The 57,671-nt window shown below is 43.4% G+C and carries 45 protein-coding genes (1 of these 45 running past the window's edge); 26 read left to right on the top strand and 19 right to left on the bottom strand.

Features of this window, described 5'->3' with window-relative positions:
* The 5 genes from NTX44_13210 to NTX44_13190 form a co-directional block, all read right to left on the bottom strand.
* Nucleotides 1-651 carry the 5' portion of an XdhC family protein gene (locus NTX44_13210; GenBank protein MCX6122561.1) on the bottom strand. The gene continues 486 nt to the left of window position 1, outside the view, so the window shows 651 of its 1,137 coding nt (coding positions 1-651); its start codon is at nt 649-651; its stop codon lies off the left edge, out of view.
* Between the two features lie 35 nt (nt 652-686).
* Nucleotides 687-3,017 (bottom strand): xanthine dehydrogenase molybdopterin binding subunit, encoded by a 2,331-nt coding sequence (gene xdhB / locus NTX44_13205; protein ID MCX6122560.1) that lies wholly within the window; start codon nt 3,015-3,017, stop codon nt 687-689.
* Complete coding sequence (locus NTX44_13200; GenBank protein ID MCX6122559.1) at nt 3,014-3,370, bottom strand: four helix bundle protein; 357 nt, start codon at nt 3,368-3,370, stop codon at nt 3,014-3,016. The genes xdhB and NTX44_13200 overlap by 4 nt, the downstream gene beginning before the upstream one ends.
* Nucleotides 3,371-3,387: 17 nt before the next feature.
* Nucleotides 3,388-4,833 (bottom strand): xanthine dehydrogenase small subunit, encoded by a 1,446-nt coding sequence (xdhA, locus tag NTX44_13195; protein ID MCX6122558.1) that lies wholly within the window; start codon nt 4,831-4,833, stop codon nt 3,388-3,390.
* A 109-nt stretch (nt 4,834-4,942) separates the two neighbouring features.
* Complete coding sequence (locus tag NTX44_13190; protein ID MCX6122557.1) at nt 4,943-6,886, bottom strand: ABC-F family ATP-binding cassette domain-containing protein; 1,944 nt, start codon at nt 6,884-6,886, stop codon at nt 4,943-4,945.
* Nucleotides 6,887-7,500: 614 nt separating this feature from the next.
* Here NTX44_13190 and NTX44_13185 point away from each other — a divergent pair.
* The 3 genes from NTX44_13185 to NTX44_13175 are packed head-to-tail and all read left to right on the top strand — an operon-like array spanning nt 7,501 to nt 10,602.
* Entirely contained in the window at nt 7,501-7,956 is a 456-nt protein-coding gene (locus tag NTX44_13185; protein MCX6122556.1) for a hypothetical protein, read from the top strand.
* A 25-nt stretch (nt 7,957-7,981) separates the two neighbouring features.
* On the top strand, nt 7,982-8,611 hold the full coding sequence (locus tag NTX44_13180) for a hypothetical protein (protein MCX6122555.1): 630 nt from the start codon (nt 7,982-7,984) through the stop codon (nt 8,609-8,611).
* Nucleotides 8,599-10,602, top strand: a complete 2,004-nt coding sequence (locus tag NTX44_13175) for a PAS domain S-box protein (protein MCX6122554.1) — start codon at nt 8,599-8,601, stop codon at nt 10,600-10,602. Before NTX44_13180 ends, NTX44_13175 begins: the two co-directional genes overlap by 13 nt.
* Nucleotides 10,603-10,626: 24 nt before the next feature.
* Here NTX44_13175 and NTX44_13170 read toward each other — a convergent pair whose 3' ends face one another.
* Nucleotides 10,627-11,589 carry a hypothetical protein gene (locus tag NTX44_13170; GenBank protein MCX6122553.1) on the bottom strand — a complete coding sequence of 321 codons (963 nt, stop codon included), beginning with the start codon at nt 11,587-11,589 and terminating at the stop codon, nt 10,627-10,629.
* A 323-nt stretch (nt 11,590-11,912) separates the two neighbouring features.
* On the opposite strand from NTX44_13170, the gene gdhA reads away from it, so the two are divergent.
* From gdhA to NTX44_13150, 4 genes are all read left to right on the top strand, one after another.
* Nucleotides 11,913-13,274, top strand: a complete 1,362-nt coding sequence (gene gdhA, locus NTX44_13165) for an NADP-specific glutamate dehydrogenase (GenBank protein ID MCX6122552.1) — start codon at nt 11,913-11,915, stop codon at nt 13,272-13,274.
* 94 nt (nt 13,275-13,368) lie between these two features.
* Nucleotides 13,369-16,371 (top strand): histidine kinase, encoded by a 3,003-nt coding sequence (locus tag NTX44_13160; GenBank protein ID MCX6122551.1) that lies wholly within the window; start codon nt 13,369-13,371, stop codon nt 16,369-16,371.
* 1 nt (nt 16,372) lies between these two features.
* Nucleotides 16,373-16,564, top strand: a complete 192-nt coding sequence (locus tag NTX44_13155) for a hypothetical protein (protein ID MCX6122550.1) — start codon at nt 16,373-16,375, stop codon at nt 16,562-16,564.
* A gap of 3 nt (nt 16,565-16,567) precedes the next feature.
* Nucleotides 16,568-17,815, top strand: a complete 1,248-nt coding sequence (locus NTX44_13150; protein MCX6122549.1) for a Glu/Leu/Phe/Val dehydrogenase — start codon at nt 16,568-16,570, stop codon at nt 17,813-17,815.
* 94 nt (nt 17,816-17,909) lie between these two features.
* Here NTX44_13150 and NTX44_13145 read toward each other — a convergent pair whose 3' ends face one another.
* The 9 genes from NTX44_13145 to NTX44_13105 form a co-directional block, all read right to left on the bottom strand.
* A complete protein-coding gene (locus NTX44_13145; protein ID MCX6122548.1) occupies nt 17,910-18,584 on the bottom strand; it encodes a response regulator transcription factor in 675 nt (224 codons plus the stop codon).
* Nucleotides 18,581-19,285 (bottom strand): sensor histidine kinase, encoded by a 705-nt coding sequence (locus tag NTX44_13140; GenBank protein ID MCX6122547.1) that lies wholly within the window; start codon nt 19,283-19,285, stop codon nt 18,581-18,583. Before NTX44_13140 ends, NTX44_13145 begins: the two co-directional genes overlap by 4 nt.
* 160 nt (nt 19,286-19,445) lie before the next feature.
* Nucleotides 19,446-20,372, bottom strand: a complete 927-nt coding sequence (pyrB, locus tag NTX44_13135) for an aspartate carbamoyltransferase (protein MCX6122546.1) — start codon at nt 20,370-20,372, stop codon at nt 19,446-19,448.
* Between the two features lie 23 nt (nt 20,373-20,395).
* A complete protein-coding gene (locus NTX44_13130; GenBank protein MCX6122545.1) occupies nt 20,396-20,698 on the bottom strand; it encodes a hypothetical protein in 303 nt (100 codons plus the stop codon).
* Nucleotides 20,699-20,715: 17 nt separating this feature from the next.
* On the bottom strand, nt 20,716-21,654 hold the full coding sequence (gene arcC / locus NTX44_13125; GenBank protein ID MCX6122544.1) for a carbamate kinase: 939 nt from the start codon (nt 21,652-21,654) through the stop codon (nt 20,716-20,718).
* A complete protein-coding gene (gene argF / locus NTX44_13120; GenBank protein MCX6122543.1) occupies nt 21,563-22,576 on the bottom strand; it encodes an ornithine carbamoyltransferase in 1,014 nt (337 codons plus the stop codon). The genes arcC and argF overlap by 92 nt, the downstream gene beginning before the upstream one ends.
* A gap of 51 nt (nt 22,577-22,627) precedes the next feature.
* Nucleotides 22,628-23,959, bottom strand: coding sequence for a cyclic 2,3-diphosphoglycerate synthase (locus NTX44_13115; GenBank protein ID MCX6122542.1), 1,332 nt, complete (start codon nt 23,957-23,959; stop codon nt 22,628-22,630).
* 283 nt (nt 23,960-24,242) lie between these two features.
* Nucleotides 24,243-25,247 carry an MBL fold metallo-hydrolase gene (locus NTX44_13110; GenBank protein ID MCX6122541.1) on the bottom strand — a complete coding sequence of 335 codons (1,005 nt, stop codon included), beginning with the start codon at nt 25,245-25,247 and terminating at the stop codon, nt 24,243-24,245.
* Nucleotides 25,248-25,371: 124 nt separating this feature from the next.
* Nucleotides 25,372-26,343 carry a helix-turn-helix domain-containing protein gene (locus NTX44_13105; GenBank protein ID MCX6122540.1) on the bottom strand — a complete coding sequence of 324 codons (972 nt, stop codon included), beginning with the start codon at nt 26,341-26,343 and terminating at the stop codon, nt 25,372-25,374.
* Nucleotides 26,344-27,034: 691 nt separating this feature from the next.
* Here NTX44_13105 and NTX44_13100 point away from each other — a divergent pair.
* From NTX44_13100 to NTX44_13030, 15 genes are all read left to right on the top strand, one after another.
* Nucleotides 27,035-28,048, top strand: a complete 1,014-nt coding sequence (locus NTX44_13100) for a glycosyltransferase family 9 protein (GenBank protein ID MCX6122539.1) — start codon at nt 27,035-27,037, stop codon at nt 28,046-28,048.
* 74 nt (nt 28,049-28,122) lie between these two features.
* On the top strand, nt 28,123-28,932 hold the full coding sequence (locus NTX44_13095; GenBank protein ID MCX6122538.1) for a DUF3108 domain-containing protein: 810 nt from the start codon (nt 28,123-28,125) through the stop codon (nt 28,930-28,932).
* A 102-nt stretch (nt 28,933-29,034) separates the two neighbouring features.
* Complete coding sequence (locus tag NTX44_13090) at nt 29,035-29,994, top strand: hypothetical protein (protein ID MCX6122537.1); 960 nt, start codon at nt 29,035-29,037, stop codon at nt 29,992-29,994.
* Complete coding sequence (locus NTX44_13085) at nt 29,991-30,938, top strand: CPBP family intramembrane metalloprotease (protein MCX6122536.1); 948 nt, start codon at nt 29,991-29,993, stop codon at nt 30,936-30,938. Before NTX44_13090 ends, NTX44_13085 begins: the two co-directional genes overlap by 4 nt.
* Nucleotides 30,935-31,402 carry a hypothetical protein gene (locus NTX44_13080; GenBank protein ID MCX6122535.1) on the top strand — a complete coding sequence of 156 codons (468 nt, stop codon included), beginning with the start codon at nt 30,935-30,937 and terminating at the stop codon, nt 31,400-31,402. Before NTX44_13085 ends, NTX44_13080 begins: the two co-directional genes overlap by 4 nt.
* Before the next feature lie 55 nt (nt 31,403-31,457).
* The gene (locus tag NTX44_13075; GenBank protein ID MCX6122534.1) at nt 31,458-32,408 is read left to right on the top strand and encodes a phosphatidate cytidylyltransferase; all 951 of its coding nucleotides are present in this window, start codon (nt 31,458-31,460) and stop codon (nt 32,406-32,408) included.
* 18 nt (nt 32,409-32,426) lie between these two features.
* On the top strand, nt 32,427-33,719 hold the full coding sequence (rimO, locus tag NTX44_13070; GenBank protein ID MCX6122533.1) for a 30S ribosomal protein S12 methylthiotransferase RimO: 1,293 nt from the start codon (nt 32,427-32,429) through the stop codon (nt 33,717-33,719).
* Nucleotides 33,720-33,743: 24 nt separating this feature from the next.
* Nucleotides 33,744-35,057, top strand: a complete 1,314-nt coding sequence (locus NTX44_13065) for a GWxTD domain-containing protein (GenBank protein ID MCX6122532.1) — start codon at nt 33,744-33,746, stop codon at nt 35,055-35,057.
* On the top strand, nt 35,054-36,859 hold the full coding sequence (locus tag NTX44_13060; protein MCX6122531.1) for a BamA/TamA family outer membrane protein: 1,806 nt from the start codon (nt 35,054-35,056) through the stop codon (nt 36,857-36,859). Before NTX44_13065 ends, NTX44_13060 begins: the two co-directional genes overlap by 4 nt.
* Nucleotides 36,849-37,691 carry a geranylgeranylglycerol-phosphate geranylgeranyltransferase gene (locus NTX44_13055; GenBank protein MCX6122530.1) on the top strand — a complete coding sequence of 281 codons (843 nt, stop codon included), beginning with the start codon at nt 36,849-36,851 and terminating at the stop codon, nt 37,689-37,691. Before NTX44_13060 ends, NTX44_13055 begins: the two co-directional genes overlap by 11 nt.
* A 3-nt stretch (nt 37,692-37,694) precedes the next feature.
* On the top strand, nt 37,695-38,318 hold the full coding sequence (locus NTX44_13050; GenBank protein MCX6122529.1) for a ribonuclease HII: 624 nt from the start codon (nt 37,695-37,697) through the stop codon (nt 38,316-38,318).
* A 156-nt stretch (nt 38,319-38,474) separates the two neighbouring features.
* The gene (locus NTX44_13045) at nt 38,475-38,834 is read left to right on the top strand and encodes a YraN family protein (GenBank protein ID MCX6122528.1); all 360 of its coding nucleotides are present in this window, start codon (nt 38,475-38,477) and stop codon (nt 38,832-38,834) included.
* 49 nt (nt 38,835-38,883) lie between these two features.
* Entirely contained in the window at nt 38,884-40,311 is a 1,428-nt protein-coding gene (locus NTX44_13040; protein ID MCX6122527.1) for a nicotinate phosphoribosyltransferase, read from the top strand.
* A gap of 236 nt (nt 40,312-40,547) precedes the next feature.
* On the top strand, nt 40,548-42,371 hold the full coding sequence (locus NTX44_13035) for a carbon starvation protein A (GenBank protein ID MCX6122526.1): 1,824 nt from the start codon (nt 40,548-40,550) through the stop codon (nt 42,369-42,371).
* A 315-nt stretch (nt 42,372-42,686) separates the two neighbouring features.
* Nucleotides 42,687-43,796 (top strand): response regulator, encoded by a 1,110-nt coding sequence (locus NTX44_13030; GenBank protein ID MCX6122525.1) that lies wholly within the window; start codon nt 42,687-42,689, stop codon nt 43,794-43,796.
* 75 nt (nt 43,797-43,871) lie between these two features.
* Here the strand turns inward: NTX44_13030 and NTX44_13025 are convergent, their stop codons facing one another.
* Nucleotides 43,872-46,442, bottom strand: coding sequence for a PAS domain S-box protein (locus tag NTX44_13025; protein ID MCX6122524.1), 2,571 nt, complete (start codon nt 46,440-46,442; stop codon nt 43,872-43,874).
* Between the two features lie 202 nt (nt 46,443-46,644).
* Nucleotides 46,645-47,079 carry a CBS domain-containing protein gene (locus NTX44_13020; GenBank protein MCX6122523.1) on the bottom strand — a complete coding sequence of 145 codons (435 nt, stop codon included), beginning with the start codon at nt 47,077-47,079 and terminating at the stop codon, nt 46,645-46,647.
* A 189-nt stretch (nt 47,080-47,268) separates the two neighbouring features.
* Here NTX44_13020 and NTX44_13015 point away from each other — a divergent pair, with 189 nt between their 5' ends.
* Nucleotides 47,269-48,585, top strand: a complete 1,317-nt coding sequence (locus NTX44_13015) for a tagaturonate epimerase family protein (GenBank protein ID MCX6122522.1) — start codon at nt 47,269-47,271, stop codon at nt 48,583-48,585.
* A 268-nt stretch (nt 48,586-48,853) separates the two neighbouring features.
* Here the strand turns inward: NTX44_13015 and NTX44_13010 are convergent, their stop codons facing one another.
* Together NTX44_13010 and pepT are read right to left on the bottom strand one after the other, a co-directional pair.
* Complete coding sequence (locus tag NTX44_13010) at nt 48,854-50,860, bottom strand: oligopeptide transporter, OPT family (GenBank protein ID MCX6122521.1); 2,007 nt, start codon at nt 50,858-50,860, stop codon at nt 48,854-48,856.
* A gap of 96 nt (nt 50,861-50,956) precedes the next feature.
* Nucleotides 50,957-52,192, bottom strand: a complete 1,236-nt coding sequence (gene pepT, locus NTX44_13005) for a peptidase T (protein ID MCX6122520.1) — start codon at nt 52,190-52,192, stop codon at nt 50,957-50,959.
* A 216-nt stretch (nt 52,193-52,408) separates the two neighbouring features.
* On the opposite strand from pepT, the gene NTX44_13000 reads away from it, so the two are divergent.
* The 3 genes from NTX44_13000 (at nt 52,409) to NTX44_12990 (ending at nt 57,538) form a co-directional block, all read left to right on the top strand.
* Nucleotides 52,409-54,943, top strand: a complete 2,535-nt coding sequence (locus NTX44_13000; protein MCX6122519.1) for a lamin tail domain-containing protein — start codon at nt 52,409-52,411, stop codon at nt 54,941-54,943.
* A 223-nt stretch (nt 54,944-55,166) separates the two neighbouring features.
* On the top strand, nt 55,167-55,964 hold the full coding sequence (locus NTX44_12995) for a carbohydrate-binding family 9-like protein (GenBank protein ID MCX6122518.1): 798 nt from the start codon (nt 55,167-55,169) through the stop codon (nt 55,962-55,964).
* A 41-nt stretch (nt 55,965-56,005) separates the two neighbouring features.
* Nucleotides 56,006-57,538 (top strand): T9SS type A sorting domain-containing protein, encoded by a 1,533-nt coding sequence (locus NTX44_12990; GenBank protein MCX6122517.1) that lies wholly within the window; start codon nt 56,006-56,008, stop codon nt 57,536-57,538.
* The last annotated feature ends 133 nt before the right edge of the window (nt 57,539-57,671 follow it).

The raw sequence follows: 57,671 nt of genomic DNA, 5'->3' as shown, positions 1-57,671 counted from the left end.
CTTGGAGACATGACCGCCTCCGAAAAGAATAAGATTTGGCAAACCGGGGACAGGTTCAAAAATGAGTTCGCCTTCATTCAATGGAATGCGAGTGACACCCTGATGCTTCAAAGAAGATGCAATAATTTCGACGAATGTATTTTGCAACGGCGACGCAGCTTTTTGCAGAAGCATTTGCCAGTATGATTCTTGCTCTTTGTTTAAGCAAAGTTCAGTGCTTCGCATTTCAGCAAGAATTGTTTTACACTTAACACAACCATCAGAGTTAAGAAACGTGCCAATAACAGAATCATTTCCATTATCACGGATAGATTTGAGATCGCGGAAAAATGGAATGAGATCTCTACCGATTGGCTCCAGCAAAACATTGATTGTGCCGCCGCAGATTAATCCTTGAATATACTCGTCTTCGCGCAATTCAAAGCACAGTGTCTCTACAGTCCCCGTTTGAAGTTTCTGTTGTGCCCGCCCCAAAACATCTGCCTCAACACATCCGCCGCCAATAGTTCCAATAGATGTCTTGCCTTGATTCTTGATAATCATTTTTGAAAGCGCTGCCGATGGTGTCGAGCCCTTTGTGGAGACAATAGTCGCCAGAATAATTTGTTCTTCTGTTTCAAGTGAATCGAGGAGTTCCTTGTAAATATCCATGTATTATCAATACGCTTTCATTTATCCGGTAATGATTATTTTCTTTTGAGCTTCTCAATCGACAGAAGGATTACTTCATTCGTTGCTGGAAGAGAAAACTCAGGTTCGATTTCATGATTTCTAGTTGCCGAAACAGCATCTTTGATAGCGAGCCACGTTGAAAGTCCGTACATCAATGGCGGTTCAGCTACCGTCTTGCTTTGTCGAATCGCGACAGGATTAGGATAGCCCTGCAAGAGTTCTACACGAAAATCCTTTGGGATGTCCTGCACCGTTGGAATTTTGTATGTATCTGGCGAGTGCGTCATGAGTCTGCCTTTGTCATCCCATTTAATTTCTTCGGTTGTACACCAGCCAACGCCCTGGATGAAACCGCCTTCAATCTGCCCGCGGTCGATGAGCGGATTAAGTGATTTCCCGGCATCGTGTAAAATGTCGACGCGTACAAATGTATGCCGCCCAGTGAGAATATCTAATTCTATTTCCGAAACGCACATTCCGAATGAAAAATAATAGAATGGTGTGCCCCAACCTTTCTGTTTATCCCAGCCGATTTCAGGTGTGCGGTAATATCCGGTGGAACTAAGGCTTATTTGATGCAAGCGCATTAAGTTCATGACTTCTTCAAACTTCATTCGCCGATCAGGATGAATGGAATCAAAGATAACGTCATCCTGGAACATAATGGAATTCGGTACTGTTGGATTGCCGGGGTTCTTTTCTGAAAACACTTTTGCTATTTCCTCGGCGATGCGAGCCTTGAGTATGTCGATGGCATTCTTCACTGCGGCACCGTTGAGATCCGTGCCGGAAGATGCCGCTGTAGCGGATGTGTTTGGGACTTTAGATGTGTTCGTGGCGCTCACCTTCACGCGTTCCAAGCTGACGCCAAATTCTGCCGCTGCAATTTGCTGAATCTTTGTGTGCAATCCTTGACCCATTTCTGTGCCGCCATGGTTGACGAGGATCGTACCGTCGGTATATACATTAACAATCGCTCCGGCTTGATTAAGAAATGTTGTGGTGAACGAGATACCAAATTTTACCGGTGTGCAGGCAAGACCTTTTTTGATGAATTCATGCGCAGCGTTGAAATTATTCACTTTGCTTCGTCGCTCATAATATTCTGACGATTTCATTAATTGATCGTAAATGACAAAGAGCCTGTTGTTCTCGATCTGCTGACCATAATGCGTGATGTTGTTTGTTTCGATGCCATAGAAATTTGCAAAGCGAATCTCAAGCGCATCTTTTTTCAGATACCGCGCAGCACGATCGATGATAGTTTCTATCGCTGCCATTCCCTGTGGTCCGCCAAATCCCCGGAATGCGGTGTTGGAAGGCAGATTTGTTTTCCATACACGTGCAAGAACCGTCATGTTGGGAATGAAGTATGCATTGTCAGCGTGGAGCATAGCTCGTTCCATAATTGCGAACGATAAGTCGGTTGCTGCGCCGCCATCGCTGTTTAGTTCCAATTTCAGTGCGAGCAGTTTTCCGTTATCATCAAATCCAACTTCGTAGCGCGTCAGAAAACGATGGCGCTTGCCGGTCATAATCATATCATCATCACGGAAAAGACGAATCTTTACCGGGCGTTTCGTTGCCCGCGCAAGGAGCGCAGTCCAACAAGCAACGTGATTTGCCTGCGTTTCTTTTCCGCCGAAAGCACCGCCCATACGTCGGATTTCTACAACAACTTCATTCAATGAGATGCCAAGCACTTCTGCGACAAGAATTTGTGTTTCGGTTGGATTCTGTGTCCCGCTGAAGACGTTCATCTCGTTATGTTCACCGGGAATACAGAGACTGATTTGCGATTCAAGGTACCAATGTTCCTGTGCGCCAGTTTTGATTTTTCCTTTTAATACATGCGGTGCCGAAACGAGCGCACTATCTGCATCGCCACGCTGCATAGTGCGCGGCGGGCCGAGCAGATTGTTTTTCTCGATTGCTTGCTCGATTGTGAGAATCGGTTCAAGCACCTCATAATCAACTTTTATTAATTTCTCAGCAATTTGGGCCTGCGCTTCGGTCTCGGCGGCAATAAGGAATATTGCTTGTCCTACGAATGTCACTTCGTCAATGGCGAGGCAGAGCTCGTCACTCACAACCGGTCCCATCTGGTTGTGTCCGGGAATATCCTTGTAACAGAGCACCGCATGAACGCCCTCTGACTTCTTTGCTTCGCTTACATCAAACGATTTAATCTTGGCATGTGCATGAGGACTATAAACTACCCGACCGACTAACAACTGATCGCTTACAAGAATGTCATCAATATAGATCGCTTCGCCGGTTACATGCTTTGAAGCTGATTCGTGCGGAATGTTCATAGTGATCAGTGATGAATGAGCAGTGATCAATTTTTGATCCTCGCGGTTCTTATGATTGCAAAGAGAAGTTTGCACAATTCGTCACAATCGGCCGCTAAAGATTCGAATAGATGTTTTTCAATGAAATCAGTGGCTTGCAGTAAACGCAACCAATAGGAAGTTACTCTTGCTTCCTTGTAGGCAACGGAAATCTTATTTGAAAATTCCTTTTTTGAAATTGCACCATCTGCTTCTTCAATATTTGCACCAATAGAAGTACCACTACGTAATATCTGTTTCGAGAGAACAAATTCCTTTTTTTCGATTGATAGAAATTGGTATAACTTTACAATTCTGACTGCAAACTTAAACGCTTTCTCTCGAACAATACTTTCTTTTGCCATTCGTCACTCGTCACTGCTCATTGCTCATTGTTCACTGTATCTGCCCAGAATTTAAGGAGCAGGTTTTTTGCAGCGATTGTTCTAAATTCTGCAGAGCCGCGTGCATCGGAAATTGGTGTGAAGTCGTTATTAATGAACTGCATTGCTTCTTCCACTATTTCACGTTTCCATAATTTCCCAGCAAGGAATTGTTCTGTTTGAGTCGCGTGTTTTACACAATCTGCCATACCACCATAGATAAGTTTGATTGCTTTTACCGATTTGTTACTATTCAATTCCAATCTACATCCTGCACTTACCGTAGAAATGTCGAGATCTTTACGTTTGGAGATTTTATACGATTTGATGATGGTGCCATTTTGCGATTTAAGCAGGCGTACTGCTGTAATCAGTTCATCTGGTTTGCGAGCGGTCTTCCGATAACCAAGTATGAAATCATCCAGGGTGATTTCGCGTTTTGCATTGGTGCTTTGGAGAATGATAGTTGCAATATATGCCATCAGCACGGGCAGCGTGTCGCTGATAGGAGATGCTGTTCCGAGATTGCCGCCAAGCGTAGCGAGGTTCCTGATTTGCTGTGAGCCGAAGATTGACAAAATTGCGTACAGTGCAGGATAATTGTTCTTTACAGCTTGATGCACATCGCTAAGAATCATTCCTGCGCCAAGTGTGAGTGTATCGTCGGTTTCCAGCATAGATTGCAACTCTTCAACGCCAGAGAGATCAATGAGTTGTGGTAAGACCTCATGTCCTTTTGTTACACGTAATGCAACATCCGTTGAACCAGAGATGATAATAGCATCAGGATGTTTACTTTTCAGTGAAAGAGCTTCTTTTAGATTGTTCGGACGGAAGTATTCCTGATCCTTTGTTCTTATAGAAATAGATTCGTGTGGAATGGACTTGAGAAGTTCAATGGTTGTCGGTTCATCGTCTGTGAAATGATCGATTCCATCATGAACGCAGGCTTGCGCAGCAGCCTCCACGATCGGTTTGTAACCGGTACATCTGCACAAATTACTGGTGATCGCATCATCAATTTGTTCTCGTGTTGGCATGGTGTGATTCTTGTAGAGCGAGAACAACGACATGACAATTCCCGGCGTGCAAAATCCACACTGGCTTCCGCCGGTTTCCACCATTGCAGATTGAACGTTGTGCAATTGTCCTTTTTTATTTTGCAGGTTCTCGATTGTTACAATTTGTTTGCCGTGCAGCATCGGCAGGAATATGAGGCATGAATCAACGCTTCGATAATGGATTTTACTGCCGGCAGCAAATTCTCCAATGACAACTGTGCAAGCACCGCAGTCGCCTTCGGCACAACCTTCTTTTACGCCTTTATGATTCGGCAGACTTCGAAGATAATTGAGAACCGTTGTTGTTGGTGTGAGTTGTGAAGCGGAATTGAAATCGAGTGTAACAATTTTGCCATCGAGAACATAGGAAATCGTAGTCAGCATAAACGCCTTCTAACAATACATTGAAGAAACCTAGTACAGTTTAGCAATTCCCTTGTCAAGTTTCAACTCGAATGTATGACACCTCTCTTATTTCGTTCACAGGGAAGTATCAAACGTCTTTCTCCACTTGATCAAGTTGATGAATCAAATCAGACCAATAGGCATATGCCTTTTCGATTTGGATTTGCACATCTTTATATTCTGCCGAAATCAATTTCGCTTCTGCGCCGTTTTTATAGAAGTCGGGATTTGCAAGCAACACTTCGACCTCTTTTTTCCGTGTTTCCAGCTGATGGATTAATGCCTCAGCTTCTTCAACCTTCTTCTTCGCAGCACGAACATCGCGAGCAATGCTCTTGCGGCGTTTTTGTTGTTCTTGCCATGTCGTCTGTGTTTCGTCGGACGGAGGCGCATCTAACTTTTCAATATTCTGAACTGCTTGTTGGCGTTCCTCTTTTTTCTTTATGATATAATCGGAGAGATTGCCAAGGAACGTTCTGAGCAAACCGGGTTTCACTTCTAAAACCTTGTTGACGATGGGATCGAGAAAAGCACGGTCATGCGATACAATGGCGAACGTGCCTTCATACTTTGACAGAGCTTCCTGCAGCACACGTTTTGATTTCATGTCAAGATGATTCGTCGGCTCGTCCATGATCAGAAAGTTTGCCGGCTGCAGCAGCATTTTTGCCAACGCAAGCCTGCTCTTCTCACCGCCGGAAAGAACGGAGACGCTCTTAAAAACATCATCGCCGTGAAAAAGAAAGGAACCAAGAAGTGTACGAAGCTGTGCGCGAGTTTCTGTTCCTGCAGATTCCTCAACCGTTTGCAGTACGTCCTTGGTGAGGTCGAGTTCCTCCGCTTGATCTTGTGCGAAGTACGATGGTACGACATTGTAACCAATAATGCGCTCGCCTGCGTCGTAGGATTCTACGCCGGCAAGAATTCTCGATAGTGTTGATTTACCAGCGCCGTTGACGCCGACGATTGCGATACGATCACCTCGTTCAACTTTGTAATCAAGGTTATTGAAAACCTCTAAGGCGCCGTAGTGTTTGCCGATATTGTTTAATTCCATCACGACCCGCCCGCTTTGCTGTGGCGGTGGAAAATGAAAATGGATTTCGTCTTCTTCACTTTCTACTTCCACGATATCAATCTTTTCCAACTGTTTGATCCGGCTTTGTACCTGGCGCGCCTTGGTTGCCTTGTACCGGAATCGATCTATAAATTCTTGTGTTTGTTTGATGTGCTGCTGTTGGTTCTTGAGCTGGCTTACCAAAAGTTCTTTGCGTACTTCGCGCTCTGTTTCATAGAAAGAGTAATTGCCGGCATAGCTTTCGAATTTGCCGCGGCTGAGTGAAAATGTTTTCGTCGTAAGATTGTCGAGAAAAGTGCGGTCGTGCGAGACAAGCATGATGGCGCCGTTATACTGGTGGAGATATTCTTCCAGCCATTGGAGCGTTTCAATATCGAGATGATTTGTCGGTTCATCAAGGAGGAGGACATTGGGTTCTTTTAAAAGTAATTTCGCAAGTGCGATACGCATCTGCCAGCCGCCGCTGAACTCCTCCGTCATGCGCTCGAAATCATGTATGGAAAATCCAAGTCCCATAAGAATGCGTTCGATTTTGGATTTCATCCGATAGGCATCGAGGTCTTCTAATTTATGTTGGAGTTCACCTAATACTTCCAGCGTGTCTGCAAAGTCGCTGCCGGAAGGATCGAGTGTTGTGAGTTGTTGGTGTGCGTCATCGAGTTCGCGTTGGACTTGCAGTACATCTTCAAAAGCAGTCTCTGATTCTTGGTACAAAGTGCAGCCGAAGGCGGTGACACCATCTTGCGGCAGGTACCCGACGGTTACATATTGCGCTTTATTGATAGTTCCAACATCGGTTTGCTGAATACCAACTATTGCTTTCAAAAGTGTAGATTTACCGCTGCCGTTTGAACCGACCAGTCCTATACGGTCTCGCGGACCAATAGTCGCTGTCACATCTTCAAACAGCGAACGTTCTCCAAATTGAATAGTAATATGTTCAAGTGATAACATAACGATTTCGTGAGCGGTATACTATCTAATGAATATATCCGAAAATTTGTTCGTCTACTGTAACTCTGGGCACAGTACAGAACCTATACTTTATTTTCAAGCTAAAACATTAGATTCTTTGTCGTGTCTCATAATGATATTAACATCGAATTTTTCAGAAGTCACAATAGATTAGAACTGGGACCGCTTGCATTCCTTGAAAAACTACTAAGCACAGAAGCTATCCAGCGTAAGGTATACCGGTTTATCAATTAACAATCCAGCACACCGGAAGAACGTAGGAAATTTCCTATTAAAAAATAGTTCTTTTACTGATATCTTTTACACCAGCAAAATATCACATTAATTTGCAGGATAATGAACGGTTTGCAAAGTAAAAGAATTAAACTTAGCAATTACACTTCATACAAATATAGGTAAAAAGTACCTGAGCTGGAAACCAATTTCATAGTTGCGCGTATCATATATGAAGACTTTGCTTTACACATGAAATGCAGTACCTTCTACTTATAAGGTGCAATCCATTTTATTCATAGTTCCTTCTCGCGTTCCTGGAAACGCCAGTGCACGGGAATAATTTTTCAAACGCTTCTTACAAATAACAGGAGGTAGTTATGAAAATCAAAGGTTTACTCGTTCTAAGCATTCTTGTTGTACTCTGTTTTGGATTGCTTTGGGCGTTCAATGGTCCAGGAAAAAGTGCTTCTGAACCACAGGATCAAGGGCAGGCTTTAGTTAATGCCTTAAGTACTGCAAACCATCAAATTGATTGGGCGACGGCATCCCAATTGATTGCAAATCAAAAAGGTAGTATTAGTCCTAATCTCTCCATTAGCGCTAACGCCGCCAGCAGAGTTACAAAAGGAACAAGGGGTGGTACTTTTGCTCGCAGTGCTATTGATCAAATTCTCGCGCAGCCAGGAGTTATTGGCCTACGATATTATTTTGCAAAGAATGCTGACGGTTCACCAACAATAGTTCTTGTTGGAGTGAATACTCAAGGACAGGCTATGACAAGTGCTGCTGTTATGGAAATGGCAGCCCCGTGTCCACCAGATTGTTTTAATTGAAGCGATTTAATCCGATAGTTCTTAGATGAAAAATTCAGTTTTGTTTTATATTTTGCTTTTGATCGAAATTCTTACTGCGATTGTGGGAGGTTTTCGCTATAGAAACCTCCCGCGTCCTTTGAGAATTCTTGAATGGCTGATTATTATTAGTATTTTGGACGTAGGATTACAGCTGACACTTGCTTTTTATCATATTCATAATCTTTGGACGTCGCATTTTTATACGTTGGTTGAAATCGTATTCGTGGTTTTAATGTATTCATCATGGTTAAAAAAAAGTCAAAATCGTTTGATGCTATCGTTGTGTCTTTCAGTATTTGTTGTCTTCTGGATTGTAAGTAAGTTCACCTTCGAACCGCTTTCGCTTCTTGATGGATGGACCGCCGCAATTTCTAAAGTCCTTCTAATAACATTTTCAGCATTTATATTTGTGGATATTGTGCGGGAGAGTGACATTGTTTGGGTAAACGATCCGCGATTCTGGGTTGCAGTTGGTATTATAATATATTCAGCAGGAAGTTTATTCTATTATGCACTCTTCAATATAATGTTACATGCCTCACCAGACCGTTTGAGAATAGTGTTGTCAATGAATAGGATTCTCATAATTGTCTCAAGTCTGCTCTATATGCGGGGCTTTCTGTGCAAGAGGTAACATTTGATGTATGGTGGGTTGTAGCGCTTGGCACTATTGCACTGCTATCAATTGCAATAGGATTTGTTTTTACAGTTGCCGCAAGTAAGCAGAAAGAACTCGTTACTAAGAAGCGTCAATTTGAAGAACTTGCAGAGAGCGAGCGTAAGTTTAGAAACCTCTTCGAACACTCGCCTGCCGGAATGCTCCGCATTACAACACCGCACTGGAATGTGGTTGATGCCAACCAGGCCCTCCTCCGCATGTTTCAAGTTAGTACCTTTGATGAAGTTAAAGGAATAATATATACCATGTCTCCCATGGAGCGGAAACGGCTTGTTGAAGAGTTGTTGGCAAAAGGAACTGTGGAAGATCATGAGACTCTCCTGCATCGCCAGGATGGATCGGAGCTATGGGTATCTTTTTCAGCTACGTTGTCTTCCCCCGAAAATCATACAGAAGCAGTTTTTATTGACATTACAGAACGAAGACAAGCCGAAGAAACAATACATGAACAAGCAAAGCTGCTGGATCAAGCACAAGACGCCATTCTTGTACTCGATCTTGATAAACACATACGCTATTGGAACAAGGGGGCGGAACGTGTGTACGGGTATCCATCGGTGGAGGTAGCTGGAAGAAATGTGATGGAAGTTATTTATAATGAGAGCAGCGCGAAAGAGTTTCAACGGGCGTATGATCTCACAATGCAAACCGCAGAGTGGTCTGGCGAACTTCATCAAACAAAGCAAGGGGGAGCCGATATCGTTTCAGATTGCCGCTGGACACTTGTCCGCAATGCACAAGGTGAACCAACGGGCATTCTTCAAGTATGTACGGATGTTACGGAACGCAAGAGAATGGAATCTCGGTCCCTCCGCGCACAGCGAGTGGAAAGTATCGGTATTTTTGCCAGCGGTATTGTGCATGATTTAAATAACGTTTTTTCACCGATGCTGATCGGTGTGCGGGTCTTGAAACGGAAACTGCATGACCAACGAAGCCGCCGGCTGTTAAATAACATTGAATCGAGCGCAAAGTATGGTTCTGAAATGGCGCATCAGGTGCTCTCCTTTGTGAAAGGTGCGCAGGGCGTACACACAAAACTTAATCCGCAGAAGATTATTAAAGATGTTTACAGGCAATTGGAGCAAATTATTCCGGACAATATCCGTATGCATACGCAGGTCTCTGAAAATATTTCATCCATTATGGGAGACGTCACACAGCTTCAACAAGTCCTCATCAATTTATGTACAAATGCACGTGATGCCATGCCGAAAGGCGGCAAGTTAACCGTTACAGCAGAGAATACTTTCGTAAGTAAAGAAATGGCGGAAGAATACTCCAAAGCAGTTGAAGGAGAATACGTCCTCTTCAGCGTCAGCGATACCGGAACGGGAATACCGCTCTCCGAAGTACACAAGATTTTTGAACCATTCTACACCACAAAAGAAGTCGGGAAAGGCACAGGTTTGGGTCTTTCCGTTAGCATTGGTATAGTGAAGGGTCATAATGGGTTTATCACAGTCGAAAGTGAAAAAGGGAAAGGTTCAACATTTAAAATATTCCTGCCGGCAGTGTCCACGATCAATGCCGGTTCACCGGAAGCGGAATTTCAATCAGACACGAATCAGCCCATCATTTTTGTTGCATGCTCTGAAGACGAATACAATTACAAACTTTTTGATGACTTGGAAGATAACGGATATGAACCGCTTCTTGCGGTGGGGAAAACGCAGGTTCGGGAAACACTTTTTCAAAATCTCGGTAAAGTTCAGGTAGCAATATTTGACGGATTCTCACCTGGTGAGACTCCAGCGTTAATGAAAGACGTTTTGAAATTTGAGCCTGCTGCCAAATTGATTGTGATGGCAACAAAAACTCAAATGGATGAGATGAAAGCAAGTGAAGCGCCGAAACCTCATGCTGTATTGGAACAACCTACGTCGATTAAATTGCTTCTTGAAGTAATTCTCCAGCCTATCATGCAAGAAGAAATATTACTGTAGGAAAACGTTGCACACAGACAATTTCTATTGCACACGACACCGAAAATTTTTGTTTTTCAGAAAATACAAAACCTCATTAACACTAAACTGCGATTTTCGTCGGACCGCTTCTATTGTGTTAAATGCATTGTGCGGTGTGAAGAGAACATTTGGATACTGAAGTAATGCCGTTACTATTTGAGTTTCGGAAGAAGTTTTCGTATGCCCGGTCCTGAGAGCTACGGCAACATTCGGTTCATCTTCGAACACATCAAGCCCAAGCCCGCCAATATGATGTTCCTGTAGTAATTGCAGCAGATTGGAGAGTGGAGCGTGTTCCCCGCGTGCAATGTTGATGAAGGAAATGCCCTGTTTTGCTTGCTTTAAAAGGTTGTAGGAAAAATAACTTCGGTTTTCTTTTGTCAAATTCATCGCGCAGATGATAACATCTGCCCACGCAACGCCTTCCTCTTTTCCGACATAATGCACTTCGTTGTTATGCTGAACGATATCTACACCGCGAACGTCCATTCCAAGCGCATTCCCGATTTTAACAATTTCACTGCCGATTCGTCCGACGCCAACGACGAGAAGATTCTTTCCTGCGCATTCTCCTCCTGTTACGCTATTGCGATCGAAGTGCTGGAACTGCATCATCTGTTGCGGCAATCGCCGCAGTAAAGCCATCATCAACAGAATAGCATGTTCGGCAACGGCGCGTGTAGCATACTCTTCCAAATGTCCGCACGGGAGTTGTGTGTGAATTGCCTCCAAGTATTTTTTTAGATGATCGTAGCCTGTGCTTCGGCTCAAAATGCCGTCAATTTTGTTTGCCCAATCTATCGGAACGATGGATTGTGTGCGGATACTGATCAGACGTGCTGGCGGAGTAACATGCCCGGTTTCCTGAATCGTTTTATCCGTCAAATCAAAGGATAATTGATTACCGAGAAGAGATTGAAGCGCATCGGCTTCTTCTTCGAATGCTTCGTAAAAAAAAACGTCCATGTTTTCTACGATAAATTGTGATTATTGTAAGATAAAACTATTCACAGTTTTCAATTAAGAACAAGATAAAAAGAAAGACATCGCAAAGCGAGTCTTTTGTGTGCAGGAAACAGAACGAGTTATTTTCTGATAATTCCAACTTGTTATTATTTTATACTCATACTCAATGGCAAACTGAGGACATAGTATTGTAGGGTATTCCCTACAACGATTTCAGTGTTTCCCCACTACACTCTTACCTCAAATCATCCTACACTAACACTAATCAATTTACAATATTCTCTTAATCAGTAATCATTCATCATTTATTCAAGGAGGTTCCAATGTCCAATTACGTGAAAGACCTCGTTGCTGAGGTAAAAGCAAAAAATCCTGCGGAGCCGGAATTTCATCAAGCAGTACAAGAAGTAGCCGAGTCCTTATCTCTTGTTCTGGAGCGTCATCCGGAATATCGCTCATCTAAAATTCTTGAACGAATCATTGAACCAGAACGATTGATTCAATTTCGTGTTCCTTGGGTCGATGATCAAGGTGAAATACATATCAACCGCGGTTACCGTATTCAAATGAACAGTGCAATTGGTCCATACAAAGGCGGCTTGCGATTCCATCCTTCGGTAACGGTTGGCATATTAAAATTTCTTGCGTTCGAGCAGGTTTTCAAAAACAGTCTTACTACATTACCGATGGGTGGAGCGAAGGGCGGTTCAGACTTCGATCCGAAAGGGAAGAGCGATCTGAAAATTATGCGCTTCTGTCAGGCATTCATGAGTGAATTGTACCGCCACGTTGGAGCAGATACAGATGTTCCTGCCGGCGACATAGGAGTTGGTGGACGAGAAATCGGATATCTTTTCGGTCAGTACAAAAAATTGCGGAATGAATTTACAGGTGTGCTTACGGGTAAAGGTCTTAATTGGGGTGGTTCGCTTATTCGTCCGGAAGCAACCGGATACGGGGCGGTCTATTTCGCAGCCGAAATGCTTGCAACGCGTGGAAAAACGCTTGAAGGGAAAAAATGTCTTGTTTCCGGAAGCGGCAACGTGGCGCAGTACACCGTTGAAAAAATTAACCAACTTGGCGGAAAAGTAGTAACACTTTCCGATTCAAATGGTTATATTTACGATGAAGAAGGTATTGACGAGAAGAAACTTGCGTTCATTATGGAATTGAAAAATGTCCGTCGTGGACGTATCTCGGAATACGCTGAAAAATATAATAAAGCGGTCTACACGCCCGTCGATTCTAAGATCGATTACAATCCATTGTGGAATCACAAAGCGGATTGTGCGTTCCCAAGCGCAACGCAGAACGAGGTCAACGGTAAGGATGCACAAAACTTACTGAAGAACGGTGTCTATGCTGTAGCGGAAGGCGCGAATATGCCAACGACACTCGAGGGTGTGAAGCTCTTTCTTGATGCAAAAATTCTTTATGGTCCTGGTAAAGCCGCAAATGCCGGTGGCGTAGCAACATCCGGTTTAGAAATGAGCCAGAATAGCATGCGCTTGCCATGGCCGCGCGAGGAAGTGGACAGTCGGTTGCATCAGATTATGAAGAGCATTCACAAGACGTGTGTTGATATGGCGGATCGGTTTGGTACGCCCGGCAATTACGTCAATGGGGCAAACATCGGCGGTTTCTTAAAGGTTGCTGATGCGATGATGGATCAGGGAATCGTGTAACCCGCTGTAGTGAATTGTAAAAAATCAAGTAATCGCCGCCTTTCAGAAGATTACTGAAAAGGCGGCGGTTATTTAGTGAAGCGGGTGTGGACGTATGGAAGAAATAGTTGATCAAACCGTCAGTCCGTTAGATTCCAATTCGGTTGAGCATGGGTTTGGAAATCTCTTCTACGGCGTCCAGAACCCAATGCGAATTCGCATAAGCAATGTTCTGCTTGTCTCCAGTCTCTATGACCTCTATCTTTTCGAAGAAGATGGCCGGCTCTACGAGTTAAGCCGCGGCGAGTACGAAGGACTTAACCTCAGCCAATCCCCGGAGCTTACGTGCGTCTCGAGCGGCAAAGAAGCGATGGTGCTTGCAAAGGAAGAACGTCATTTCGATCTTATCATCACAACCTTGCATATCGATGATATGCAGGCAATCGATTTCGCCCGGTTAGTAAAACAATCCGATCTTAACATCCCTGTCGTTTTACTGATGCATGATACGCGTGAGCTAAAACATTTTTTACTTACTCACGATACATCAGTGTTCGATAAAATATTTATTTGGCAGGGTGATTTTCGTATCATCATTGCGATCATTAAATTCCTCGAAGATCGTCTCAATGTTGAGCATGATACGCAAGCAGTCGGCGTTCAATCGATTATTGTTATCGAAGACAACGTGAATTACTATTCTTCGTTTCTTCCTATTATCTATACTGAAATCCTGAAGCAATCTCAGCGGTTGATTTCCGAAGGAATAGATCTTGGCCACAAATTCCTGCGTATGCGCGCGAGTCCGAAAATTCTTTTGTGTAGTACGTACGAAGAAGCATGGACATATTACACGCGGTATAAAAGATTTCTCCTTGGGATTATATCGGATGTTGATTTTCCGCGCAACGGAAAGCAAGATCCGCATGCAGGGATTGATTTTATGCGGGCAGTGCGAAATGAAAGACCCGATGTCCCAGTACTTCTTTTTTCAAATGTTCTGGAGAACAAAGTTTCTGCAGAAAATATGGGTGCTTCTTTCACGTTGAAGGATTCACCATCGCTCATGCATGATCTTCAACAGTTTATGATTTACAACTTCAGTTTTGGCGATTTTGTTTTTCGTTTGCCGGATGGAACAGAAGTCGGCCGTGCAAACGACATGAAAAGTTTAGAAGATATGCTTCGTATTGTTCCGGGCGAGAGCATTCGTTACCATGCAGATCGCAATCACTTCTCCAGTTGGCTGAGGGCACGGACAGAATTTTGGTTGGCCGGCAAACTTCTTCCCAGGAAGGTCTCCGATTTTCCGAACCTCGAAGCATTGCGGAGAGATTTGATCATCTCTCTCCATCATTACCGCAATTTATGCCAGCGCGGTATTGTCGCGAACTTTTCAAAAGATACATTTGGCTCGGAAACAACGTTTGCACGTATTGGCGGCGGCTCGCTGGGCGGCAAAGCACGCGGGCTCGGTTTTGTTGACATGCTGCTCAATGACTATAATGTGCGGAACAGGTTCGAGCATGTTAAAATATATGTTCCCTCGGCGGTTGTTCTTGGTACAGATGTCTTCGACCAATTTCTGAAAGAGAATGATCTGCTGAAGTTCGCAATAGAATGCAAGGATGATAGGGAAATTACAAAGCGGTTTCTTCTTGCAGATAAATTTCCACCGGAAGTTATTGCAGATCTCTTATCATTCCTTGAATTGGCGCTTGCACCATTGGCGGTTCGTTCATCCAGTATGCTGGAGGATTCCCAGTATCATCCCTTTGCAGGCGTATACGAAACCTATATGATCCCCAATGCGCATTCGGACATCCACGTCCGATTGAATGAACTGTTGAAGAGCATCAAGCGTGTCTATGCGTCAACGTTCTATCAAAGCGCAAAGGATTATATCCGTGTAACCTCTTACCGCTATGAAGAAGAAAAAATGGCGGTCATCGTTCAGAACCTTGTTGGCAAAGTGCACGAGAAGAGATATTATCCTGACATTTCCGGTGTTGCCAAATCATATAATTTTTATCCAATGAAGCCGCAAAAATCATCCGATGGGACAGCGGCAGTCGCATTGGGACTGGGCAAATGGGTAGTGGATGGCGGCAATACCGTTCGGTTCTGTCCAAAATATCCAAACGACATCGTACAATTTTATTCGGTGAAGGAGACGCTCAATAGTTCCCAGCGGTCATTCTTCTCGTTGACACTTGATGCGAGTCCGGATTTTGGTGCTGAGACTTATGATGTGCTGGTGCAACAGCAAACTTTGGAAGTTGCAGAGAATGATGATGTCCTTAAATACGTGGGATCTACATACCTGCCCGAAAATGAAGCGATTTATGACGGTCTGGGACGAAGAGGTATTCGTGTAGTAACATTCTCTCCAGTTCTTCACAATAAATCAGTGCCGATAGCGGAAATCATAGAGTTACTGCTTGATATGGGTGTGTGGGGGATGGGAACACCGGTCGAAATGGAATTTGCAGTCAATTTTGATGTGCCTTCTCCATCGGGGGCAGAATTTGCTTTATTGCAAATGCGTCCCTTAGTGGTAAACCGCGAGTCGGAAGAATTGGTAGTGGAAGAAAACGATCAATCAAAAGTTTTGTGCCAGAGCAGTCAAGTGCTTGGGCATGGTTTGATTGATGGCATTTTTGATATTGTGGCTGTCGATTATCATTTGTTTGACAGAGCAGCAAGCCAGCAAGTAGCGGCAGAAATTGCTTTGTACAATGCACAGCTTTTAAGAGAGAATAGGCCGTATCTTCTCATTGGTATTGGCCGCTGGGGTTCGCTTGATCCATGGCTGGGTATTCCTGTAACGTGGGAACAAATTTCAGGTGCAAGGGCGATTATAGAAACCGGTTTTAGGGATATGTCGGTCACGCCATCACAGGGTTCTCATTTCTTTCAAAATATTACTTCGTTTATGATCGGTTATTTTACTGTCAATGAGTTTCAGAAACAAGGATTCTTGGACTGGGAATGGTTACTGAGTCAGCCGCCATCAGAAAAAAAGCGATACACAAAATTATTTAGATTTGATAAACACCTTGTCATTAAAATCAACGGACACCAGAATAAAGGGGTGATCCTGAAGCCGGAGGAATGACGTGGAAAAAGCTGGCATAAAAATTTTTGATGCGTGTCCTCATTGCGGAGAAAAGCTAAGCCCATGGCAGCAAGTGCTGTTGAGTGTAGATCGCTCGTTGATGTGTAAGAACTGCTGGTACAGAATTATTCTGGATCGACGGGATGGATTAGATAAAAGAGACGGTCATTCTATAGAACGACAGGAGGATTAAATAATGGCTTCGTATAATTCATTCGATGTACTTCAACAGCAAGTGGCAGAAGCCGCTAAAATTCTCAATCTAGATCATGCGACCACTGAATTGCTTATGTGGCCTCAGCGGGAGTATAAATTTACCATTCCGGTCCGTATGGACAATGGAGAAGTCAAGATATTCCATGGGTATCGCATCCAATATAATTCTGCGCGCGGGCCTGCGAAAGGCGGCATCCGATTTCATCCGGATGAAACAGCCGATTCGATACGGGCACTTTCAGGATGGATGACATGGAAAACATCGGTCTTGGATCTCCCGCTCGGAGGTGCAAAAGGCGGGGTGGTCTGTAATCCGCGTAAAATGTCTGAGCGAGAGTTGGAGAATTTATCTCGCGCATACGTTCGTGCTGTTGTTCAATACATTGGTGTAGATAAAGACGTACCTGCTCCCGACGTCTATACAAATCCGCAAACAATGGCATGGATGATGGATGAATATGAAACACTTATGCAAGTTCATCATCCCGGTGTTTTTACAGATAAACCACAGCAGATTGGCGGTACAGAAGGTCGTCGCGATGCAACCGCTCGAGGAGGCGCTGTCGCAGTCCGTGAGGCATGCAAAGTACTTGGAGTTGACCCGACCGGTACATTTGCGATTCAAGGTTTTGGAAATGCCGGCCAACGAACAGCATTGCTGCATCCTGAACTTCTTGGCGGTGGAAAATTGATTGCTGTTTGTGATTCACGCGGCGGCATCTTGAATCCGGATGGAATGAATCCGAAAGAACTTGTTACGCACAAACTGAAAACGGGATCTGTTGTCGGCTTTCCAGGCACACGGAGTATTCCCCGTGATTTGGTTCTCGAACTCGAAGTGAATGTTCTCTATCCGGCAGCGCTTGAGAATTCCATCAATGAAGATAATATGGAACGTATCAAAGCAAAAATTGTGTGCGAGTTGGCAAACGGTCCCACAACTCCAGAAGCCGATCTTTTTCTCAATAAACACGGCATTCACGTGATTCCTGATATTCTTGCCAGTGCCGGCGGTGTGACTGTATCATACTTTGAAATGGTGCAAGATAAGAGTTCCTTCTTCTGGGATGAAGCGACTGTCCATGATCGGCTTGACGAAAAGATGCGAAAAGCGTATCACACAGTTCAGGAAGCTATTCGAGAGAAGAAAGTCCATCCAAGATTAGCGGCTATGGTTGTCGGTGTAGCACGTGTTGCAGAAGCCTGTAAATTGCGAGGTTGGGTTTAAAACAGCAATAAATAAGATTACTTTTTTATTCCAATCTTGTTATGAAGATGCTATCATCTGCTAAAAACTTGTGAAGGATTACCTCTGGAAAAACCTATTCCCGGGTAGAACGATCCCGATCCCGTAAAGAAAAGTACCAGGGGAGCAATTTGTTCTCGATTGCGTACAGCGTCAACTCGACGTTATTGTGGAGCTTCATTTTTTCAAGAATCCGTGCACGATAGGTTGTGACTGTCTTTTCGCTGATCAATAATTCGCCGGCAATATCTTTGAGCGATTTACCGGAGGCGAGCATCCGCATGACGTGAAATTCGCGGTTGGAAAGTGTGACATGAGGAAGTTTCGGCGTGTTCGTTTCAAGAGCGACCGCCATCTCTTCCGCTAATTTTGAACTTATATAATGCCTCCCTGTAGAGACTTTGCGGATGGCAGAAATTAATTCTTCAGGAGCGCTTTCTTTTGTGATATATCCCAATGCACCTGCCTTCATCATACGCACAGCATACTGATCTTCTGGATGCATGCTTAAAACCAACACAGCAAGTTCCGGCTTCAATTTTTTAATTTCACTAAGCAGTTCAGGGCCGCTTCTCCCGGGGAGCGAAATATCGAGGAGAACGACATCAAGTTTATGCTGGAGAACTTTTGCTATCACTTCTTGACCACTGCCGGCTTCGTCCACAACACGCATATCGGAATGTTTTGCGAGAATCTGTTTCAACCCTTCGCGAAACATTGCATGATCGTCAACAATCAGGATGCGGATCACTTCTGTTTCTCCGACGTCAGGGGGAATCGAACAGTAATGATAGTACCAAACCCTGTCGTGCCTTCAATCTCCACAATGCCGTGCCAGTACTGAGCCCGTTCGCGAATGCCGATCAAACCGAATGATTTTGGGTCGTTCTTTTCTTCGGATGTGATTCCGCGCCCATTGTCGTGTACCTGCAGTTCGAGTGCATCGTCTTTCTGGTACAGATGAACCATAACATGTGTAGCACCGGAGTGGCGTGTAATGTTTGTTAATGTTTCTTGAAATATGCGAAACATATCCGTAGAAATTTCCTGGTTGATGTTCATCTCTTCTGGTTTCAACAACACTTCGCAGACAATTCCTGTTCGTTTTTGAAAATCGTTTGCCTGCCATTCAATGGCGGCGGTGAGGCCAAGATCATCTAATAACCCGGGACGCAGTTTTGTGATAATGCTTTTCACCGTATGAATGGTGACATCGACCTGATCTTTTAAAGATTGAATACGGTCGGTCGCTGCTGAGGCATCGTTCAAAACTTCTTCATGTAAGAGCGACAGCTCAAGTTTGATGGTCGTGAGTGCTTGACCGAGTTCATCGTGAATCTCACGTGCGATGCTTTTCCGTTCTTCTTCACGTGCAGCTTGAAGATAGGCAGAAAGATCACGGAATTGTTCGTATGATTCTTTCTTTTGTTCTATGGTTATTTGGCTTTTCATGATGTTATGATAGGAAGAAAAGAGCAAAAGCCCAACTGCATGTTGAATCAGCTTGCTAAAATATTAGTGATAAGCAGTGCCTCTGTATTACGCTCTTCAACCATGCCATTCATTTGTACCGGATCAAACAGCATTTTGTTCATACGAGCGGCTCACGGCATCACTCGCCAAAATCCAGCACAGAAGCCAGCAGAGCCATTCGTATTAAAACACCATTCTTGGTCTGGCGGTAGTACGCCGCACGAGGATCGGCGTCGACTATCGGTGAAATTTCATTGAGTCGCGGCAACGGGTGCATAAGAATTGCATGGGATTGCATGAGCTTCATGACCTCTTCATCAATGAAATAACGCTTGAATGGTTTTTCTATTGAAGCCGCTGGAATTTTTTCTTCTTCAATGCGTGTCATATACACGACATCAACTTCCGGAAGAATCTTATTGAAATCGCTTTCCAATGTGTACCAAACATTGTGGCGATTCAGATAGTCGAGTATGTCTTGTTTCATTTGAAGTGTCGGCGGGGCAACGAAATAGATTTTCACTCGTTCGTACTTTCCAAGTAAATACGCAAGCGAACGAACCGTGCGACCGTCTAATAAATTACCAACGAGAGCAACTTTAACGCCATCAATCGTTTTGATTTCTTTGTAGATGGTATATAGATCAAGCAGCGCTTGTGTCGGATGCTGACCGCCTTTGCCGTCGCCGGCGTTAATGATGGGGATAGAAGATACCTCGGCTGCTCGTTTGACACCGCCTACCTGATTATGCCGGAGGACGATCACATCTGCATAATTACCGACGACACGAATAGTGTCTTCCAATGATTCACCGTACGAGACAGAAGAAAAATCCTGTGCGCGTTCGGTTGACATAATCTTGCCGCCAAGCCGCAGCATTGCAGATTCGAATGAGAACCGTGTCCGTGTTGATGGTTCATAAAATAATGACGCCATAATTTTGTGCTGGTAATCTAATGTGCCGCCGCGCGCAACAACGTGTTCCATCTGATCAGCAAGACTAAAGAACTCGTTTAGTTTTGGCAAGTTGAATTGTTGAGATTCGATGATATGTTGGAGTTTCATAGATAGTTATCCTTCATTCAATTCTACTTTCGATTGACAAGAAGCCCAATCACAATCCCGCCAATTATTCCAAATCCAAGTATGGGTCCGTACACCCCGGTGATGATTGCATCCGGCAAGCTTAGCAGTAAACCTATAAGTAATCCGATTGCCCAGCCGGGAAGCGGTAATGCAGTGTTAGGGATGAGGAAGCCGATAGCAAATCGATTGATGAACGCGCCAGCAATAGCGAGATTGCGATCCGGTAAATTCATAAAGAACATCGGAGTGATGTCGATGATACCGAACGCAAGTCCTGCAATTATTCCTGTTTTGATGCGTGACATTTCTCTCCTCAGTGGTGTTATTTTGTTATCCTTGTTCCCGCTTCGCCGTCGAGTGCGGCAATGAGATGCTCCGGATCGGTAATCGTAACCATTTTACCGCCGTTGTTGAGAAAATCCAGTGCTGCTTCAATCTTCGGTCTCATACTTCCTTCGCTAAACTGTCCGTCAGCGAAATGTTTCTTCGCTTCCGCCACTGTGATGCCGCGTAATTTTTGCTGATTCGGTTTCTTGTAATTGATGTATACTTCCGGTACCTCGGTAGAAATAATAAAATGTTCGATGCCTAATCTCGCGGCAAGCAAAGCTGATGCGCGGTCTTTATCAATCACCGCTTCAATGCCTTTCATTTCACTATTTTCAAAAATCACAGGAATACCACCGCCGCCGACTGCAACGACGACGATGTTGCGTTCGAGACACCCTTTGATGACTTCAAGTTCGACGATGTCTTTCGGAAGCGGCGAAGCGACGACACGCCGATAACCGCGAGCAGCATCTTCAATAATATTCCATCCCAGCTCTTTTCGTTTGCGTTCTGCAGTCTCTTTGGAATAGAACGGGCCAATTGGCTTGGTTGGACGCTGGAATGCAAGATCATTTTTATCAACAACCACTTGTGTTACGATAGTCACTACCGGACGATTGATTCCGTGTTTCCGAAACGCTATCTGCATGGAATTTTGTAACGCGAATCCAATCTCGCCTTGCGTCATTGCGACACAGATATCCAGCGGAAGAGTGTACGTTTGAGAAGAGCCGGCTTCCGAGCGCAACAACTGTGCGCCGACTTGCGGACCATTCCCATGTGTGACAACAAGCGAATATCCGCGTGCGGCAATTCCAGCGATAACCTCAGCTGTGAGTCTAGCGTTTTCGCGTTGTTCGGCTATTGTTCCGCGTTGTCCCGCGCGAATGAGCGAGTTTCCGCCGACTGCCACCAGTATGGAGTTTTTCACGACTCTGTCCCTTCAACAACGTGTAGAGAATTGCCTTTTGTGTGTGAAGCCGATTTTCTGCTTCATCAAAAACAATGGACTGCGGCGAATCCATCACTTCATCCGTCACTTCCTCTCCACGATGCGCCGGCAAGCAATGCATAAAAACAGCAGTTGGTTTAGCATTCTTCAACAATTCTGCGTTCACTTGGAATCCGGAAAATGCTTTCATCTTTGTTTCACGGTCAGCCTCTTGTCCCATACTCACCCACACGTCTGTGTATATAACATCCGCATCGCGTACACCTTCAGCTGGATTTGATGAGAATTCGATTCTTGCGCCAGTCGATGCGGCAATTTCTTTTGCACGATTTATGACGTTTGTATCCGGCAGAAGCCCGGCTGGAGTAACAGCCGTAAAATTCATTCCAACTTTTGCCGCCAACAGCATAAGCGAATGACATACGTTGTTACCGTCGCCAACCCACGCAAATTTCTTTCCTTGGAAAGAGCCGAGATGCTCTTGAATGGTGAAAAAATCTCCAACCGCCTGACAAGGATGCTCGAAGTCCGTCAGCGCGTTTATGATGCTCGCCTTGGCACACTGAGCAAGATCGTCAACATCTTTCTGCGCAAATGTGCGAATGACAACTGCATCCACCCAGCGTTCGAGATTCTTTGCAACATCATAAATCGATTCGCGCTTGCCAAGACTGATATCTGCATTCGTAAGATACACTGTATTCGCGCCGAGTTGTTTGATACCGATTTCAAACGTCACATGGGTGCGAAGCGATTGTTTTTCAAAAATCAACGCAACGGATTTACCTTCCAATGATTTCGAAAACTTTTTTGGATTCGCTTTCATTCTCTTCGACAAGGCGAGGATTTGGAGCAACTCTTTTCCTGACCAATCGGCGATTGTGAGAAAATCTCGTTTCATTATTACGTCTCCTTCGTAGGGACACAGCATGCTGTGTCCCTACATTTAATGTTATTTCAATCCATGTTTCTTCATAAAGCCGGTCAAAATCTCATTCAAATTTGGTTTTGCGATTTCGTCCAGCTCGTAATAAATACGCGTGCTTGGTTTGTTGATCTTGATGATACGGCGAAGGTCAATCGGTGTGCCGATGATGACAGAATCGCATTCAACTTTGTTGATCGTCGTTTCCAGATCTTTGATCTGTTTTCCGCCATACCCCATTGCCGGCAGCAACGTTCCAATATGCGGATATTTCTTAAAAGTTTCAGCAATGGAATTGACGACCCACGGCCGCGGATCGACAATCTCTTTTGCACCGTATTTTCGTGCTGCAACATGACCGGCTCCGTATGTCATCTCACCGTGCGTCAAGGTTGGCCCATCTTCCACAACGAGAACGCGTTTGTTGCGGATAACAGATTCGTCATCCACGCTTATAGGCGACGCCGCTTCAATGATGATTGCTTTCGGATTAAGGCTGACGATGTTCTTCCGAACAATATCAATATTGATGCGTGATGAAGTATCAATTTTATTAATGATGACAACATCGGCAAGATGAATGTTTACCGTTCCGGGATAATAAGATATTTCGTGCCCAGCGCGATGCGGATCTGCAACTGTAATTGTGAGATCAGGTTGGTAAAACGACATATCGTTATTCCCACCATCCCATACAATGACATCAGCTTCTTTTTCTGCTTCTCGCAAAATTGCTTCATAATCTACGCCGGCATATATGATCGTGCCATTGACAATATGCGGTTCGTATTCTTCCATTTCTTCGACTGTACATTTGTGTTTTTGTAAATCTTCAAGAGAAGAATATCGCTGCACTTTTTGCATGACCAAATCGCCGTATGGCATCGGATGACGGACGGCAACGACCTTCTTTCCAGCTGCGCGAAGTAATTCACATACTTTGCGTGAAGTCTGACTTTTTCCTGCTCCTGTGCGTACGGCAACAACAGCAACGACTGGAACTTTGCTCTTCAACATTGTAGGTCGAGCACCCTGCAGCTTGAAATCGGCTCCAGCCGCCACAACAAGCGCTGCTTTGCTCATCACATAATTGAACGATACATCCGAATATGCGAACACGACTTCATCGGCCTTCAATTCTTTAATGAGGCGCGGTAATTCCGATTCCGGGAAGATTGGAATACCTTTGGGATAAAGCGCGCCTGAAAGTTCTGCAGGATATTTTCGCTCTGCGATATTTGGTATTTGTGTTGCAGTAAAGGCAACAACTTCATAGCGATCGTCCGTACGGAAAACGGTATTAAAGTTATGAAAATCCCTTCCCGCAGCGCCCATAATGATCACTCTGGCACGTTTCATAATGACACCTATGTAATTTTTTATTGTGTTAAACGAATGCTGCCGCCGTTCATGTCGGTGTGAACAGCTGGGCAGTCCCGACAGCCACTGGTTGCCGGAATACAAGCAGATTGTTATAGATAAGTATTACAAATATCGTAAAGGATTATGGGAGAGTCAACGGATAGAACAGATTTCATAAAACAGAAAACGGGATAATACGTATAAAGAAAAGGTGGAGAATCTATCGAAGCAATTTATATCCTCCACCTAAAGAAGTTCAATCCACCTGTATTAGTTGATACTATTTTGATAACACGAGCTTTTTCGTCTCAGTAAATACACCCATTTGCACACGATAAAAGTAAATCCCGCTTGGCATTCCTGTCGCTTTCCATTGCACAGTATAACTGCCTGCCGGTTTCTTCTCGTTCACTAATGTTGTTACTTCTTTTCCAAGCATATCGAAGATGCTCAACTTCACGTTGCCATTAACTGATAACTGATAACTGATAGCTGTTGTCGGATTGAATGGATTCGGGTAATTTTGCTCCAGTCGAAAGCCTTCAGGATGCATCGTGGATTTATCAACGGATGTCGCAGTGCTACTCAATTCGATTGACGCCGCGGGTTTTACAATAAGTTTATGCGGTGATGTAAATCGTGCTACACATGCATCGCTATAAGTATCCGGTGGAGGCATAGTATGGATTGGTATATCGTACTTTGCCTGGATCATTGCGGATGCTTGCGTTGCTTCTTCAGGAGTCATTGTATAAATACCATCCATAGGCAGAAGAGCGTACGATATATTTTGACTAGCAAGATCAGCCATTTCGGTAATTTTTCCAGTGTCGCCAGCGTGATAGAGTTTGATACCATCAAATTCAATCACATATCCGACACAACTGCTTTTTGGATGATTAGCGTTGTATGCCGCCACTGCTGTGATTTTAATATTCCCGATCGTAAAACTCTGATAAGCGCCGCTCTGTATCGCGTTAGCGCTTCGAATAACCTGGCAGGTCGCTCTTTGTTTTACACGAGTGAGATCATTGTGATCCGAATGTTCGTGAGTGACAAGAATAACATCGGCTGAATCTGCGAACTCATTCACATTATAAGGATCGATATAGATCACTTTCCCCTCCAAAGTCTTAATCTTGACAAATGAATGTCCAAGATATTTGAGTGAATCTGACTTGCCAAGGGTATTTCGCGCCATGGCGTTATTAATATACCCGCATATGATGAACATATAGAAACAGAGAGTCATACCGAGTATACGAATTTTGTAATTCCGGTTCATGGTTTTTCCGTCCAAATTATTTAATTGAAGTTGAGTGATTGAATACCAACCTAAGATATATAAACATTGTTCGAGAATCGTCCTTCTTTATAGAGAAGGACATATAGATCGTGCCCAACATCGATTAGCGGGAAATAAGGTGCTTTTTGAATTCCGATGGAATCATTCCGGTATTTCTTTTAAAAGCAGAATAGAACGCTGATTTGGAATTAAAACCAGAATCGAACCCGATAGCGAGAATAGTCAAATAGTCATTCTTGGTGTCAGCGAATCGCTTTTTTACTTCATCAACTCTGTATTCATTAACAAAGTCGTAAAAGTTCTTGCCGAGTTTTTCATTGATTACTTGCGAAACATAATACACCGGCAGATCCATTTTCTCGGCAACATCTCCTATTTTCAGATCACTTTTTAAGAATATTTTTTCGCTATTCATCAATGCCTGGAGCTTCTTCACATACTCTGTTATCTCGTTCTCTGTGAGAGTGGAAGTAGCATATTTCTTTTTTTCCTCTTTGTTCAGCGCCGACAATGGATCGTTCAGTGATTCTGGAAAAATAACAGGCTGGTTATACCCGAAATACCCGACAATATACATCGTGAGAATCGACAACAATGCACTGATTTCCCAAATCATACTGATTGGATACAGCGATCGTAGTGCAAATGCAAGCCAAAGGAAAATAAAAATGACGAGTAATCGTTTCAGCCAATTGAGATTGAGCCGCTCGATGAAAGAAAAGTTGTTCTTTATATATTTGGAATGTTGATAGAGTAGTTTTATAGAATAAACTATATAGATGAAGATTTGTGCTATCGTGATGATGTAAAAAGTTTTGGGAATGATAAACTTGTGATTCTGGAATGCATCCAAAATCAATTGGAATTTTTCCTGTTCATTTAAAATGTATACAGGTAAAAAATAGATATAGAATGCCGTTGCAGGAATAAAATGTATAAGAAGTTTTACACTGAACTTCCAATTGATATTGGTCAGGGATTTCACATAAAAATAAACAAATGGACCGAGGAGTAATATCAATGGATTGACCACCATGATCATATTCGGAACCTGCAGAATTAATCGCGTTTGCATGAGAAAATCCCAAATCTGAACAATGGAGAAGAGGAATATCAATAGGGAAAGAAATTTGTTTGCCCTGGTATTCCCTTTTGGGGAGAGGAAAATAATCAAGGAGAGAAAAAAGCCTATTGATATGGCAATGATAAAAATAAAACTCAGAGGTGTAAGATTCGGATGAGGAACATCCATCAATAACATCATTGTATGTTTAATATTATAAATATATGATTAACTCACTCACGTTACGAAAAGAAGTTATATTCCAAAACCCAATGCTCAAAAAAACAAACAATTCGTAAATATCAAATTCCAAAGTGCTGAAATTAGGTTATAGCAGATATTGTGTATTGATATTTGTTTGTGATTTGTCCGTTTGTTCTTTGAATTTTAATATTTTGTGTAACAATAGTAAGAAAAATAACAGGGGTATAAGGATGTTTCTCTCTCCATTTGTTATAACTATCACCAACCTTAGTGAGCAGCTATTTCTTGAAAGGATATACAAATATTATAGCCGAAAATCAAATAATAAAGTGTGCTCGTCTTAACTATTGAAAGGATGATAACGTAATGTCTTTAAAAAGTTATGAAATATAGTCAATTACTCAAATGCTCATCTTCTCATCAGCGTTTCTTGCATCTCCCGCCATCGCTCGTTATATTGATTTAAGATTTATCAACCTGTGGAGTGAAATAACGGCGATTGCAGAATATTTTAATCGTTCGAACCGACCGCATTGGAGATGTAATCCTTACGCTCCCTACAATCGAAGTGCTGAAGTTAAATTTCCCGAATGCACATATTGCAATGTTGTTGAGTTCGTATACCGCGAGCTTAGTGGAAGGCATTGCGGACGTTCTTACTTATAATAGAGAAAGAGCGCTGAAGCCATTCTTTGAGATGCTGGCGGAACTTCGCCGCGCGCGATTTGATGCGGCTGTGGTTGCATTTCCACGATTCCGCATTGCTCTTTTATTATGGCTGGCCGGAATTCCACTTCGAATTGGAACCGGGTACCGGTGGTATTCGTTTTTATTCAATCGAAAAATCTTTGAGCACCGTAAAACCGTTGAGAAGCATGAAGCGGAATACAATGTTTCGCTCTTAAGAGGTTTGGGATGTACAGTATCGTCGATTCCCGATGTAAAGCTTGTAATCTCTCAACAGGAAAGAAAAACAGTCTCTGATATTCGTCATTCAATGGGAATTTCGGAGGCCGACAATTTAGTATTGTTGCACCCCGGCAGTGGCGGTTCAGCGCGTGATTGGAAACCGGAAAACTTTGCCCAACTTGCCGCTGAATTGAAGAAAAAGGGATTTCTTGTCGTTATTACAGGAGGGATTTCTGAAAAAGAGCTTGTGTGCAGCGTAACACGGAACGCTGGGGAAGGTGTGAAGTCGTTCATCAGTGATCTCAGTTTAAAAGAGTTTGCAGCATTCATTCAAACGGCACAATTGTTTGTGGCGAACTCCACGGGTCCGTTGCACATTGCGGCAGCAGTTGGAACTCCCGTCATAGGGTTCTATGCTCCGGTGCATGTGATGAGCCCGAAGCGTTGGGGACCATTGACTGACAAGAAAGTAATCTTCGTTCCCGATCCAGCTTTATGTCCACAGTGCAAAGGCGGCGAGTGTACAGGTAACAAATGTATGGAGCAGATTGAAGTGGATCAGGTCGTGGAATCGGCGGTAAAACTAATAACTGGTAATGAGTAACGAATGTCCTATAGAAAACATCATGCTTATAACAGTCTGGTGCGATATAAGAAATACAGATGGAGGTTTTTTAAGTGAAAACAATCCATAACATTATTATCCTTATTCTTTTTCCATTTACCATCACGTTTACTCAAGTGCAGGAATCCGGGCAGGTAAAGTCCGTAGACTCTCTTCGCGATCTTAATCAAATTGCTTTTACACGGGGTGAGCGTTTAGTGTACGACGTTGGATATAGTTTTATCACGGCGGCCGAGGCGGTATTTTCTATTCCAGAGATTCAGACAATCAGTGAGAGAGAATGTTATCAAGTGCTATTTACAGTGAATACTACTAAGACTTTCTCATTCTTTTATAAAGTTGATGATCGCTATGAAACGATGATTGATAAAAAAGGAATTTTTCCGTGGCGGTATTCGCAGCGCATACGTGAGGGAAAATACAGCAACGATTTCGCCGCTGAGTTCGATCAGCTTCATAACGTAGCGACGACAAAAGAAGGTCGTTATCCGATTCCCCCCTATGTGCATGATGTAGTTTCAGCCATGTTTTACTACCGGACGATGGACTTTTCAAAATCCCGCCCGGGTCAAAAAGAGTATTTACAAAACTTTACAAAAGATAAGACATATCAACTTGCAGTAAAGTTCATTGGGTACCAGCAAATTTCTGTAGATGCAGGAACCTTTGACTGTGTGGTAGTGGAACCACTTATTATGGAAGGCGGTCTCTTCAAGAGTGAGGGGCGTATAATTATCTGGATGACGAATGATGAACGCAAGATCCCGGTGAAGGTGAGCACGAAAGTACCTATTGGATCAATAGATGCTGAGTTGCGGGAATATTCAGGAATCAATGGACCGATTAAGGCAAAGGTAAAATAAACTAAAATCATGCCAATGAGATGCTGGGCACCTTACGCGAGAGCTGGATAGTGAGGAGATAGACATCTTAGACAATCCGCGGCATAACAGGCACAGAAAATCATGTCAAAATATAAACAAATAGATGTTACCGGTGTTAAAACGATTTCCATTAAGGGACGTAAAAGCAAAGTAACGCCGAAAGATTTTGCTCGACCGCTCGACGCAACGCATGCAAGCTTCAAGGACTTTGTTGATTCACTGCCGCACATTCTTATCGCCGAAGAACTGAGGAATTTGGTGAACGACATAGTCCGCGCTCGCAAAAATAATAAACCTGTCATACTCATGATGGGAGCGCATGTTATAAAGGTCGGACTTTCACCGCTTATTGTTGATTTACTCAACCATGGTATTATCACCCATGTGGCGATGAACAGCGCGGCTTCAATTCACGATGTTGAAACAGCGATGTGGGGAAAGACTTCGGAAGATGTTGCGGTGAATTTGATGGATGGAACATTTGGTATGTCAAAAGAAACCGGTGACTTCATCAACCATGCCCTTACGAAGGGAATGAAAGAATCAGACGCCGGTTATGGCGAAACGCTCGGGAAGAAAATTATTGCACTGAAGGCACGAAATATAAGCTTGAGTATTCTTGCCATGTGCTACAAACTTGATATTCCGATAACTGTGCACGCGGCGATTGGTACGGATATCATTCATCAACTGGCGACGATGGATGGCGCTGCAACAGGCGAGTTGAGTTATCGCGATTTTAAAGTGTTTGTGAACTCCATAAAAAATCTGATTAATGGCGGCGTCGTACTCAACTTTGGATCTGCAGTAATCATGCCGGAGGTTTTTTTGAAAGCGCTCACTGTTGCGCGAAATCTCGGCTACAAAGCAAAAGGATTTTCTACCGCGAACTTCGATATGATACGCCAATACCGGCCTCAAATGAATGTTGTCGAACGGCCGACGCAAAAATTTGGACGGGGGTACAACTTCACGGGGCATCATGAAATTATGTTTCCACTGTTTGCCGCAATGATCAAAGCTCAACTTTCTGCCAGATGATAGAACCGAACGAACAGATTCCAGAATCAGCAGATAATGAACAATTCGCTGCTGATAAACTTTCTTTTGTTGATCGACATGCGATCCATCCGCTTATTTTTGCATTCGCTTCATTAGTTTTTGTGTTTCTTCTCTATCAAGTCGGCGGTGGTGTGCTGACGTATCTCATTACAGGTGCAACATCTATTACACGCGCCAATGTTTGGACAATGCGCTGGCTAACGCTCACCGGACAACTGTGTTTCATCCTAATTCCTACATTTCTCCTCGCGCGGTTGTTTGCCACTCGCTTACGTGAAGTGTTTCAATTCAGAGTTCCGGGACTGCGCGAATCGACACTTGCACTCTTAGCACTTTTTTCATTGCAGCGTGTATTTGAAGCTTATATGTTTTTCCAGGAACGCGTTCCGATGCCGGAAATACTTCGTGAAATCGTCGAACCAATTAAAAAAATGTTTGAGGAATTGACGAAAGTTCTGGTGCGCGCCGATTCTCCAATAGAACTGTTGGCTGTCATTTTGGTTGTCGCGGTTGTGCCGGCCATTGTAGAAGAACTGCTGTTTCGCGGACTTATTCAAAAAATATTTGAACGATTAATGTCGCCCGTCGTATCGGCAGTGCTGGCAGGAACAATCTTCGGATTGTACCACCTCAATCCGTTTGAAATTGTTCCGCTCGTGGGATTAGGCGTATTTTTTGGATTGCTACGATATCGTTCGCAAAGTCTGTTAGTGCCGATCGCTGCGCATTTTTTCAATAACCTTATGGCAGTGCTTGCTTCCTATTACGGTATACAGGATGATAATCTCATGGCAGCCGCGCAGATGACATCCAGTGTGCCTATCATGATATTCGATTTAATAGGTTTTGGATTGCTCTTTTTTTTAACATTTGTTCTTTATCTTCGTCTCACACACGATAGTTCTCGGCGGATTCATTCATGAAGACAAGACACACATGCAAGAATTGTTCAACACAACTCCAAGCCAGACAGAAGTTCTGCGGTGTGTGTGGTGCGCTCAGCGACTCGAGCGAAGAAATAATTGTTACTATTGAATGTGAAACACATCCAGATCGTTGTGCAGTCGGGCTTTGTGTTGTCTGCGGCAGATCGGTTTGTTCCGAATGCGAAGTGAAAAGCGGCGAGAAGATTTTGTGTGCTAATCCGGAACATAGAAATTTGCTTCAAGAGTGGACCGTGTTGCATCGGCCAGCTTCGGAGTTTGAAGCGGATGCGCTCGTCCGCAATCTTGCAGACGGCGGGATCGATGCAAAATCTTTTTCACTGCATCACTATGCAGCAACATTCTGGTTGAACGAAAGTCGTGTGCTCTTGTTTGTGAGAAACTCGGAAAGTGAAAAAGCAAAAGCACTTCTTGAAGAATTGAACCTGATCGCTCATTCATAATTGATTCCGGTTCATTGTCTATTGGGTATTCACCACTCTTAATGATTACTGAACTATGACAAAATTCGAAAGTTTGTCCACACGCGTGCTCGTCGCGCTCATCGCAATTCCAATTATTTTATGGCTGACAATGTTAGGCGGGTATTACTTCTTCTTCCTTATGACCGTCATCTCATCGCTTACCTTATATGAATTCTACGGGCTTGCAGAAGCTAAAGGTGCGGCACCGCTGAAAACTCTCGGGCTTATTGCCGGAGTTATTGTCAATGCTGTGTTTGTCTATGAGCGGTTTCAAGTAGATATCTACCAATTTATCCTTAGTCATTTCAACATTCATCTTGCGATGTTTTCGCAGCATCAACTGCTTACGGTTGTAGTACTGAAACTTTTATTGCTGACGATGCTCATTGAACTATTCCGTACGAAAGCTTCGCCGATAACCAATATTGCAACGACAATATCAGGTGTGATGATCGTCTCGCTCTGCTTCGGTACACTTATTTTCTTGCGAGAATTATTTCCATACGGATTTCCTGTCTATAAGTTCTTTGCAACAGGATATGCCGATGATCTGCAGCTTGCTCAAATCAATCGTTGGGGCGGATACACGGTCATTGCCGTTTTTGCATCGATTTGGATATGCGATACGGCGGCGTACTTTGGCGGGTCGACATTTGGAAAACACCGTTTGTTCGAGAGTGTCAGTCCGAAAAAAACATGGGAAGGTGCGATCTTTGGTTTTGTCTTCGCTATTTTGACGATGGTGGCAGCAAAAATATTGGTACTTGGTTATCTTGCATTTCAGCATGCGATTATTCTTGGTGTGCTCATTGGTGTATTCGGACAACTGGGCGATCTTATCGAATCTCGTTTTAAGCGGGATGCCGGAATGAAAGATTCTTCTCAATTGATTCCGGGGCATGGAGGCTTCTACGACCGTTTCGACAGTTTGGTTTATATCTCTCCGATTGTGTATCTTTATATAGACTTTATAGTGTTGTCGTAAAAATAATCGTATAGAAAGATGTGTGTGTCTAAACAGTCGAAGATCAATGTCATTACACTCGGATGTCCAAAGAATGTTGTTGACTCGGAATACCTTCTCGGTCAATTAAAGCACAGCAGTATCCAGCTTGTTGCAAGCGCTGATGATGCCGATACGGTTATCATCAACACCTGTGGATTTATTAAGGATGCGAAGCAGGAATCCATCGACGCAATTATGGAAGCGGTGGAAAAGAAGAACCGCGGTGAGCTGAAAAAAATTGTAGTGATGGGATGCCTCTCGGAGCGATTCAAAAAAGAACTCGCGGCCGAAATTCCAGAAGTCGATTCGTTCTTTGGCACCAATCAATTGCGCGATGTGCTTACAGATCTTGACGTTCATTATAAAAGTGAATTGCTCGGCGAACGTTTTCTGACGACGCCAACACATTATGCATATTTAAAAATCTCCGAAGGCTGCGACAATCCATGTTCGTTCTGTGCAATCCCGTTGATGCGCGGGCAGCACCGAAGCAAACCGGTTGAAGAAGTTGTCCATGAGGCGCGGCTGTTGGCAGCAAGGGGCGTGAAAGAACTCATTGTCATTGGGCAAGATACAACATACTACGGATTGGATTTGTACAGCGAGCGGCAGCTTGCAAACCTTCTTGGCGCATTAAACGGTATCGATGGAATCGAATGGATCCGGCTTATGTACGCGTATCCCGCAAAATTTCCTGATGACGTCATTGAGGCGTTTAAAAAATTCCAAAAATTGTGCCGCTATATTGACATCCCAATTCAACATAATTCCGACAGCGTATTAAAATCAATGAGACGAGGCATTACGGAACGCTCAACACGGGATTTGTTGTTGCGCTTAAAGAGCGAAATATCTGGCGTTGCAATCCGCACCACGCTTATCGTCGGGTATCCAAACGAAACCGAAGATGATTTTCAAGCGTTATGCGATTTTGTGAAAGAGATGCGCTTCCATCGGCTTGGTGTCTTTACATATTCAAAGGAAGAAGGTACCGCGGCCTTTGGACTTGGCGATCCAGTTTCAGAAGAAATAAAGCAAGAGCGTCAAGCAACGATCATGGAAATCCAAAAAGATATATCTGAAAGTTACAATGAATCTTTGATCGGAAAGTCGGTGAAGGTCTTGATTGATTCTCAGGATGGAGAATTCTTTATTGGAAGAACAGAATGGGACGCGCCTGAGATCGACCAAGAAGTATTTGTGAGCAGCAGTCAGCCGTTGAAGGTGGGAACATTCCATACAGTTATTATTACCGATGCAGAGGAGTACGATTTATTTGCATCGGTGTGATCCGCATGTTGCGAGGTGAATAGTATGTCATACGTATGGGCAAGTTGGAAAAGTTTAACATGCAAAACATTCTTCACGGTGGGAATCCTCGCTTCTTGCCTGCACGCACAGATGGAAAGCGTGCCTCCAGATGAGGCAGTATCTGATCTGCTTACAGAAGTATTCGCATTTGCATCTGATCAACCTGGTAAAGGGCGTGTTGATATCTATGTTCAGGTCCCGTATCCGGAAATAAACTTTATCAAAGAGGAAGAGAAATATACGGGGCGATTTGAAATTACAGCAGCTGTGCTTTCTCGTGAGAAACAACAGCTCTGGCAAAAAAGCCAACTTGTAGAGTTGCGTCTGAAAGATTTTTCCCAAACCCTCTCCCATCGATTTTTCAGTTTGAAACAATTCTCCACGGATCTTGCACCGGGAAACTATGAGCTCATTCTGCAAGTAACAGATCAAGAATCTAAGAAGGTTGAGACATCCAGGCGACCCATTGTTGTAAAAGACTTTGAGAATGATACGCTTGCATTGAGCGATGTAATGTTTGTCCATCGAATGGCCATCGATGGCACGCGCAAGAATATTGTCCCCAATCTCACAGGAATGATCGGTAAAGAACAAACCAGCTTCTATCTCTTTTTCGAAATCTATAATCACGCGAAACTCGATTCGGTTCAGTTAATTTGCAAGTTCATCAATCCGAAACATGAAGTTGTTGTGAAGCGGACAAAAAGCGAATTGCTCGTGAGTAATCGGACGCAAACGATTTGGCAGATTGACACGCCTTCACTTGTTCCCGGTCAATATGTCCTCACAGTGGAAGCTGTCGGAAATTCCAAAGCTGATTCGGGCAAATCATATTGTGCATCGGTGTCACGCTTCTGCACCGTTCGGATGAAGAATATGCCGCTGGTTATTACAGATCTTGAAAAGGCGACAGAACAGCTTCGGTATATTGCCAAAGGAAACGAAATCGACTACATCAGAGAAGCGATGACGCCTGAGGAGAAACAAAAACGGTTTCTCGAATTCTGGTCGAAGTACAATCCCAATCCCAAAGCATCGCATAATGCTTTGATGGAAGAATATTATTCACGTGTGGAATACGCAAACAAAAACTATGCGAGTTTTATGGAGGGATGGAAAACTGATCGAGGAATGGTGTTGATCCGATTTGGTCCGCCACAAAATATAGAGCGCCATCCCTTCGATTCAGACAATAAACCATTCGAGATATGGTATTATTATGACCAAAATCGGGAATTCATTTTTGTAGATGAAACTGGATTTGGTGACTACCAACTTCGGTATCCCCAGACTGATTTGTGGGGAAGGGTGCGGTGAAGCAGAGGTGCACACAACTTTCAGCGAGTGCGAGAGATGTCTTCACCTTAGGATACCCTTTTCTCTGTGGCACCTTTCTTGTTCTGTTCGTGTCGTTTGCTAATGCACAACCATCGTGGAAGATCCGCTCGATCGGCTTTGAAAGAAATCATACATTCTCTGCAAACCAACTTGCCTCTGTACTTCAAATTACAAAAGATGGAATGTTTTCCGAATCCATGCTGACAACCGACCTTGAACGCATCCTCGATCTTTATAGGAGTCAAGCGTACTTGCATGCGTGTGTAGATTCGGTGTGGATGAAACGCGATACAGTGCGGCAGGATGTAGAAGTCCTGATCTTTCTCAACGAAGGAAAACCATCAATTGTGCGGCAGATTGAATTGGATGGCTGTCGGAATTTCACTGCTGCTGAGATAAACGCAGTCATGAAGTTACACGAAGGTGATCTCTTCGTTCCTTCTCTCTTGGAACAAGATGTCCAATCAATTCTACAGCTGTATGAGCGCAAAGGATACCCGCTTGCAAAAGTGATGATCAAAAATATATCATTCACTGATTCGACAGAAGAAATGTCTGTGAGGGCGCACATTCATATTGATGAGGGGAAAGAACTGCATGTTGCTGAATTACGCATCGAAGGCAATAAAACAACGAAAGACTATGTCATCACACGAGAAGCGGGATTGCATACAAACGAGTTGTTTCGCAGTGATCTTCCGGAAAGAATTAAACGGCGATTAGACCATATGCAACTCTTCTCGTCAGTTTCATTGCCTGAATTATATCTCACCGATGCTGAACAAGCAGGATTGGCTGTGCGTGTTGTCGAAGGGAATCAAAACAGTTTCGATGGTGTACTTGGGTACATTCCTTCCAACGGCTCAAGTGGAAGTGGTTACATCACTGGACTCGTGAACGTCTCGCTCAGGAATCTTTTTGGCACAGGCCGCAAACTTTCTGCCCGTTGGTATCAAGAGAATCAAAGTTCACAGGAAACGGAACTTCACTACTTCGAGCCTTGGGTAGCTTCCTATCCCGTAAATGCACAGCTTGGATTTTTTCAACGCAAACAGGATTCAACATTTGTGAGATTGCAATACGACATATTCGTCGAAATGATGTTAACGGATGAGTTTTCCGTCGGAGCTTCGTTTTCTCAACGCGGTGTCTATCCGACGGAGGGATATGGACGTTCAGTCATGGCAGAAAGCAAGACAACAAGCTTTGGTGCATCCATTCGATATGATTCGCGCGATAATCCGACTACGCCGACCAGCGGCATCATCTATTCAACGGAATATCAAACAGGATCTAAACAGACAAGCGCCAGCGGAATATTTCCATCAGAAATGAAAAACACGACACAGCGTTTGATGTTCGATCTCTCGTACTATCTTTCCATCTTCTACCGGCAGGTGCTTGCGGCGGAACTGCATCTTCAAGATTTTAGCAGCAGCACAATGGATGCAAGCGATTTGTTTCGGCTTGGCGGTGCATCAACACTGCGTGGGTATCGAGAAGGGCAGTTTCTCGGTTCGCGCATTGTGTGGACAAACCTGGAATATCGCTTTCTTGTTGCGCCGCGTTCGTTCTTTTATGGTTTTGTTGATGTTGGATACATCGTTCAACCTGTTATAGCTGCAATGAACATGACGGCAGCAGAACAAAGTAAAATTGGTTATGGAATCGGTGTGCGAATGGACTCAGCACTTGGGCTCATCAATGTAAGCTTTGCTCTTGGAGAGGGAGACACGTTCAGTACATCGAAAATTCATATTCGGCTCATCAATGAATTCTAAAAAACTCACAGCATATTTTCAGCTCAGTCGTCCGGTCAATGTTTTTATTACATTCGTATCCATCCCTGTTGCATGTTGGATTGCTGGTGGAACCGCTTCATCGTGGCCATTCATTCTTTTGGCCGGCATAACTGGCGCGTTAATCACGGCCGGTGCAAACGCCATCAATGATGCATTTGATATTGATATTGATCGCATCAATAGGCCGGATCGTCCATTACCGCGTGGCACACTCACTCTCCATAACGCACGTAGGATGTGGCTGATTGTTTCTATTGCGGCGCTCGGAATAAATATTTATTTGAATTTAACCGCTTTGCTGATTGCTGTTCTCGCAGTTGCCCTTCTCTATTTTTACTCAGCACGGTTAAAGAGAACAGTGCTGATCGGCAATCTCGTTATTGGATTGATGACGGGCATGGCGTTTATCTATGGCGGCGTTGTCATTGGGCGAATAGAGCGTGCTATTGTTCCAGCGATATTTGCGTTCCTTGTGAATCTTGCGCGTGAATTACTGAAAGATGTAGAAGACATGGAAGGTGATCGGAGAGAACATGCAATGACACTGCCCATTAAATACGGTGTTGTGCCAGCGCTTGTGTTAGCAACGATTTCGCTCGTTGTGTTGATTGGTGCCACGTTTGCGGCGTTCATCGGAGCTTTGTACAATTCAGCGTTTTCCTTTATTGTGCTTGTTGCCGACTGTCTGATATGCGTTTCAATAATACTGATGTGGCGCGATCATTCTTCAAGAGCAATGAGATCTGTCAGTATGATTTTAAAAATAATTATGATTATTGGGCTGATTTCAATTATCGCCGGTTCGATGTAACTCATGAAACATTCTTGCGTCAGTCTTGAAATAGAACGCGCGTTATGGCTGCAAGGCATCGAACACATTGCAGGTGTAGATGAAGCCGGCCGGGGCCCGCTTGCAGGACCCGTCGTCGCAGCGGCAGTTGTCTTCCCCAGAGATCTTACCATAGAGCATGTGGATGATTCTAAGAAATGTACAGCAAAACAGCGGGAAGCATTGTTCACGTTAATTATGGAACAAGCCATTTGTGTTGGTGTCGGCGTTGTCGATCACGAAGTGATTGATCGAATTAATATTCTGCAGGCGACCATTTTGGCAATGAGGAAATCGATAGAGAGTATGAATATTCAGCCGGAATATGCAATTATCGATGGTAATTCTTTTAAGCATGAAACGCTGAAATTCCAAAACATTATTCGAGGCGATGAAACGTCTTTCACGATTGCTGCCGCTTCAATCGTTGCGAAAGTGACGCGTGATCGGCTCATGCGCGACCTTGATATTCAATTTCCACAATATGGCTTTGCCCAACATAAAGGTTATGGGACACGCCAACACATTGACGCTATCCGCACGTACGGATTCTGCGAAATTCATCGTAGATCGTTTCATCCGTCCGCTCTTCAAGGAAAATTATTATAGTAAAAATATTGATTATTCTTCATCTAATGTCTGGATGAGTGCAGATAGTACAATGGATTGCATGTCCCACACACATTCATTATTTTAATTGCACGAATTGTGCCTCATCTTTTTATGTTCGGATGAAGGAACGTTAGGTACGTTTGAATAAATACTATGCCGCCGATCAATCGTCGAATTCAAGGAAAAGCCGGAGAAGATTTAGCTGCACGGTTTCTTGAACGAAACGGTTTTAAAATAATAGACCGTAATTACCGTTTTGAACGGGGCGAGATTGATCTGATTGCAGAAGAAGGTGATGAGTTAGTCTTTGTAGAAGTCAAGGCACGACGCTCTACAGTGTTCGGAGCGCCGGAAGATGCAGTAACGGAAGAAAAACAGGAACAGGTGCAGAGAGTTGCCGACGGTTATCTGTTCGAGCACGATATTGATAATCGTCTATGCCGGTTCGATGTTGTTGCGATTGAATTCAAAGATGGTAAAGCAGATATTCGGCATATAAAAAATGCATTTTAATTCTTTTTCTCAGCATAAAATTATTAACGATTCAGGAGAGTGATAGATTATGAGAGTCTTCGATTCACATGCTGCGCTCTTCACAGATTACTACCAGCTCACGATGGCGCAGGGATATTTATTATCAGGGAGAGCTGAAACAAAGGCAGTCTTCGATTTCTTTTTCCGCGAAAATCCTTTTGGCAACGGCTATGTCGTTTTTGCTGGGCTCAGCGACCTTCTGGAGATTCTCGAAAAATTGCGGTTTGAAGATAGCGAGATTGAATATATTCGGTCCCTGGGGTTCAAAGAAGAATTTCTTCGCTATCTTTTTAATTTTCGTTTTTCGGGAACAGTTCACGCAATGAGGGAAGGTGAACTTATATTTCCGTTAGAACCAATTGTTCGTGTAGAGGGAACCCTTTTCGAAACGCAGTTCATCGAAACGATACTTCTTAATTTATTAAATTTCCAATCGCTGATAGCTACGAAAGCATCACGTATCCGGTTTGCAGCTGGCAATCGGAGAATCATTGATGTTGGATTGCGCCGGGCACAAGGATTAGGAGGCATTCAAGCAAGTAAAGCCGCTATCATTGGTGGATTAGATGCGACCTCAAATGTCTACGCAGCTTTCCGTTACTCGCTCCAGTTAGCTGGTACACAATCTCATTCATGGATTCAAAGTTTCGGTGATGAACTTACTGCCTTCCGCGCATACGCGGAAATTTATCCGGAAGATTGCACACTTCTTGTTGATACGTATAATGTTATGAGAAGTGGACTTCCCAATGCATTAATTGTAGCAAAAGAAATGGAAGAGAGAGGAAAAAAACTTAAAGCCATCCGGCTTGACACGGGCGATCTTGCACATTTGAGCAAGAAAGCTCGTGCAATACTGGATGCCGCAAAACTTAGCTACGTGCAAATTGTTGTCTCGAATCAACTTGATGAATTGCTTATTAGTAGTCTTCTTCAACAAGGTGCACCTATTGACGCATTTGGCATTGGTACACGACTCTTAACTGCATATAGTTGTCCTGCGTTACAAGGCGTATACAAACCAAGCGTCATTGGAGAACAGCCTATATTAAAATTTGCGGAAAGCTATGCGAAGACTACGCTGCCCGGACGGAAAAAAGTCGTACGCTATTTTGATCCTATGGGCCATTTCGATTCAGACGGTATCATGATGGAAACAGAAGATGACATCGAAGTATTCTACGATCCATTTCATACAGAGCAGCAGCATAGTGTTGGAGGATTGATTCCAAGGCCGCTTATGCAAAAAGTGATGGAAGATGGACATATCATTGGCCCATTGCCGACTCCGACGGAAAGTGCCCGCTATGTATCACAAAGGTTTTCTTGTTTACCTGGAGAATGTAAACGTTTCGAAAATCCACAGCATTTTAAGGTTGGTCTTAGCCCTTCATTGATGAGATTGCGTACATTCTTGTTTGAACAAATACAAAAAGGTTCATTGGCGAAGAAGTAAGAAATTGAATGTTGTTTGTTAACAAAACGAAAACTTTTCCGCCATCGCTGCAAGAAAAGCAAAAACTTTTCACACGATGATATAGTTGCGTGAGTGGTTTTCAAGGAGTATGATAAAAGAATTTTTTTAAATAATGAAAGATATTGTTGGTTGCCGGCGATCTGTGATTATCTCCGTTTATTTGACACTTCTTTCTTGTTTTCCGTTCCCCTGGAATTAATTGAAATGGAGCAAAAATGAATGCTATGCCTTTGCTCATTGCGGCGATAGCTTTTTTCGCGCTTGCGTATCGTTTTTATTTTAGTTTCATCGCAGCAAAAGTTGCCGTCGTGAATGATGTTAATGTTCTGCCATCAAGCCGATTGTACGACGGTCAGAATTATTATCCCATGAACAAATGGGTGCTCTTCGGTCATCATTTTGCGGCAATTGCTGGCGCAGGTCCACTTGTTGGTCCGGTGCTTGCAGTGCAGTTCGGCTACTTTCCTGGTTTCCTGTGGATGGTGATTGGTGCAGTGATGGCAGGTGCGGTACATGATTTTGTTATTCTTGTTGCATCGGTTCGGCACGATGCAAAATCTCTGGCAGAGATTGCAAAAGTGGAAATTAGCCGGCTCAGTGGAACGACAGCATCGATTGCCATCCTGATCATCCTCGTCGTCGCAATGGCAGGACTTGGCTTGGTAGTTGTAAATTCACTTTCCGAAAGTGCGTGGGGTACCTTCACTATTGCGGCAACGATTCCTATCGCGCTTCTTATGGGCATCTGGATGTTTCGGTTGCGAAAAGGAAAAGTTGCGGAAGCCACAATAGGCGGTGTGATCTTGTTGACACTCGCAGTAATCTACGGCCGCTACATTCCAGATTCGCCCGTTGCCTCGTGGTTCATGTTTGATCATAGTTCATTAACGATTCTGCTTGCGATGTATGGCTTCTGTGCCTCTGTATTGCCGGTGTGGCTGTTGTTGTCGCCGCGTGACTATTTGAGTTCAATAATGAAACTGACCGTTATAGGACTTCTCGCGCTTGGTATTATCATTGTCGCACCGATCCTGAAGATGCCGGCATTTACGATGTATGTGCATGGCGGCGGGCCGATTATTCCTGGAACACTCTTCCCGTATTTGTTCATTACTATCGCATGTGGAGCCGTCTCGGGATTTCATTCGCTCGTGAGTTCCGGTACAACGCCGAAAATGTTGATGAGAGAATCGCAAATCAAATTCATCGCAGTCGGCTCAATGCTTGCTGAAGGCATTGTCAGTGTGCTGGCTCTTATTGCGGCGGCAAGTTTGTTGCCTCTCGATTATTTTATGATCAATGTGCCGGTGGAAAAATTTCAATCTGTTCTTCCGCAGCTTCACGCAATGGGATTTGTGGATTCGAATATTGCGCAGCTTTCGGCGGATGTGGGCGAGAAGATTATTGGCAGAACGGGCGGCGCAGTATCGCTGGCAGTCGGGATGGCACAAATATTTTCTAATATTCCCGGATTAACGAATTTAATGTCGTACTGGTATCATTTTGCTATTATGTTCGAGGCGCTGTTCATCCTTACAACGATTGACGCAGGCACACGAATCGGCAGATTCGTATTACAGGAAATGCTAGGAAAAATTTACAAGCCTTTTGGCCGGACCGATTGGCTGCCAGGCAATTTGCTTGCGAGTTTTGTGATTGTTGTTGCGTGGGCATACTTTATCTATACCGGCAGTGTTTCTTCGATATGGCCGATGTTTGGAACAGCGAACCAGTTGCTTGCAGCAATAGCACTCACGGTGGGAACGTCGTTTATTATCAATCGTGGAAAAGCCCGGTATGCGTGGGTCACCATTGTACCGCTCATCTTTGTCACTATCACCACTCTCGTTGCCGGTGCAATGAATATTATGAACTTGTTCATTCCGATGCTGCGTATAGAAAAAACGCACATGCACGGAATTATTAATCTTCTTCTCACAGTTGTGATTATGGGAAGCGTGATTATTGTGATCGTTGATGCAGTGCCCAAATGGATCGCTGTTGTTCGGGGCAGGCAAGAAATTATTACGAACGAGTAGAGGTTGGTTTCGTAAAAGCTGAATTACAAATACTCTCAAAGGAAAAGGAAACGTGGTCGCTTCTCGTACACCGCTGCAACAGCGATCGATTTGCTGTCCATAAAATATGTGAATACAAGGATTTTCAAATTGCGTTTCTCGAAAGACATTCCTACATTCTACTGTAATAGAGTAGTGTAATCTGTCGGTGCACAACAAGAACTCGTTGTTTATCTTATAGTTGCCTCTCATAATTCGTTATGATCCAAAGAGGACAGTTCTTCATATTTTTCCAAATCGCAAGAATACGTGTGACCATATAAAGGAGAAAATTAATTGGAATCGACACGAATACCTGAAGCCACGAAATCGTCCAGAGAAATCCTAAAGCATGTCGATCAACTTGTAAAATCGAATAATTTAGAAAAGGCGCTTCAGGAAGTAAAAAAAGCGCGCGAATTAGATCCCAAAAATTTATATGCATTTGCCTATGAAGAACGAATTCAAGAACTTTTTTTTCAGCAGCAACGCAAAAATACAGATCCACAAAATAACGTAAAGAATACCGATGTATCTGACAAAGTGCTCACACCATATAATCTGAATGAGCACATTCTCACTGATCCCGCAGGCATCAATGGAATGAAAGTGCCGGCGCTGTATGAGGAATTCAAAAAAGCGGGTCTGCGTTCTACTGATTCAACCGAACCTGCAAAAATAAAACGAGCGTCGAAAGAAGCATTAGAAACCTACAAACAGGCACTCTTGCTTATCTGGTCTGACGGTCAAAAAACTGAAGAGGAAGTACACGAACTTCTAGACCTCAGACAATCGCTTTCTATTACAGCGGAAGAACATGAAGTCTTAGATAGACAAGCAAAATTAGAAATTTATATTTTTTTACTAAAGCATCTTTTACAACATGCATCGCAGACAGAGGTGAAAGAAAGTCTTGCCGAACTTCGTAAAAGTTTCGACGTGTCAAATTCCGACCAGGTTGTCATCGATGCAAACCTTGTTGTTTTAAAGGAGATGAAGAGGAAGAAGTGGAAGATTGCTGTGATTGACGATGACGAGCAAATACTTACCTTGATGGAGGCGACGCTTGTTCAAGAAAAATACAATGTGGCGGGCTTTAGCACGTCGGATGATGCATACGAATATTTTAAGAAAGAAAAAGTTGATTTGATTCTCTGTGACATCAGCCTGGAAACTTCAACAATGAATGGTTTTTTATTTTATGAAAAAACCAGGGAACTGCGTCACCTGCAGCAAGTGCCATTTGTGTTTATCACAGGATTAAATGATGCCGTTCTTATGCGAGCTAGTAAAGAAATCGGTGTCGATGATTTTCTTGTTAAACCGATTCATCGCGAAAATCTTCTTGCCACAGTTCGTGGAAAAATAAAAAGGTACGAACAGCTCAGACTTCTATCAGGATTGTAAGTCTCTCGTTCAGGATTACTACTTCGGATGATCATGAACATGAAAGAGAAGAGAGTGAGGATGGTTTTCTTCTCTTTAGTGTTTTGCTTTTTTTGCTAAATGATTGTACGGTTTTGTTACTTCTTTTGTTTCCAATATTTTCTTAAGAGTCTCTCCAAGAACAACTTTCCTAAAGGGTTTGAGCAGAACAGTCTGAATGCCGAGAGCTTCAAGTTTCTTGGAATCTTCTAATTGATCATATCCCGTCATTAAAACGATCGGCAGGTCGTTACGCACTTGCCTGATTCTGTCGGCGAGAAGAATACCGGTCATATGCGGCATCGTCTGGTCTGTAATGATGAGATCAAATTCGTCGGGGTGTTGCTCGAATGCTTGTAGCGCTTCAGTCGGCCTGACAAAGGGGTACGCTTGATAGCCAAGACCTTTGAGGGTCTCTGTCAGCGTTTTAAGTAATAGTTCTTCATCATCAACAATCATAATACGTTCGGCGTGTCCGAAGCGTTTCTTTGCTGTTTCAGATTTTACATTTTCTTCTTCACCTTCATACACAGGTATATACACATCTACTTGAGTGCCTTTTCCAACTTGACTTTGAACTTTAATTGCGCCGCCATGGTTTTTGATGATGGCATGGACAATTGCCAATCCCAATCCCGTTCCTTTACCAGGTGCTTTTGTGGTAAAGAACGGTTCGAAAATCCGTTTCAACGTGAATCCATCCATGCCGAGTCCGGTATCCTGTACCGAGAACATTGCATAGAGACCCTTCTTCAGATCAGGATGAAACAGGATTGAACGATCGTCGAACGCTACATTCTTCTGGCGCAAGATGAGCTTTCCGTCGATTCCTTCCATTGCTTGAGCGGCATTTGTACAAAGATTCATAATCACTTGGTGTATTTGTGTCGCATCACCCAAAATGAGCGGGCCATTGATCGGTAAATCCATTTTAATCTCGATGGTGGCAGGAAGCGATGCACGGAGAAGTCTCATTCCTTCTCGTAAAATGTAATGCAGCCGAACGGGCCGGAACTGTGTGTCTTGTTTCCTGCTAAAAGCGAGAATTTGCTGAACAAGATCTTGCGCCCGATCCGATGCACTGACCACTTCCTCGATATGTTTCATTGCTCGATGTTTTGGAGCGAGTTTCAATTTCACTAGTTCGGCATTGCCAATAATGACAGAAAGAATATTGTTAAAATCATGTGCAATACCGCCAGCCAGAGAACCAACTGCCTCCATCTTTTGCGATTGCAATAGCTGTGCCTGCAAGTTTCTTTGAGTCTCTTCTGACTTTATTCGTTCAGTGATATCACGGAGGATGATTGTGTAGAGTTCTTCGTTTCCCGAATTCACTTTTGCGATGGATGCCTCAACTGGAAAAACTTCACCGTTCACACGAATTCCGTTAATCGTTCTCATCCTGCCTTCCAATAAGCTGACGATCGAGTGCGACTCATGAACATCACCGTTGCCATGGTTCTTATCGGTGTTTGGAAGGGCAATGAAGCGATCGATGGACTGTCCTGTTGCCTCTGCTTCGGAGCAGCAGAACATCTGTTCTGATGCAGGGTTAAACGATAAGATACGCCGGTGTTCATCTAATGTGATGATGCTTTCCATTGCAGATGTGATGATGCAAGAAAGCCGGCTTTGACTTTCACGAATAGCGTCTTGAGCGCGCTTAAATTCCGTCAAATCCGCTACAATTCCAAGTATGGCTGGTTGTCCTGTATAATGGATCACCTTCGACATTTGAAGGCACTCGATTCTCTGATCGGCTTTTCCAATATATGTACACTCATACGGTTCTACCTCAACGCCAATTTTATGCTGAAAGAATTTTTGCATGATCACATCCCGATGTTCCGGTGCAATAATGGAAAGAATATCGAATCCCGGAGCATAAATTTCTTCGCGTGTAAACCCGATCAACTCTTTACATCGTTCATTCACATACACAATCTTTCCATTCTCGTAAATGAAAACCATATTTGGTAATTCTTCAGTCAGTGTTCTGAACTTTTCTTCCGATTCCTTTAGTTCCGTGGCTTGATGCCGGATATCCTTCTCCTTCATACGCGCTCTATTGATACTTCGCAGAAGATTGTCTGAAAGAATCCGCACAGCAACAGCTGTCACAACAAGGATAACAACGATATCGATAACATCGAAGTACGTTGTCTGCGTGATGTTTCGAGTCGTAAGCAATCCATTAATTTCGAGAAAGCCTATGGTGACTACTGACAGAATTGCCAAAAATGTGAAGGCAAAGAAATAAATTGCACGGAGAGCAATTCCTGCAAACACCAGACATATAGGGATGCCAAGAAGAGCAATATTGTGAAGTCCATTTGATGTATAGAGCAGAAATGTTATGAAACCCAAGATTGTCCAGAGCAACAGTCCTTCTGCCCATTGCAAATACCCTTTCCTGAGGAACACGATAGAAAGAATAATCATGACGCCAGCGGATAATGTTTGAATAAAGAGTTTATATTGACCGGCGATCGCTCTTTGAAGAACGAGAATTATAAAGCCTGTAAGGATACTCAGCGCGATAACATTGAGGATTTCTGCAATGCGATTTTTTTCTTCATCGCCGAAGTTTGGCGGTGCAAGAAGCGAGATAAACTTTTCAAACATTCTCGAAGATCCTTATGTGGTGCCAGCTTTCGGTGCGATACTTGATAAATGACATAACGTAAGACATGAGGCAGGCTTCATCGTTGAATGTCAAAATCAAACAAAAATAATATACGAATGGTAATGCGGGAATTCAAGAGATGCGGCAATAAAAATTGCTTTAGCGAAATAAAGAGGAAGAGAGGTGCAGCCGAGGTTCCCCTCACCGGGAACCTGTAATATAATTTTCCAACTGTTTTATCGTATATTCATGTTCGGAAATAATCGCTTTTACTACGTCTCCAATTGAAATGAGACCAATGAGTTTTCCGTTCTCTATGACAGGAAGGTGACGGACGTGTTTATTGGTCATAAGAGCCATGCATTCGTCAATGGATTGCTCCGGGTTCACAGAAAGCACTTCGGAGGTCATCACATCTTTTACAGCAGTTGTGCGTGAAGATTCTCCTTTGAGTACAATCTTTCTGGCATAGTCCCGTTCAGAGAAAATCCCCACCACTTTTTCCTTTTGCATCACCAGAAGCGCGCCGATATTTTTTTCTGCCATAATTTTAAGTGCATCAAATACGATCGCATCTGGAGCAATCGACCAAATATTATTTTCTTTGGCTTGCAGAACATTTTTGACTGTCGTCATGATCCTCTTCCTTAAAATAGTATGACTTAGTATGATCTCTTTTGATGATTCAACATGCAAAAGGCTCAACAAAAAGTCAATGAGCTAATTTTATGGTAAGGTGATTGGCAGATAAAAAAAATATTCCTATCTTAACGTAAGGCATCTATCTCATTGATAGATAGCATGAGGCTATTAAGGTTTTATAGGATGTATTTCATACCAATCCTAAGAATCAATATTGACAGATACGTTGTCCCTAAAATAAGGAGATATACAATGACGCTCGAGAAGTATTCAATAGGTGTCGGAGATCGTTTTGGCCGCCAGGGGAATGCACAATTGCAGGCATTCCTGATTGCACAACAGCTAGGAGTAGATGTGGTTCCAGTTTGGAATAAATCTAATCGTGAACACACGATCATTGGTACGAACCCGGAAGATACCCGCCGTGAAGCGGATACAGCAGTGAAAAAAATGGGGTGGAAGGGGGCATATCACGTTGATGCCGATCATATAGGGCTTGGTAACGTAGATAAATTTATGGCGCATGCAGATTTCTTCACTCTCGATGTTGCTGATTTTATCGGTATAGCTCCGGCAGAAGCAGATCTCCTAGCCTTCGAACAATCAATGGCAAAGTACATCGGCAAGCTGAATATTCCTGGAGTCCAGCGAGAAATTACCGTTACAAAAGATTCGGTTCATTCAATAGGAGCGAAATATCTTTATGCGATCGAAGAAGCGGCGAAGACCTATCAGCACATTAAAAAGAATAAAGGCGAAGGCAAATTTATTGTCGAAGTATCTATGGATGAAACAGATACGCCGCAGACTCCGGTTGAAATGTTTTTTATTCTTGCGGCTCTTGCGCAGGAAGGAATTCCTGCGCAGACAATCGCTCCGAAATTTTCCGGCAAGTTCCTAAAGGGAATTGATTATGTAGGCAATCCGAGCGCATTCGCACAAGAATTTGAAGAAGATGTTTTGGTTATTGCTCATGCGGTTAATATATTTAATCTTCCCAAAAATTTGAAGTTAAGCGTACATTCCGGCAGCGATAAGTTTTCTCTGTACCCGCATATACGTCAAGTGCTGAAGATGCATAACGCAGGCCTTCATCTTAAAACAGCAGGAACAACGTGGCTTGAAGAATTGATTGGATTAGCATTGGCGGGCGGTGATGGTTTGGCGATCGCTCACGATGTCTACGCCCAAGCGTTTGCCCGCAGGGTTGAACTTTGCAAACCGTATGCAACTGTGGTCGAGATCGATAATTCAAAATTACCTCAGCCATCGCAGGTAAGCAACTGGACGTCTCAACAGTTTGTCTCTGCACTTCAGCACGATCAAAAAAATCCTGTTTTCAATATTCATTTGCGCCAAATGCTTCATGTCGCATTCAAGATTGCTGCAGAAATGGGTACTCGATACACTTCGGCATTGGACAAGTATGAAAACTCGGTGAGTGCATCGGTCACGGGCAACATTCTGAATCGGCATCTTAAACCGTTGTTTATAGATTGACAACGAGGGTTCTTTCATCCTTAAGTTGGGAAGGAATGCCGCAATTTAAAAATGGCGTTTCACCCCATGTGATGTATAATCGAATGGTTCTGTACTTTTCGGATCTGTTATCCTGTAGAGAAGATTCCTGATATTTCTCTATTAATATTTGCTCATTAAAATATCGGGAATCTATAACTTGGAATAGCAAAGCCGCTCAAAATTGTTCCAGAGCGGCTTCTATGTACACACAGCGAAATTGGAACTCGCTGCCGCGAGTTGTGCAGTTTTAGGACTCTGTCTCTTTTCCCCGCATCGAATCCCATAATGCATAAGCGAACAACAATGCAAACATCACTAAACCGGCTATCTCGCCGTTTGTTGATCCTGCCCACTGCTCGTTATTCCAAGCGGCATATCCAAACGACCATTGCTGATCGATGAATTTTAAAAATGCGTTAAAGACACCGAACAGTGCACCGCCTGCAATGAACCCGGAAGCGATCAAAGTACCGCGTTGGAAACGGGCGTTGTTCAACTTTTCATTCTTTGTTCGTGTTGACACGAGCCACGCAATGAATCCTCCAAAGACAAGCGGCATATTCAATTCCTGTGGAATGTACATTCCAAGCGCAAAAGCCAGGGGCGGGACTTTCAGAATCACAAGCAATAACGCTATAACTGCACCGACAATATAAAGTACCCAAGGCGTTGGGGCGTTTGACATCAGCGGCTTGATGACTGCCGCCATCGCGTTAGCTTGCGGAGCAACCATTGCTTTTTCACCGGTAAAGCCATATGCCTGATTGAGTATAAGAATGACACCGCCTACAGTTGCTGCTGAGACAAGAACACCGAGAAATTTCCATGTCTCTTGCTTCTTCGGTGTAGAACCAAGCCAGTAACCAACTTTGAGATCGGTAATGAATCCTCCTGCAACCGACAACGCCGTGCATACGACGCCGCCAATAATAAGTGCGCTCACCATACCGGATGTGCCGCTTAAACCAATTTGTGTCAGTACGAGAGATGAAAGAATCAGTGTCATCAATGTCATACCGGAAACCGGATTTGTTCCAACAATAGCTGTAGCATTTGCTGCAACAGTGGTAAAAAGGAAAGAAATAATAGTGACCACTAACAATGCGACGATCGCCTGTCCGATTGTAGGAACGACTCCAAGCATAAAAAATACGAAGAGCGCAAGAGCCGTTAGAAGGATCAAAACGACGACCCACAGCATGCGAATATCGGATTGCGTGCGGAGCGTTTTTCCCTCATCCCCGGAAGTATGATGTGCGATTTCTTTGTAGGCGAGCGAGAATGCACCGGCAATGATTTTCGAGGAACGAATAATGCCGATAATGCCTGCCATCGCAATTCCGCCTATGCCAATCTGCCGAACGTACGTACGGAAGATTTCTTCAGGGCTCATTTGTGCAATGAGTTTTGTTGCTGTTGCACCAAGCGGAATGGTAAGATACTGACCGACTTCATAGACCAAAGGTACCATGACAAACCAGGAAAGAATAGAACCCGCTGCAATGATTGCCGCATATTTCAATCCGATAATATATCCAAGTCCAAAGACCATTGCAGAGACATCTACTTTAAATACTATCTTCAGCTTATCGGAAAGCGTTTGTCCCCAGCCGAACATCCGTGACGTGATGACTTCCGACCATGATCCAAATGCGCTGAAGACGAAATCAAATATTCCACCGATAAGTCCGCTGACAACTAGTACCATTGCCTGTTTGCCGCCTTGTTCGCCGGCAACGAGAATTTCTGTTGTTGCCGTCGCTTCAGGAAAGGGAAGTGTGCCATGCATGTCTTTGACAAAATATTTTCGGAACGGAATGAGAAAGAGAATTCCGAGAAATCCGCCGAGTGCCGATGCCATAAACATCTGAAAGTAGCTTGCCGGAAGTGCAAGAATATATAGTGCTGGAATTGTAAAAATAGCCCCGGCGACAATGACACCAGACGCAGCCCCAATGGACTGGATGATCACATTCTGACCAAGACCATTCTTCTTTTTTGCAACACCGGTTATGCCAACTGCAAGAATCGCAATGGGAATTGCGGCTTCAAACACTTGTCCAATTTTCAATCCGGAATAAGCTGCTGCCGCAGAAAAGAGGACTGCCATGACCAATCCCCATGTTACCGACCATACAGTTACTTCGGGGTACGATTGTTCGGGTACCATAATGGGCCGGTACTCTTCACCTGGCTTTAATTCTTTATACGCGTTTTCCGGAATACTGCTTATTGTGGGTGCTTGTTGATCCATAGTAACTCCTTTTATTAGCTATCAGTTATCAGCGATCAGTGATCAATTCATGAAATTGCTTTATCTGCTGAGAACTGAAGACTGACTACTGAGTGCTTAATTACTCTTCTCCGCCCAAATCTGTACTAAATTCAGTACGGTCTCCACAGATTTTTCCATGCCCCATACGTTTACCCATTCTGTGCGGCTGTGATAATTTGCCCCGCCGGTGAAAATATTCGGCGTTGGCAAGCCATTCTCTGTCAGGCGTGATCCATCTGTGCCGCCCCGGATTGGTGTCCACTCCGGCTGTAAACCGGAACGCTTCGTTGCCTCGAACAAGTAATCGATCACGCGAGTATCTTTTTCCAACCCTTCGCGCATATTACGGTACTGCTCTGTAATTTGTAACTCGATTTTTGCTTTTGGATACATCGATTGAACTTCTGCAACGACTTTTTCCACAATCTTCTTGAGAGCATCCAATCCGGCCGTTTTAAAATCGCGGAAAAGAATTTTTACTGTTGACTTGCCAACACCGCCTTCGAGAACATATGGATGAATGTAGGGCTCGTATCCCTCTGTCGTTTCCGGTGCAGTATTCTTTGGCAGCCGAGCAATGATATCGGAGATGACGCGTACAGAATTGATCATAATATCTTTTGCACTGCCGGGATGAATGTCCCGGCCTTGGACAGTGATAAGACAGGAATTAGCACTAAATGTTTCCTTGTTCAACTCACCGGGTGTGTCACCATCTATCGTGTAGGCAAACTGAGCGCCGAACTTTTTGATGTCGAAAAATTTTGTCCCTGCACCGACTTCTTCATCCGGCGTGAAACCGATTTTAATTTCGCCATGCGCAATTTTTGGATTATCAATGAGCGATTGAACAGCTGTCATAATAATGGCAAGACCAGCTTTGTCGTCAGCGCCAAGAAGTGTTGTGCCGTCGCTGGTGACAATCATCTTGCCGAGTGCAGCTTTCAGCGTCGGATTTTCTGATTCGCGAATGACGGCAGTGGGCTCGCCAGACAAAACTATATCACCGCCCTTGTACTTGGTGATGATCTGCGGCTTCACGTTTGCACCGCTCACTTCCGGCGACGTATCCACGTGTGCGATAAATCCGATAACGGGCACATTCTTTTGCACATTCGCTGGAATTGTTGCCATCACATATCCAAACTCGTCAATACTCACTTTCGGAACACCAAGACCTTTTAACTCTTTTACCAGCAGGTTGAGCAGGTCGAACTGTTTCGCGGTACTCGGATAGGATTCAGAATCTTCCTTAGACTGTGTATCGATGATAACATATCGGAGAAATTTATCGAGAACGGTCTCAGACATAACGTACTCCTCTCATAATAGGTGTGAACATTGGACAGAATATTGTTCCGTCCAACAAGGGAACTTATTTGATAAGATAGAAATAAGGCATCATAAAAGCAGTATCAAAAATTGAAATCTCGAAAATGCAGTTGCGTCGAAATGAAAATGTTCTTATTGTACATCAGCAATTTCTCGAGAGCCAAGCTTTTCACTACCAATGGGAGGGTTTTCTCCATGCAATTGCGAGCAATTTTGTTTCTTCTATTCATTCAAACAACATGTTCCATAGCACAAATTACTGCTTCCCAATATTCAGAAAATTTCGATGGAGTAACAGCACCGATCCTGCCATACGGCTGGAGCGGAAACGGTTTTTCGACGTATGCATCTTCACCGCATTCAGCTCCGAATTGCGTTTCTGCGACTGGTAACCGTTCCATAAAAACGCTCCTCTCTCCTGTGTTTAATTTTGGCTCACGCTTTCCGAATACATTGGTCTTTTGGGAGCGAAGGACAAGCACTGCAGCTGCCTACCGATTAGAGATCCGCGCTTCCGTGGATGGCATCAACTTTGGGATACTGCTGGCAAGGTTTGATACAATCACCACAATCACCAGTTATGTTCAACGCACTATTGATCTTTCGAAGAAGGGATTGAATTTCCAATCCAATGTCCAACTCAAATGGATCGTGCTTGCCGATAGCACAAACAATACTGGAGTGCTCAGGATCGATGATGTCTCAATTTCGGTCACGACCGGAAGTGATGTAGGTTTTTCCAAGATCAGTGCTGCGCCTGTTCACGCAACACGAAAAGACTCGATAATACTTTCGGCGGTAGTAAAGAATTATGGATTACTCGCCTCTTCAAACTTCTCAATTCGATTATTCTGTGATGAAAACTCTAATGGTCTCTATGAATCTATCGAGCAGTTCACTGCTCTCCATGGACTTTCTCTCAGTCCCGGCGATTCGTCAACATGTCTTGTCTCACATGCTCCAATGAAAGCAGGCGACCATAACTTTGCTGCGGTCATTGATTATTCCTCGGATGAAAATCATTCAAACGATACTGCACGCACGATTGTAAGTGTGGGGAATGTGAAGTGCGATATCCTGGTAAATGAAATTATGTATTATCCCATCGGTGATGAACTGGAATGGGTGGAAGTGTTTAATACTTCGTCCGATACAATCAATGTAAAGAATTGGAGAATATCAGACAGCAACATTTCTGCGAAATCAATCATCACACAAACCGATGTGCTTCTTCCGCCAAGTTCATATTTAGTGATTGCGAAGGACATTGTATTCCGTTCATATCATTCCGGCATATCAGTTGTCACGACAAGTTTTTCTGCGCTTAACAATTCTACGCCTGATGCTGTCGTCATTTACGATTCGAGATTGAGTACTATCGACAGTGTCATGTATGCGCCATCCTGGGGCGGACAAAATGGAAAATCATTAGAACGCATTGATGGTGAACTGTCAAGCACTGTATTGACAAACTGGGGAACATCACAAGATTCGCTTGGCAGTACGCCGGGTAAGAAAAACAGTATTGCCCGGCTCGATTGCGATTTGATGATCAGCAATGTGACGCAAACACAAACGACGGTCGGTGGAAAAATTCATCCAATCGTACATGCAAGCGTTCATAATATCGGCAGACGAATTGTGGATAGTGTTCTGGTCAGGTATTATGCTGATGGACATCGCGATTCAACGCCGGAACTTATGCGCACGATATTATCTGCGCAACCATTAGCTGCAGGCGATTCAATTCTTTTTTCTGAATCATTTCCTCAACTTGCTTCCGGTACAACCAATATCATTGTTGTTGTTGATTGGTGGCGCGACGAGCGTTTGCAAAATAATCGGACATCGATTACTGTCAATATCAGGTATGAACCTCGTTCACTTATAATCAATGAAATTATGTATGATCCATTGTATGGCCAGAATGAATGGATTGAACTTTTCAACCGCAGCGGTCAACCGATCGATTTAGCAGGTTGGAGTTTCAATGACAATCCGACCTTGAACAATGTGAATTCATTTGATATTTCCAGCCAGCCGTTTGCCGTCGAGTCCGGCGGGAATGCGATTGTCGCAGCTGATTCTTCTCTCTTCCGATTATTTCCGAACCTGTTACAGTCAGATTCGCTGGTCCATATTCGTATTCTTAATCGTTTAAGTGGATTGAGTTTCAACAATGATGGAGATATTGTTGTATTGAAAGATCTTACAGGTCAAGCAATCGATAGTGTTGCGTACTTACCGCGTTGGCATCATCCCGATGTCGTTGACACAAGAGGACGTTCGCTTGAGCGTATAAATCCTAATATTGACTCGAACGATCCGCGCAATTGGAGCACGTGCACGAATATTCTTGGAGGCACTCCGGGAAAAGCGAATAGTATCGTTACGACAAGCATACCAAGCAGCTCAATGATTTCCATCTCGCCCAATCCATTCTCGCCGGATGGTGATGGCTTTGAAGATTTCTGTATCATTCGATACAATCTCCCGGTCATGACATCGACAGTGAATCTTAGAATCTACGATATAAAAGGAAGACTCATTCGGACGTTGGCGAATGGTGAACTTGCTGGTGCGCATGGAGAGATTGTATGGGACGGCTTTTGTAATGATAAGCAGCGTGCCCGCATTGGAATCTATATTATTTTTCTTGAGTCGACTGACCATTCAAGCGGCAGAGTAGAACGTGCGAAAGCGGTGGCAGTTGTGGCAACAAGATTATAAATATATTTTTATATCTCACTTTAGCTAGTACACTTGTAAATTGAAAATTAGATTAGATTGTTTTTCAGTAAATCAATTCTGATTGACCGAAAAATAGGGTAAAAGGAAAATATTTATTAGATCATTTCTTATTTGATTCTTGACTCATTTTTCAAGATACTATCAAAGGGTCGTTAGGTGGCTTTCAATCATAAATATCATTTTAACGATTTTATAATGTATAATGGGCGTATCAATCAAAATATTTCTTCGTTCTATAGAACTTGCACTGCTTTGTATCGCGATTTATTCCAACTCTCTTTGGTCCCAAGAAATTCGTCAGTACGTTATTAAACATACTGCTACATCAATCACGATTGACGGACACCTTACAGAACCTGATTGGCAAGCGGCTGCATTCTCGGAAAAATTTGTCCACTATCAAGATGGCTCACAGGCGAAACTCTCAACACAAGTGAAATATTTGTGGGATGATCAATATCTGTATATTGGATTCATCTGTCTAGATCCGGATGTCTGGGCAACGATGACTGAAAGAGATGATCGATTATGGTATGAAGATGTGGTCGAAATATTCTGTGACCCGGATGGGGATGGATTAAATTATTGCGAAATACAAGTGAATCCTCTAAGAACGATTTTGGATATATTTTTTAAGAAGCCATTTTACAACAATGGATATGGGAACCGTGCTTGGAATCTCGACAGCATAAAAGTGGGAGTGTCGGTGCAGGGAACTCTTAATAATAAAAAAGATATTGACACAGGATGGACGGTCGAAGTTGCTATACCATTTAAAGAATTACAGTTTATGGCACCGTCGATGAATTTTCCTCCGCACGATGGCGATAGATGGCGTATCTTGACAGCTCGGTATGATTATCAGCGAACAGAACAGCAGACAGTAGAAGCTTCATCTTGGAATCAAACAGATCCTCGTGAAGGATTTCATGTGCCTTCGAAATTTGGCAGCATTATCTTTTCCAAAGAGACCGTTACGCCAATAGATAGTATAAAATAAAATGTTTCACAATATATATCCATTTATAAAAGATATTCTTCATGAAAATTAGATTAGGATTATTATTCTCTCTTTCGTTGTGTATCGTCTTTTTTACATTTTCACAAGATCAAGCGAAACTATCAATCACCACTCCATCGACCGGAATGGTTGTCATAGCAGTTACGCCAACATTTCACACCGCTTACGGATTGAAATATCCAATGACCTACCAGATTGATATTCCTTCAGGATCTAGCAGCTTGAAAGCCTTAGAGAAGCATCAAATATTGGAATCAACTTGGATTCAGTTAACAGAAAAAACATCAGTAGATACGTTTAATGCAGTCGAAGCTGTGCGCTTTGATTACACAAACAGCCGAGTCTATGTATCAGCGGCATTTTCCGGTGCGAGTGATTCTCTTTTCCTCGAAATTGTTGATGGAGCAAATAATCCGGTCTCCATAGTGTATCGCGGGATCAGCAAATATTACGATAATCGCAAAGCCGTAGTTACCGCTACATTTGATGATTGGGGTGATTGGATGTTTAACGAAGAAGGTGCGCTTATTCATCTTTTTCGTTCGTATGGCATTTATGTTACAGGAGGCGTTATTACCTGGTCTACATCCAGACCGACCTGGCAAAAAATCCAAGCTGAACTTGATTCAGGATTTGTAGAGATTGCATCACACAGCCGTACCCATATTGCTACTCCTTATGATACTATAATTGGTACACAACATTATACTTCAGTGAGTGAGGTCGGAGGGTCTGTCCAAGATATTAAAACAGCACTCAACTTTCCTCCACTTTTTTCTTTGAATGGAACAAAATATGTTTACACTTGGATCGCTCCTTATGGAGATTATGATTCTAAAGTAGATTCACTCTTAGGTGGCTATGGTTATCTTGATGCTCGTTTATATGAGAATGGCAGTACAGCATCGCCTCGTGAATATGTGTACGGCGATTCAATCTTGCATCCATGGGATAATTCTAGAAATCACTTTAGCGCTTTTTTCCCTACTCTGGAGCTTGGTGCGCCATCATGGGGTGGTGGTGATACAAGTCTGACTTCTTTGAATGGATTATTTGATGCGATTTTAGCAAAGGGAGATGTGTACCACTTTATGTGGCACCCGCAAGTTCTTTATCCTGATATTAACAAGAGTTATCTTATTAATCATCTGAATCATATTAGCGGCCATACCAACGTCTGGTATGTGAATCTAGGCCATTTGTATCTTTATAATCTCGTCCAATCTCTTGATGCAAACCAGACAACCCTGGTATCAGCATCACGCGGCGTTCCGGAAGATTTTGAACTCTTCCAAAATTATCCAAATCCATTCAATCCATCAACAAACATAACATTTAATCTCAAAAGTAAATCTGATGTAAAGATCGAGATATTTAATGTCCTTGGTCAGAGGATCAAGAATGTTGATTTAGGTTTGTTGAATGCAGGTAGTGCGAGCCAAACTATTGATTTGTCGCGTTACGCAACTGGCATTTATTTCTATCGCTTAAATGTAGTCAGTGGTGATGGAGAACGATTTACTGCGATGAAAAAAATGATTTTGTTGAAATAAGGACATTTGTCCTCCTACTTTTCTTGCAGATGGTACCCAGAGTTTATACTTTGGGTACCACAGCGAGAAGAATCCAAAGGAGGATAGATGGAAAGAAGTCAGCGACATCGATCACGCTATCGCCGAGCAGAGT

The organism is Ignavibacteriales bacterium, assembly GCA_026390575.1.
Classification (GTDB): Bacteria; Bacteroidota; Ignavibacteria; order UBA10030; family UBA10030; genus Fen-1298.
The sequence above is the reverse complement of the archived record's forward strand: the minus strand, read 5'-3'. Positions and strand labels throughout refer to the sequence as shown.

What these genes read in the sequence shown, in the direction of transcription:
- NTX44_13200 (MCX6122559.1), bottom strand. Translation starts at nt 3,370, where the DNA reads ATGGCAAAAGAAAGTATTGTTCGAGAGAAAGCGTTTAAGTTTGCAGTC.
- xdhA (MCX6122558.1), bottom strand. Translation starts at nt 4,833, where the DNA reads ATGCTGACTACGATTTCCTATGTTCTCGATGGCAAAATTGTTACACTC.
- NTX44_13190 (MCX6122557.1), bottom strand. Translation starts at nt 6,886, where the DNA reads ATGTTATCACTTGAACATATTACTATTCAATTTGGAGAACGTTCGCTG.
- NTX44_13185 (MCX6122556.1), top strand. Translation starts at nt 7,501, where the DNA reads ATGAAAATCAAAGGTTTACTCGTTCTAAGCATTCTTGTTGTACTCTGT.
- NTX44_13180 (MCX6122555.1), top strand. Translation starts at nt 7,982, where the DNA reads ATGAAAAATTCAGTTTTGTTTTATATTTTGCTTTTGATCGAAATTCTT.
- NTX44_13170 (MCX6122553.1), bottom strand. Translation starts at nt 11,589, where the DNA reads ATGGACGTTTTTTTTTACGAAGCATTCGAAGAAGAAGCCGATGCGCTT.
- gdhA (MCX6122552.1), top strand. Translation starts at nt 11,913, where the DNA reads ATGTCCAATTACGTGAAAGACCTCGTTGCTGAGGTAAAAGCAAAAAAT.
- NTX44_13160 (MCX6122551.1), top strand. Translation starts at nt 13,369, where the DNA reads ATGGAAGAAATAGTTGATCAAACCGTCAGTCCGTTAGATTCCAATTCG.
- NTX44_13150 (MCX6122549.1), top strand. Translation starts at nt 16,568, where the DNA reads ATGGCTTCGTATAATTCATTCGATGTACTTCAACAGCAAGTGGCAGAA.
- NTX44_13140 (MCX6122547.1), bottom strand. Translation starts at nt 19,285, where the DNA reads ATGAAAAGCCAAATAACCATAGAACAAAAGAAAGAATCATACGAACAA.
- pyrB (MCX6122546.1), bottom strand. Translation starts at nt 20,372, where the DNA reads ATGAAACTCCAACATATCATCGAATCTCAACAATTCAACTTGCCAAAA.
- NTX44_13130 (MCX6122545.1), bottom strand. Translation starts at nt 20,698, where the DNA reads ATGTCACGCATCAAAACAGGAATAATTGCAGGACTTGCGTTCGGTATC.
- argF (MCX6122543.1), bottom strand. Translation starts at nt 22,576, where the DNA reads ATGAAACGAGATTTTCTCACAATCGCCGATTGGTCAGGAAAAGAGTTG.
- NTX44_13115 (MCX6122542.1), bottom strand. Translation starts at nt 23,959, where the DNA reads ATGAAACGTGCCAGAGTGATCATTATGGGCGCTGCGGGAAGGGATTTT.
- NTX44_13110 (MCX6122541.1), bottom strand. Translation starts at nt 25,247, where the DNA reads ATGAACCGGAATTACAAAATTCGTATACTCGGTATGACTCTCTGTTTC.
- NTX44_13105 (MCX6122540.1), bottom strand. Translation starts at nt 26,343, where the DNA reads ATGCAAACGCGATTAATTCTGCAGGTTCCGAATATGATCATGGTGGTC.
- NTX44_13090 (MCX6122537.1), top strand. Translation starts at nt 29,035, where the DNA reads ATGTCAAAATATAAACAAATAGATGTTACCGGTGTTAAAACGATTTCC.
- NTX44_13085 (MCX6122536.1), top strand. Translation starts at nt 29,991, where the DNA reads ATGATAGAACCGAACGAACAGATTCCAGAATCAGCAGATAATGAACAA.
- NTX44_13080 (MCX6122535.1), top strand. Translation starts at nt 30,935, where the DNA reads ATGAAGACAAGACACACATGCAAGAATTGTTCAACACAACTCCAAGCC.
- NTX44_13075 (MCX6122534.1), top strand. Translation starts at nt 31,458, where the DNA reads ATGACAAAATTCGAAAGTTTGTCCACACGCGTGCTCGTCGCGCTCATC.
- rimO (MCX6122533.1), top strand. Translation starts at nt 32,427, where the DNA reads ATGTGTGTGTCTAAACAGTCGAAGATCAATGTCATTACACTCGGATGT.
- NTX44_13065 (MCX6122532.1), top strand. Translation starts at nt 33,744, where the DNA reads ATGTCATACGTATGGGCAAGTTGGAAAAGTTTAACATGCAAAACATTC.
- NTX44_13055 (MCX6122530.1), top strand. Translation starts at nt 36,849, where the DNA reads ATGAATTCTAAAAAACTCACAGCATATTTTCAGCTCAGTCGTCCGGTC.
- NTX44_13050 (MCX6122529.1), top strand. Translation starts at nt 37,695, where the DNA reads ATGAAACATTCTTGCGTCAGTCTTGAAATAGAACGCGCGTTATGGCTG.
- NTX44_13045 (MCX6122528.1), top strand. Translation starts at nt 38,475, where the DNA reads ATGCCGCCGATCAATCGTCGAATTCAAGGAAAAGCCGGAGAAGATTTA.
- NTX44_13040 (MCX6122527.1), top strand. Translation starts at nt 38,884, where the DNA reads ATGAGAGTCTTCGATTCACATGCTGCGCTCTTCACAGATTACTACCAG.
- NTX44_13035 (MCX6122526.1), top strand. Translation starts at nt 40,548, where the DNA reads ATGAATGCTATGCCTTTGCTCATTGCGGCGATAGCTTTTTTCGCGCTT.
- NTX44_13025 (MCX6122524.1), bottom strand. Translation starts at nt 46,442, where the DNA reads ATGTTTGAAAAGTTTATCTCGCTTCTTGCACCGCCAAACTTCGGCGAT.
- NTX44_13020 (MCX6122523.1), bottom strand. Translation starts at nt 47,079, where the DNA reads ATGACGACAGTCAAAAATGTTCTGCAAGCCAAAGAAAATAATATTTGG.
- NTX44_13015 (MCX6122522.1), top strand. Translation starts at nt 47,269, where the DNA reads ATGTATTTCATACCAATCCTAAGAATCAATATTGACAGATACGTTGTC.
- NTX44_13010 (MCX6122521.1), bottom strand. Translation starts at nt 50,860, where the DNA reads ATGGATCAACAAGCACCCACAATAAGCAGTATTCCGGAAAACGCGTAT.
- pepT (MCX6122520.1), bottom strand. Translation starts at nt 52,192, where the DNA reads ATGTCTGAGACCGTTCTCGATAAATTTCTCCGATATGTTATCATCGAT.
- NTX44_13000 (MCX6122519.1), top strand. Translation starts at nt 52,409, where the DNA reads ATGCAATTGCGAGCAATTTTGTTTCTTCTATTCATTCAAACAACATGT.
- NTX44_12995 (MCX6122518.1), top strand. Translation starts at nt 55,167, where the DNA reads ATGGGCGTATCAATCAAAATATTTCTTCGTTCTATAGAACTTGCACTG.
- NTX44_12990 (MCX6122517.1), top strand. Translation starts at nt 56,006, where the DNA reads ATGAAAATTAGATTAGGATTATTATTCTCTCTTTCGTTGTGTATCGTC.